55 protein-coding genes and 1 pseudogene are annotated in these 56,065 nt (G+C 66.9%); 36 read left to right on the top strand and 20 right to left on the bottom strand.

All coding sequences use genetic code 11. The features are described 5' to 3' along the window. Positions 1–139: 139 nt before the first annotated feature. The 14 genes from BN1263_RS17240 (at position 140) to BN1263_RS17175 (ending at position 13,023) form a co-directional block, all read left to right on the top strand. Positions 140–670, top strand: a complete 531-nt coding sequence (locus tag BN1263_RS17240) for a FapA family amyloid fibril periplasmic chaperone (RefSeq protein ID WP_058983057.1) — start codon at positions 140–142, stop codon at positions 668–670. Beyond that, entirely contained in the window at positions 667–1,284 is a 618-nt protein-coding gene (locus BN1263_RS17235; RefSeq protein WP_058982883.1) for a FapB/FapC family functional amyloid domain-containing protein, read from the top strand. Before BN1263_RS17240 ends, BN1263_RS17235 begins: the two co-directional genes overlap by 4 nt. A gap of 43 nt (positions 1,285–1,327) precedes the next feature. Then, on the top strand, positions 1,328–2,644 hold the full coding sequence (locus tag BN1263_RS17230; RefSeq protein WP_058982881.1) for a FapB/FapC family functional amyloid domain-containing protein: 1,317 nt from the start codon (positions 1,328–1,330) through the stop codon (positions 2,642–2,644). A 100-nt stretch (positions 2,645–2,744) separates the two neighbouring features. Beyond that, positions 2,745–3,449 carry a C39 family peptidase gene (locus BN1263_RS17225; protein ID WP_058982879.1) on the top strand — a complete coding sequence of 235 codons (705 nt, stop codon included), beginning with the start codon at positions 2,745–2,747 and terminating at the stop codon, positions 3,447–3,449. Between the two features lie 12 nt (positions 3,450–3,461). Continuing rightward, complete coding sequence (locus BN1263_RS17220) at positions 3,462–4,211, top strand: hypothetical protein (protein WP_021202351.1); 750 nt, start codon at positions 3,462–3,464, stop codon at positions 4,209–4,211. A gap of 46 nt (positions 4,212–4,257) precedes the next feature. Further along, on the top strand, positions 4,258–5,550 hold the full coding sequence (locus tag BN1263_RS17215) for a transporter (protein ID WP_058982878.1): 1,293 nt from the start codon (positions 4,258–4,260) through the stop codon (positions 5,548–5,550). A 142-nt stretch (positions 5,551–5,692) separates the two neighbouring features. After that, positions 5,693–6,832, top strand: coding sequence for an SPFH domain-containing protein (locus BN1263_RS17210; RefSeq protein WP_058982874.1), 1,140 nt, complete (start codon positions 5,693–5,695; stop codon positions 6,830–6,832). Between the two features lie 20 nt (positions 6,833–6,852). After that, positions 6,853–8,205 carry a hypothetical protein gene (locus BN1263_RS17205; protein WP_058982872.1) on the top strand — a complete coding sequence of 451 codons (1,353 nt, stop codon included), beginning with the start codon at positions 6,853–6,855 and terminating at the stop codon, positions 8,203–8,205. Further along, positions 8,202–8,459, top strand: coding sequence for a hypothetical protein (locus BN1263_RS17200; RefSeq protein WP_049445043.1), 258 nt, complete (start codon positions 8,202–8,204; stop codon positions 8,457–8,459). The genes BN1263_RS17205 and BN1263_RS17200 overlap by 4 nt, the downstream gene beginning before the upstream one ends. Positions 8,460–8,668: 209 nt before the next feature. Further along, the gene (locus BN1263_RS17195; protein WP_058982870.1) at positions 8,669–9,253 is read left to right on the top strand and encodes an AprI/Inh family metalloprotease inhibitor; all 585 of its coding nucleotides are present in this window, start codon (positions 8,669–8,671) and stop codon (positions 9,251–9,253) included. 69 nt (positions 9,254–9,322) lie between these two features. Continuing rightward, positions 9,323–10,282 (top strand): cation diffusion facilitator family transporter, encoded by a 960-nt coding sequence (locus BN1263_RS17190; RefSeq protein ID WP_058982868.1) that lies wholly within the window; start codon positions 9,323–9,325, stop codon positions 10,280–10,282. A gap of 72 nt (positions 10,283–10,354) precedes the next feature. Then, on the top strand, positions 10,355–10,990 hold the full coding sequence (locus BN1263_RS17185; RefSeq protein ID WP_058982866.1) for a DNA-3-methyladenine glycosylase: 636 nt from the start codon (positions 10,355–10,357) through the stop codon (positions 10,988–10,990). After that, positions 10,990–11,184, top strand: a complete 195-nt coding sequence (locus BN1263_RS17180) for a hypothetical protein (protein WP_005413550.1) — start codon at positions 10,990–10,992, stop codon at positions 11,182–11,184. Before BN1263_RS17185 ends, BN1263_RS17180 begins: the two co-directional genes overlap by 1 nt. Before the next feature lie 120 nt (positions 11,185–11,304). Next, entirely contained in the window at positions 11,305–13,023 is a 1,719-nt protein-coding gene (locus tag BN1263_RS17175; protein ID WP_058982864.1) for a sensor domain-containing diguanylate cyclase, read from the top strand. On the opposite strand, the gene xth is transcribed toward BN1263_RS17175, so the two are convergent. Continuing rightward, positions 13,024–13,815, bottom strand: a complete 792-nt coding sequence (gene xth / locus BN1263_RS17170) for an exodeoxyribonuclease III (RefSeq protein WP_058982860.1) — start codon at positions 13,813–13,815, stop codon at positions 13,024–13,026. A gap of 112 nt (positions 13,816–13,927) precedes the next feature. On the opposite strand from xth, the gene BN1263_RS17165 reads away from it, so the two are divergent. After that, on the top strand, positions 13,928–15,562 hold the full coding sequence (locus BN1263_RS17165) for an alpha-amylase family glycosyl hydrolase (RefSeq protein WP_260832990.1): 1,635 nt from the start codon (positions 13,928–13,930) through the stop codon (positions 15,560–15,562). Here the strand turns inward: BN1263_RS17165 and BN1263_RS17160 are convergent. Further along, positions 15,532–16,518 (bottom strand): TIGR03885 family FMN-dependent LLM class oxidoreductase, encoded by a 987-nt coding sequence (locus BN1263_RS17160; protein ID WP_058982858.1) that lies wholly within the window; start codon positions 16,516–16,518, stop codon positions 15,532–15,534. The genes BN1263_RS17165 and BN1263_RS17160 overlap by 31 nt on opposite strands. A gap of 59 nt (positions 16,519–16,577) precedes the next feature. Between BN1263_RS17160 and BN1263_RS17155 the strand changes: the two genes are divergently transcribed. The 3 genes from BN1263_RS17155 (at position 16,578) to BN1263_RS17145 (ending at position 18,528) form a co-directional block, all read left to right on the top strand. Then, positions 16,578–16,961, top strand: coding sequence for a sensory rhodopsin transducer (locus tag BN1263_RS17155; protein WP_058982857.1), 384 nt, complete (start codon positions 16,578–16,580; stop codon positions 16,959–16,961). Positions 16,962–17,061: 100 nt separating this feature from the next. Beyond that, positions 17,062–17,928: a glucose 1-dehydrogenase gene (locus BN1263_RS17150; RefSeq protein WP_019659796.1), complete on the top strand. Its 867-nt coding sequence runs from the start codon at positions 17,062–17,064 to the stop codon at positions 17,926–17,928. 6 nt (positions 17,929–17,934) lie between these two features. Continuing rightward, positions 17,935–18,528 (top strand): mechanosensitive ion channel domain-containing protein, encoded by a 594-nt coding sequence (locus BN1263_RS17145; protein ID WP_058982855.1) that lies wholly within the window; start codon positions 17,935–17,937, stop codon positions 18,526–18,528. A gap of 131 nt (positions 18,529–18,659) precedes the next feature. Here the strand turns inward: BN1263_RS17145 and BN1263_RS17140 are convergent, their stop codons facing one another. Continuing rightward, positions 18,660–20,603, bottom strand: a complete 1,944-nt coding sequence (locus BN1263_RS17140; protein WP_058982853.1) for a MacB family efflux pump subunit — start codon at positions 20,601–20,603, stop codon at positions 18,660–18,662. Between the two features lie 2 nt (positions 20,604–20,605). Further along, positions 20,606–21,787 carry an efflux RND transporter periplasmic adaptor subunit gene (locus BN1263_RS17135; protein WP_058982851.1) on the bottom strand — a complete coding sequence of 394 codons (1,182 nt, stop codon included), beginning with the start codon at positions 21,785–21,787 and terminating at the stop codon, positions 20,606–20,608. 329 nt (positions 21,788–22,116) lie between these two features. On the opposite strand from BN1263_RS17135, the gene BN1263_RS17130 reads away from it, so the two are divergent. The 4 genes from BN1263_RS17130 (at position 22,117) to BN1263_RS17115 (ending at position 25,554) form a co-directional block, all read left to right on the top strand. Beyond that, positions 22,117–22,581 carry a hypothetical protein gene (locus tag BN1263_RS17130; RefSeq protein WP_058982848.1) on the top strand — a complete coding sequence of 155 codons (465 nt, stop codon included), beginning with the start codon at positions 22,117–22,119 and terminating at the stop codon, positions 22,579–22,581. A gap of 47 nt (positions 22,582–22,628) precedes the next feature. Beyond that, a complete protein-coding gene (locus tag BN1263_RS17125; protein ID WP_058982847.1) occupies positions 22,629–23,345 on the top strand; it encodes a response regulator in 717 nt (238 codons plus the stop codon). A 4-nt stretch (positions 23,346–23,349) separates the two neighbouring features. Next, positions 23,350–24,426, top strand: a complete 1,077-nt coding sequence (locus BN1263_RS17120; protein ID WP_058982844.1) for an ATP-binding protein — start codon at positions 23,350–23,352, stop codon at positions 24,424–24,426. 201 nt (positions 24,427–24,627) lie between these two features. Next, complete coding sequence (locus BN1263_RS17115; RefSeq protein ID WP_058982843.1) at positions 24,628–25,554, top strand: ABC transporter six-transmembrane domain-containing protein; 927 nt, start codon at positions 24,628–24,630, stop codon at positions 25,552–25,554. Positions 25,555–25,650: 96 nt separating this feature from the next. Here BN1263_RS17115 and BN1263_RS17110 read toward each other — a convergent pair whose 3' ends face one another. Next, positions 25,651–26,763, bottom strand: coding sequence for a DNA glycosylase AlkZ-like family protein (locus tag BN1263_RS17110; protein ID WP_260832989.1), 1,113 nt, complete (start codon positions 26,761–26,763; stop codon positions 25,651–25,653). Between the two features lie 53 nt (positions 26,764–26,816). Further along, positions 26,817–27,401 carry a TetR/AcrR family transcriptional regulator gene (locus BN1263_RS17105; protein ID WP_058982841.1) on the bottom strand — a complete coding sequence of 195 codons (585 nt, stop codon included), beginning with the start codon at positions 27,399–27,401 and terminating at the stop codon, positions 26,817–26,819. A gap of 259 nt (positions 27,402–27,660) precedes the next feature. Between BN1263_RS17105 and BN1263_RS17100 the strand changes: the two genes are divergently transcribed. Then, on the top strand, positions 27,661–29,853 hold the full coding sequence (locus BN1263_RS17100; RefSeq protein WP_058982839.1) for a TonB-dependent receptor: 2,193 nt from the start codon (positions 27,661–27,663) through the stop codon (positions 29,851–29,853). A 156-nt stretch (positions 29,854–30,009) separates the two neighbouring features. On the opposite strand, the gene BN1263_RS17095 is transcribed toward BN1263_RS17100, so the two are convergent. After that, positions 30,010–30,675, bottom strand: a complete 666-nt coding sequence (locus tag BN1263_RS17095) for a TraX family protein (RefSeq protein WP_058982837.1) — start codon at positions 30,673–30,675, stop codon at positions 30,010–30,012. Between the two features lie 114 nt (positions 30,676–30,789). Between BN1263_RS17095 and pip the strand changes: the two genes are divergently transcribed. From pip to BN1263_RS17055, 8 genes and pseudogenes are all read left to right on the top strand, one after another. Beyond that, positions 30,790–31,737, top strand: coding sequence for a prolyl aminopeptidase (gene pip / locus BN1263_RS17090; protein WP_058982834.1), 948 nt, complete (start codon positions 30,790–30,792; stop codon positions 31,735–31,737). Between the two features lie 206 nt (positions 31,738–31,943). Beyond that, entirely contained in the window at positions 31,944–32,243 is a 300-nt protein-coding gene (locus BN1263_RS17085; RefSeq protein WP_021202331.1) for an EF-hand domain-containing protein, read from the top strand. 291 nt (positions 32,244–32,534) lie between these two features. After that, on the top strand, positions 32,535–32,834 hold the full coding sequence (locus tag BN1263_RS17080; protein WP_058982832.1) for a hypothetical protein: 300 nt from the start codon (positions 32,535–32,537) through the stop codon (positions 32,832–32,834). A gap of 63 nt (positions 32,835–32,897) precedes the next feature. After that, positions 32,898–35,657 (top strand): magnesium-translocating P-type ATPase, encoded by a 2,760-nt coding sequence (mgtA, locus tag BN1263_RS17075; RefSeq protein WP_058982830.1) that lies wholly within the window; start codon positions 32,898–32,900, stop codon positions 35,655–35,657. Positions 35,658–35,688: 31 nt separating this feature from the next. Next, positions 35,689–36,426, top strand: a complete 738-nt coding sequence (locus BN1263_RS17070) for an MgtC/SapB family protein (protein ID WP_058982828.1) — start codon at positions 35,689–35,691, stop codon at positions 36,424–36,426. Between the two features lie 272 nt (positions 36,427–36,698). Then, complete coding sequence (locus tag BN1263_RS17065; RefSeq protein WP_058982826.1) at positions 36,699–37,754, top strand: sensor histidine kinase; 1,056 nt, start codon at positions 36,699–36,701, stop codon at positions 37,752–37,754. Continuing rightward, positions 37,747–38,388 carry a response regulator transcription factor gene (locus BN1263_RS17060; RefSeq protein ID WP_058982824.1) on the top strand — a complete coding sequence of 214 codons (642 nt, stop codon included), beginning with the start codon at positions 37,747–37,749 and terminating at the stop codon, positions 38,386–38,388. The genes BN1263_RS17065 and BN1263_RS17060 overlap by 8 nt, the downstream gene beginning before the upstream one ends. Continuing rightward, positions 38,385–38,833: pseudogene (locus BN1263_RS17055) on the top strand (DUF1697 domain-containing protein). Before BN1263_RS17060 ends, BN1263_RS17055 begins: the two are co-directional and overlap by 4 nt. Positions 38,834–38,934: 101 nt before the next feature. On the opposite strand, the gene BN1263_RS17050 reads toward BN1263_RS17055, so the two are convergent. Continuing rightward, a complete protein-coding gene (locus tag BN1263_RS17050; protein WP_058982823.1) occupies positions 38,935–40,107 on the bottom strand; it encodes a low temperature requirement protein A in 1,173 nt (390 codons plus the stop codon). Between the two features lie 9 nt (positions 40,108–40,116). Continuing rightward, positions 40,117–40,383, bottom strand: a complete 267-nt coding sequence (locus BN1263_RS17045; protein WP_058982821.1) for a hypothetical protein — start codon at positions 40,381–40,383, stop codon at positions 40,117–40,119. Between the two features lie 202 nt (positions 40,384–40,585). Here BN1263_RS17045 and blaL1 point away from each other — a divergent pair, with 202 nt between their 5' ends. Then, complete coding sequence (gene blaL1 / locus BN1263_RS17040) at positions 40,586–41,455, top strand: L1 family subclass B3 metallo-beta-lactamase (RefSeq protein ID WP_058982820.1); 870 nt, start codon at positions 40,586–40,588, stop codon at positions 41,453–41,455. Between the two features lie 116 nt (positions 41,456–41,571). Here the strand turns inward: blaL1 and BN1263_RS17035 are convergent, their stop codons facing one another. Continuing rightward, positions 41,572–42,084, bottom strand: coding sequence for a DUF411 domain-containing protein (locus BN1263_RS17035; RefSeq protein WP_080398867.1), 513 nt, complete (start codon positions 42,082–42,084; stop codon positions 41,572–41,574). A gap of 632 nt (positions 42,085–42,716) precedes the next feature. On the opposite strand from BN1263_RS17035, the gene BN1263_RS17030 reads away from it, so the two are divergent. Beyond that, complete coding sequence (locus BN1263_RS17030) at positions 42,717–43,733, top strand: DUF4034 domain-containing protein (protein WP_251103252.1); 1,017 nt, start codon at positions 42,717–42,719, stop codon at positions 43,731–43,733. An 18-nt stretch (positions 43,734–43,751) separates the two neighbouring features. Here the strand turns inward: BN1263_RS17030 and BN1263_RS17025 are convergent, their stop codons facing one another. Further along, entirely contained in the window at positions 43,752–46,034 is a 2,283-nt protein-coding gene (locus tag BN1263_RS17025; RefSeq protein ID WP_058982816.1) for an FdhF/YdeP family oxidoreductase, read from the bottom strand. Positions 46,035–46,276: 242 nt separating this feature from the next. Between BN1263_RS17025 and fdhD the strand changes: the two genes are divergently transcribed. Beyond that, positions 46,277–47,116 carry a formate dehydrogenase accessory sulfurtransferase FdhD gene (fdhD, locus tag BN1263_RS17020; protein WP_058982814.1) on the top strand — a complete coding sequence of 280 codons (840 nt, stop codon included), beginning with the start codon at positions 46,277–46,279 and terminating at the stop codon, positions 47,114–47,116. A 70-nt stretch (positions 47,117–47,186) separates the two neighbouring features. Here the strand turns inward: fdhD and BN1263_RS17015 are convergent, their stop codons facing one another. After that, on the bottom strand, positions 47,187–47,723 hold the full coding sequence (locus BN1263_RS17015) for a carboxymuconolactone decarboxylase family protein (RefSeq protein WP_058982812.1): 537 nt from the start codon (positions 47,721–47,723) through the stop codon (positions 47,187–47,189). Between the two features lie 106 nt (positions 47,724–47,829). On the opposite strand from BN1263_RS17015, the gene BN1263_RS17010 reads away from it, so the two are divergent. After that, positions 47,830–48,726 carry an AraC family transcriptional regulator gene (locus tag BN1263_RS17010; RefSeq protein ID WP_058982810.1) on the top strand — a complete coding sequence of 299 codons (897 nt, stop codon included), beginning with the start codon at positions 47,830–47,832 and terminating at the stop codon, positions 48,724–48,726. 78 nt (positions 48,727–48,804) lie between these two features. Here the strand turns inward: BN1263_RS17010 and BN1263_RS17005 are convergent, their stop codons facing one another. From BN1263_RS17005 to BN1263_RS16970, 8 genes are read right to left on the bottom strand one after another with little or no spacing between them, the layout of a single operon-like run. Then, positions 48,805–49,365, bottom strand: a complete 561-nt coding sequence (locus tag BN1263_RS17005; RefSeq protein ID WP_058982808.1) for a TetR/AcrR family transcriptional regulator — start codon at positions 49,363–49,365, stop codon at positions 48,805–48,807. 4 nt (positions 49,366–49,369) lie between these two features. After that, entirely contained in the window at positions 49,370–51,031 is a 1,662-nt protein-coding gene (locus tag BN1263_RS17000; RefSeq protein WP_144435383.1) for an MFS transporter, read from the bottom strand. Between the two features lie 23 nt (positions 51,032–51,054). Further along, positions 51,055–51,801, bottom strand: a complete 747-nt coding sequence (locus BN1263_RS16995) for a hypothetical protein (protein ID WP_058982803.1) — start codon at positions 51,799–51,801, stop codon at positions 51,055–51,057. Then, complete coding sequence (locus tag BN1263_RS16990) at positions 51,801–52,421, bottom strand: DUF3299 domain-containing protein (RefSeq protein ID WP_058982801.1); 621 nt, start codon at positions 52,419–52,421, stop codon at positions 51,801–51,803. The genes BN1263_RS16995 and BN1263_RS16990 overlap by 1 nt, the downstream gene beginning before the upstream one ends. Beyond that, positions 52,411–52,962 carry a DUF3299 domain-containing protein gene (locus BN1263_RS16985; RefSeq protein WP_058982800.1) on the bottom strand — a complete coding sequence of 184 codons (552 nt, stop codon included), beginning with the start codon at positions 52,960–52,962 and terminating at the stop codon, positions 52,411–52,413. The genes BN1263_RS16990 and BN1263_RS16985 overlap by 11 nt, the downstream gene beginning before the upstream one ends. Positions 52,963–52,964: 2 nt before the next feature. Next, positions 52,965–54,218, bottom strand: coding sequence for an ABC transporter permease (locus BN1263_RS16980; protein ID WP_058982798.1), 1,254 nt, complete (start codon positions 54,216–54,218; stop codon positions 52,965–52,967). Beyond that, positions 54,211–54,906: an ATP-binding cassette domain-containing protein gene (locus tag BN1263_RS16975; protein WP_058982793.1), complete on the bottom strand. Its 696-nt coding sequence runs from the start codon at positions 54,904–54,906 to the stop codon at positions 54,211–54,213. The genes BN1263_RS16980 and BN1263_RS16975 overlap by 8 nt, the downstream gene beginning before the upstream one ends. Further along, the gene (locus BN1263_RS16970; protein WP_058982791.1) at positions 54,903–55,436 is read right to left on the bottom strand and encodes a ZrgA family zinc uptake protein; all 534 of its coding nucleotides are present in this window, start codon (positions 55,434–55,436) and stop codon (positions 54,903–54,905) included. Before BN1263_RS16970 ends, BN1263_RS16975 begins: the two co-directional genes overlap by 4 nt. Before the next feature lie 32 nt (positions 55,437–55,468). Between BN1263_RS16970 and BN1263_RS16965 the strand changes: the two genes are divergently transcribed. Then, entirely contained in the window at positions 55,469–55,942 is a 474-nt protein-coding gene (locus BN1263_RS16965) for a MerC domain-containing protein (protein ID WP_058982789.1), read from the top strand. Positions 55,943–56,065: the final 123 nt, after the last annotated feature.

Raw genomic sequence — 56,065 nt, 5'->3', positions numbered from 1 at the left:
CGACAATTCCGCGACGTGCCTGTAACAGTGTGGCAGCAGCCCGGTCAGGTACTGCATGGTCCCCACGTTGGCGGACGGGCACTTCGAAGTTGGCACGGTTGATGCGTGGTTCCGCCGCACCCCATCGCGGGAGATCGGCATGGACGGCACCACCCTGATTCGCGGCCTGGCCGCAGCGCTGGCAATGGCCCTGCTGTCGGTTGGCGCCGACGCGTCCGCATCGGGCGCCCGCCAGGGCGTGAAGGCACAACCGGGCGAAATCGTCCTGCTGAGGGACGTGTCGGCGCGGCCGGCCTATCGCATGGCACCGCCGGGCATGGCGCTGATTGCCGACCCGAAGCCAGAGCGCGAGATCGCCACCGCATTGGGCGCCGGCGGCACGAAGACCGGCATGGACGAGTTGAGCGATGAGGACTATGCCGGCATGGGCGCCGGCCAGGCCGCGTCCATCGCGGCGCCGGGCGGAACCACCGTTGAACGGGTCACCCAGCAGGCCTTGGGCGGCACGCTGGGCCGCAGTGGCGACGGCATGGTCGGCAGCAGCCTGGGGGGCGCCATGAGTGGGCCGCTTGGTGCGGTCGGCAGCAGCACCCGCGATATCGCCGATACCGTGCGCGGCGCACTGGCCCAGTTCCCGCTGCAGGGCACGGCCCCGGCAGGTGGAAAATGAAGCCCCTGCACGGCGTGCTTCTGCTGCTCGCTACCGCGCCCTCGGCGACCCGGGCCGATGACTACAGCGGCATGCTCGCCTATCTCGACGTGGCCCGGATCGACGGCCACGCACTGGCCGGGGCGAATGGCGCCATCGCCGTGAACCAGGCCGCCGGCGACCTCAACGTGCAGGCCAACCTGCGGGGTTTCGCCAAGGGCGATCGCGCCGACGTGCCGATCAATGCCCGGCAACTGCAGCAGGGCAACCGCGTGCTGTCCGGGCCGCTGCAGGCCACCGCGTTCATTGGCGGTGACGCACTGGCCGGTGCCAGTGGCATCGCATCCATCAACCAGACCAGCGGCATCGCCAACACGACGCTCAACGTCGTCAGCGCGACGCTGGCCCGACAGGGCATACGCGAAACCGACGATACGGCCTTGGCCGCCGAGGGTTCCGCGTTGGCAGGGGGGCGGGACGACACCGGTCACGGCGTCGCGACGGGCACCCGCAGCGCCGGTGTAGCCAGCACCGCACTGCGGGGATTCGACGGGGTCCTGCAACTCAATCAGATCGCGGGCAACGGCAACGACACGGCCAACGTACTGGGCCTGGTCGTGCAGGACCGCCCGTGACAACCACCCAACCGATGCACCACCTGATGAGAGAGAGGGCACCATGAAAGCGACCGTCAAAAAGACCATGCTCGCCATGGCGATTGCCACTGCCTCGACCGCCGCTGCGGCCAATGGCTGGGACAACCAGAACGCCAACGCGAACATCAACCACAACCACACCGTCAGCGAGACCCGCAACGACACGCACAACCACACCGACAACGACGTGCGCAACCGCACCGTCAACGTCAATGTGCAGAAGCACAGCAACATCCAGGCCGACGAACGCAAGGAAAAGAACAACCACGGCGTCGACGTGAATCTGGAGAAGGACCTGCGCCTGAGCACCGACATCAATTTCTCCGGCGACCCGAACATCACCGGCGACATCGACCTCGACTCGGCGGCCATTGCCGTGATCGACAACCGGCAGTCGATCAGCAACAACGCCACCAGCAACAGCCTGGTCACCAACAGCGCGTCGATCGGTGACAACGTCGGCGCCGGTGCCTCGGGCAATCTGGGCTTCAATGTCGTCTCCGGCGACAACAACGCCCAGGACAATGCCGCGTCGTTGTCCGCTGCCGATGCGTCCTTCAGCTTCGGCATGGCCGACGCCGAGGTGTTCGTCAACCAGGCCGGCTTCGGCAACGCCACCATGAACTCCGGTGTCACCAACGCCGCAGGCCTCAGCGGCAACGCCTTTGGCGGCGCCTCCGGCAACATCGGCGTGAACATCGCCTCGGGCAACAACAATGAGCAGAAGAACGCGCTCGCGGCGTCGGTAGCGACCACGGCGGTGGCCCAGTCGAGCATCAGCTCCAACCAGGTCTCCACCGGCAACACGGTCAGCAACGCCGGCTTCGTGCAGTCCTACACCGATACCGTGCAGGTCGGCATGCGTGGCGGCGTCAGCGGCCTGACACTGGCCTATGGCGCGGGCACCTACCGCGGCACCGGCAACGCCTACCAGATGGCCAACTACTACCTGGATACGTGGAGTGGCGAGCTGCCGCACCCGGGTGGCAACAGCACCGGGCACATCGATCTGGACAACCAGATCCAGAACGCCACGATGAACCCCAACCGGCCGGGGGTGGGCGGCCTGGGCTTCGATACGCGTGAGAGTGGCACCAGCCAGTTCGTCGAACTGGGCGTGGCTGACCTGTATGCCAGCCTCAGCGGCACGGTCAGCACCACGCGGTGGGTGAACGTCAATGCGACCAACACCTCGGCCTTGTCCGGCAGTGCCTTCTCGGGCGCCTCCGGCAACATCGGCGTGAACGTTGCTGCGGGCACCGGCAACCTGCAGGCCAACAGCCTGGCCCTGGCAGTCGCCCAGCCCAGCACCGGCGGCGGTGGTGGCAGCGGCGAGTAAGCGCAACACCCCGGCCGTCCGCCAATGGCCGGGTCCCCGGGAGCCCCTGTTCCTCCTCCCCCTTGGAACGGGGGCTCCCCCCTGCTGCCGGAGAACGTAGATGATCCGTTGCCCTCCATCGATGCGCCTGCTTGCCTTCCTGTTGCTGATGGGCACCGCATCGGCATGGGCGGGCGAGGTCCACTTCGCCGGCGTGCTGCCCAATGGCGCGCTGCTGCAGCAGAAGGTGGAAAGCATGCAGGAGCGGCGCTACCGCAACGTGGTGCGCCAGCACACCGATTACAGCTGCGGGGCGGCCGCATTGGCGACCATCCTGCGCCATGCCTATCACCTGCAGACCGACGAAGCGACGGTGATCGAAGGAATGATGGGGGTTTCCGATCCAGCGCTGGTGGCCGAACGCGGCTTCTCCCTGCTCGACATCAAGCGCTACGTGGAATCGCTGGGCATGCGTGGCCGGGGCTACCGCATCGATGAAACACGACTGCGCACCCTTCGCGTGCCGGGACTGGTGCTGATGGACGTGCGCGGTTTCCGCCATTTCGTGGTGCTCAAGCAGGTGCGCAACGGCATCGTGGAAGTGGCTGACCCGATCCTCGGCAACCGCAGCCTGGCGCTGCCGGAGTTCCTAGCCGCCTGGCCATCGCGCGCGGTCTTTGTGGTGATCGGCAGCGACTTCGATCGCAACACCGCTCTTCTGCAACCCAGCGAACGGCCAAGTGCCCGCGCGCTCTACGCGCGGCAAGGGCCGATCACCGATGCCGAACTGGTCGACTTCGGCTTCAGCCACGCCGACCTGTTCTGAGGAGGTACGACCATGTTCCGTCAACACGTATGGATGGCTCTGCTGCTGATGGCCCCTGCCCTGCCCCTGCAGGCCGCCGACGGCAGGACGGGGCGTGGACTCACGGAAATCCCCGACCCGGAGCTGAGCCTGATGCGGGGGCGCTACACCGTGGGTGGCAACAACGTTGCCTGGTTCGGGGTCACCATGGTGTCGCAGTGGCAGGCCAGCAACGGCACGACCCTGCAGGGCAGCCTAACCCTGGGCATGGACTTCCGTGGTGCTGGCGCGCCGAAGCTCAGCTTCCAGCCCAGCGTGCATGTCACGGCAGCCGATGCGCCGCTGCCCGATACCCACGGACGCAGCATCGACAGCAGCGGCCTGGCCAATGCCAGCGGCCTGGTGCAGAGCGTGCAGGTGGCCGGCGATGGCAATGTCGCGCGCAACGTCACCACGCTGACCGTCCGCGAGGGTGGCGTGCCGGCTGTTCTCTCTGATGGCGCAGGCAACGTCACCGCGCAGCCTGCCGGCGCCAGCGCGACGGCCGTGCTGGAAGGCAACCAGGCACACCTGCTGCTGCAGGTGGATGGCCAGGGGCTGGTGCAGCAGTGGATCCGCAATGGCAGCGTCGGCCAGGGCATCGCCCTTACCGGTGACGGCCAGATCGCCAGCAACCAGCTGCGGCTGGAGCTGGTGCGCAACGCCGTGGGCGGCAATCTGCCGTTGAGCCAGAACGTGGCCCAGGCGATTGCGTTGAACCGCGGCATGGGGCCGGGCCAGTAGCAGGGCCTGGCATTGGGGGAAACGCTCCACAACGCAGGACACGAACATGCACACCCTGATGAGGATCACCCCGTTGGCGCTGGCGGCGCTGGCGGGCACCGCCCTTGCCGTGCCGCCGACGCCTGACGATGGCGCCGACGTGCAGGCCCTGGCCAACCAGCTGGAACAGCTGAAAGCCAACTACGCACAGGAAGTGCGGCGGTTGCGCGAACTGGACATGCAGGTGCAGGCCATGCAGGCGCGCCTGGGCGGGCGGGTTGGCCCGGCTTCGACCCCACCGGCCGCGCCATTGGCACAGGCGGCGGCCGCCGCGGTTCCACCAAGCAGCGAGGGTTACGCCAGTACCGCCGCAGAAGCACAGCAGGCCAGGCAGGAGTCGCGCCGCAGCGTGGACGATGTGAAGCAGCAGCAATCGGCCCTGTTCTCGCGCCGCTTCACCATCGAGAACAGCCTCACCTACGCACGCTACGACCGCAAGCAGCTCACCCTCAACGGCTTCCTCGCGTTGGACGCGATCTTCCTCGGCAATATCGCCATCGAGAACGTGGAGTCCGACTCGCTGACCTACAACGTGGCGGCCCGCTGGGGCGTCAGCCCGAACCTGACGCTCAACCTGGATGTGCCCTACCTGGCGCGGCGCACCGTGTACCAGAAAGGCGGCGCCGGCGGTGCAGCAGCCGCCATCGCGCAGGAGCAGACCAACGGCAACGGCTTGGGCGACATTGGCCTGAGCGCGAACTACCGGCTGTTCGGCGAACGCGGCTGGCGCCCGGAGACCGTGCTCACGGCCGGCGTCACCGCCCCCACCGGGCGCGCACCCTACGGCCTGGACTGGAAGGTGATAGAGCGCGATGACGATGACTACATCCGCTTCGCCGTGCCGCGCGAGCAGCCCACCGGCAACGGCGTATGGCAGGCCAACCTCGGCCTGTCAATGGTGAAGACCGCCGACCCGGCCATCCTGTTCGCCAACATCGGCTATGTGCACTCCATCCCGCGCGGATTCAACGACATCGACAGCAATCCGGACACGGTCAATCCGGGCGACGTGAAGCTGGGTGGCTCGGTGTACTTCGGCGCAGGCGTGGCCTTTGCGTTCAACGAGCGGACCAGCCTGAGCCTGTCCTTCAGTGACCGCATCAGCGCCCGGGCCTCCACCCGCTTCCAGGGTGGCAAGTGGATGAAGGTGATCGGCAGTGACGCCAATGCGGCATCACTGAATCTGGGCGTGACCTATGCGTTGAACCAGCACACCACGCTGGTGACGCTGCTGGGCATCGGGCTGACCCCGGATGCGCCGGACTTCACGTTGGCGTTCAAGATTCCGTACATGTTGTAGCAACAGCGCCAGGCACGACGCTGCGCCGTGCATCGGCATGGCCCGGATTCATCTTCCGGCACCACAGCGGTCCCTGCCCGCTGCTATATTCAGTCCAGCTCGGCAGGCACGGTGCCTGCCCTCGAATCACAGGGAGTTGGACATGGGTCTGGTACAGGCGGTGAAGGGTGCGGTTGGCGGTGTGCTGGCCGACCAGTGGAAGGACTTCTACACCGTGCCGGCGGGCCTGCCGTCCACGGCCGCCCTGTTCGCGGCGGTGCCGCAGGGCACCAATGCCGGCCGCGGCTCCAACACCAGCGGCTCGTCCAACATCATCACCAACGGCTCGAAAATCATCGTGCCCGAAGGTTACGGCCTGCTGCTGTTCCAGGACGGCGCGATCACCGCATTCGTCGCCGAACCGGGTGGCTACGAATGGCGTTCGGACGATCTGAACTCGCAGTCGATCTTCGCCGGCGACGGCCTGGTCAGCACCTTCATCAAGCAGAGCTGGGAACGCTTCAAGTTCGGCGGCCAGCCGGGCGCGCAGCAGGCGGCCTACTTCGTCACGCTGAAGGAATTGCCGGACAACCGCTTCGGCACCCAGTCGGAAATCTACTGGGACGACGGATTCCTCAATACCCAGGTCGGTGCGATCACCCGCGGCTCGTACACGCTGAAGATCGTCGACCCGATCCTGTTCGTGAAGAACTTCGTACCGGCCAGCTACCTGCGGCCGGGCCAGGTGTTCGACTTCACCGATCTGGACAACGCCGCTGCCAGCCAGCTGTTCAATGAAGTGGTCGGTTCGCTGGCCCCGGCCTTCAGCCTGTATACCAACGATCCGGGCAAGGGCAACCGCATCACCAAGCTGCAGCAGGACTCGCTGGGCTTCGCGCAGAGCCTGTCGGCCGCCGTCGAGCAGGGTTACCAGTGGAAGTCCGACCGCGGCCTGGCCATCGTCAAGACCGCCATCGTCTCGATCGAGTACGACGCCAACACCCGCGAACTGCTGAAGACAGTGCAGCGCGCCGATGCGCTGTCCGGTTCGCGCGGCAATTCCAACCTGCAGGCCAGCGTCGCCCAGGGCATCCAGTCGGCCGGCGAGAACGGCGGTGCGGCGGGCCTGGTCGGTGTCGGCATGGCCTCGGGCATGTTCGGTGTCGGGGGCATGCAGCAGCCGGCCACCCCGGCTGCCGACGATCCGGTGGCCAAGCTGAAGAAGGCCAAGGAAATGCTGGACCTGGGCCTGATCAACCAGAGCGATTACGACGCGCTCAAGACCAAGGCGCTGGGCCTGTAACAGCAGAACGCACAACCCACATGTCCGATCCCAGAAACGGCCCACCGCCGCTGCCCGGATCCGTGCCCGCGACGCCGCCGCCCCTGCCGGCGGCTTCGTTGGATGGGCCCGGTTCGCCGCAGGACGTCCCTCCCCTGCCCGGCAGCTTCCCGCTGGACACGTCGACTCTGCCACAGGCCATCCGCGATGAAGTGGAAGCGCCCGATCCTGTGGCCATCGATACCTCGGCCAGCGAGCTGAAAGACGGTCTCAACCGCTGCCCGAAGTGCGGCGCCACCGACATCCGGCCCAAGGCCGGCACCGATATCCTGGTCTGCCTGTACTGCCGTCACGAATGGCATGGCGCGCGCGTGGAGGAGGAATTCGGGCTGGGCGAGGCCATCGACCAGCTGCGCGGTACGGTCATCGCCTCCGGCGCGCGTGACATCGACGCCGACACCTCGGCGTTGATGACGTTCAAGTGCACCGGCTGCGGTGCCGAGGTCACGGTCAATACCGAAAGCACGATGACGGCGCGCTGCCACTGGTGCCGCCACGTCTTCGGCGTCAACGAACAGATCAGCAATGGCGCCGTGCCCGATGCGGTGCTGCCCTTCCACATCAAGAAGGACGATGCGGTCGCGCGCATCCGCCAGTTCGTCGACAAGCGCCGCATGTTCGCGCTGAAAGCGTTCAAGGACCAGTTCACCCCGGAAAACGTGGTGGGCGTGTTCCTGCCCTACATGATCGTCGACAGCAATGTCAGCGCGGCCGTGGCCGGCAAGGGCGAGATCCAAACCCGGCAATACACGGTCGGCACCGAGAAGAACAAGCGCACCCTGTACGACGCAGATGTCTACCAGATCGAACGCCAGGTCGACTTCACTGTCGATGACCTGCCCCTGGAATCCTCGGCCGAGCGCGGCAATCTGGATACCCGGGCCAACACCAACAACATCATCAACACCATCCTGCCATTCGACACCAAGAACGCGGTGAAATGGAACGCTTCGTACCTGGCCGGCTTCACCTCTGAAAAACGCAATCTCGACGTGGAAAAGCTGCGGCCGCGGCTGGAAGACCAGCTTCTGTCGATTGCCCGCGCACAGGTGGAAGGTTCGGTGAGGCGCTACAACCGTGGCGTGCGTTGGGAACAGGAACAGCTGGAGGTGCATGGAACGCGCTGGGTGTCGATGTACCTGCCGGTGTGGTTGTACTCGTATCACCAGCCCGGAAAGAACGGCGGCATGTTGCACTACATCGCGGTGAACGGCCGTACCGGCGAAACCATGGGCAGCGTGCCCGTGCAGCAATGGAAGATGCTGCTGGCGGCACTGGCCACCGGCACCATCATTGAAGCCCTCGCAATTGCCATCCTGGTGGCATCGACATGAGTGACGACAGTGGCCTCTGGCTGTTGGCGGCAGGCCCAGCCGGCGCGACCGCGCTGTACTGGGCGCTGTACCGCTATTACCGCAACACCGACAAATCCCACTCCTTCGAGCACGAGACCGAGATCGAGGCCAAGCCGGTCACTGGCTCGGACCAGCAGGTCGGCCGGGTCACCGGCACCGAGGAAAAGCGCATCCGCGGTGACAACGTGTACGAGTACCGGAAACGGGTGGTAAGGGTGAAACCCGACCAGTAGAGCCAAGCCATGCCTGGCTGCGGGAGGTCCCGGCCGCGGGCCGGCATTCCTTCGGCTCTGGGCGTCAAAGGGGAGCCGGCCAGCGGCCGGCACTACCCTTCAGCGGACAGCACCTGTTCTTGGCTGGCTTGCCTCAGGGCGCGCCCTCACACCGTCTCCCACCCCACCGGTTCGATACTCGCGCGATCCACCCTTCCGAGGATCCTGCGATGGCTGCTCTGCTTGCCCGTAGCTGCCTGTCGGCGCTGTACTTCCTGGCCCTGCCCGCCCTTGCCCAGGACGCTTCGTTCGGCTTCGGCGAACAGACCACCCACACCGACCAGACCACGCAATCCAGCAGCACCCAGACCCAGACCAGTGGTTCGATGACCACGCAGACCACCACCAGTGGCAGCTCGCAGTCCGAGTCGCGCACCGAAAGCAAGGAGATCGACGTGGGCTTCGGTTTCCACGACGACAACGACGACTGGAACCATGACCGCCACCGCGGCGACCGCGATGTGCGCGACAGCGATCTGTTTGGCAGCTGGACGCTGGGCCAGGAGAACGGCAGCACCTGCACCATCGAGCTGAAGAACAGTGAGTGGTTCGGTGGCTACAGCGCCTACGTGCCTGCCGGCTGCCCGGACGGCTTCTTCTCGGCCAACCGCTGGGTACTGTCGGGCAACCAGCTGCTGCTGACCGATACCAGCAATACGGTGTACGGGCGTTTCCGCGCGTCGGGCAGCGGGCGCTGGTCGGGGTTCCGCGAGTCGGATGGAGCCCGGCTTTATCTCAATCCCAGGGGGCGTTGACCGCGACGTGCACGCGATGGGCACGGGCAGACCGCGAAGATCAGCCGTCCACCGTGCCCCGCTGCTGACATGTCCGCTCCCACCGGTTCCCGCCTTGTCATCTATGCCGCGCTCGCGGGCAACCTCGCCATTGCGATTGCCAAGTTCATCGCCGCCGGCATCTCCGGCAGCTCGGCCATGCTCAGTGAGGGCGTGCATTCGCTGGTCGACACGTTGAATGAACTCCTGCTGCTGTACGGCCTGCGCCGCGCCGGCAAGGCGCCAGACCCCGTGCATCCGTTCGGCTACGGCCGCGAGCTGTACTTCTGGAGCTTCATCGTCGCCCTGCTGGTGTTCGCCGCCGGCGCCGGTGTTTCGGCCTACGAGGGCATCCAGCACATCCGCCGGCCGGAGCCGGCCACCAACCACGCGTTGAGCTACAGCGTGCTGGGCATCTCCATCCTGTTCGAGGGGGCTTCATGGTGGGTCGCGCTACGGGAGTTCCGGCGTACCAAGGGCAAACTGGGCTACTTCGAAGCCTTCCGTCGCAGCAAGGACCCGTCCACCTTCACCGTGCTGCTGGAGGATAGCGCGGCCCTGCTGGGCCTGGGTTTTGCACTGATCGGGCTCGTGGCCGCCCAGGTCCTGGACATGCCGGTGCTTGATGGTGTGGCGTCGCTGTGCATCGCCGGCGTGCTTGCCGCCACCGCCTTTCTTCTCGCACGCGAAACCAAGGGACTGCTGGTGGGTGAGCCGGCCCACCCGGCCGTGGCCGAGCGGATCATGGCCGTGGCGGAAACCGATCCCGACCTGCGCCGCGCAAATGGCGTGACCACCATGCAGATGGGCCCCGAACAGGTCGTGGCCATGCTCAGCGCCGAGTTCGAGGATGACCGGCGGACCCCGCAGATCGAAGCCTGCATCACCCGCATCGAAACGGCGGTGAAGCGCGAGTATCCGGAACTGGTGGCACTGTTCATCAAGCCACAGACGCCGGAGGTCTATGCCGCACGGAGAGCCGCACTGGCCGCCGGTCCTGCGCAGCAATGACACTGCGTCTGCGCCCGTTTCACCTGTCTGGTGCCACAGTGCCATCACCGTTTTCCCGAGCCTGCCTCTACCGTGCCGGATTGGTTGCCCGCCTCTCTTCAGATCCTCCCGCGCAGCTTCTACCGGCGCCCGCCCGTCGAGGTTGCGCCCGAGCTGCTCAACAAACTCCTGGTCCGTGACGATGGCCGGGCCGGTCGCGTCGTTGAAGTCGAAGCCTACGCGGGCAGTGTCGATCCGGCCGCACACTCCTATCGCGGGCAGACGCCGCGCACGGCCAGCATGTTCGGCGAGGCCGGCCACCTGTATGTCTACTTCACTTACGGCATGCACTGGGGCAGCAACGTTGTCTGCGGCGAAGTGGGTGAAGGCGTGGCGGTGCTGCTGCGGGCCATCGAGCCGCTGGTGGGCCTGGAGCGCATGCGCGAACTGCGTCCCGCCGCGCGCCGCGACCACGATCTGGCCAGCGGGCCCGGCAAGCTCTCGCAGGCCTTCGGGCTGGACCGCAGCTTCGACGGCGCTGATCTGGTGACCGGCAACCACGGCATTGTCATCGCCAGCGACGGCGTGCCGCCGCCGGAGGATCCAGTGGTCGGGCCCCGCATCGGCATCACCCGCGCTGTTGATTTCCCCTGGCGTTGGCACATCCGTGATCATCGTCACGTATCGATCCAGCCACGTCGCGCTTCCGCCCCAGCGAGGAAACGATGATGACCCCGCTCGACAAGCCACTGCGCCGCGAACTGCACATCGACGGCCAACCCTACACTCTCACCGTGGCCCCTGAGGGCCTCAAGCTGGTTGAGAAGGGGCGACGCAAGGGCATCACACTGCGCTGGCAGGACCTGGTATCCGGAGACGCTGCACTGGCCACCGCCTTGCAGGCATCGCTCCAACAGCACTGAGCCGGCGCGCCCACCTCACATTGGCATCACCCCGCCGTGGCGATACATAACGGCGCGCACACTAGCGTAGCGCCAGCCAGCCGCCGCAACCGCCCTCGCCACCCAGCCCTGAAAAGCGCCATGGACGAAGCCGAACGACTGCTCGAAATCGAACGACTGCACCTGTTGGATACGCCACCGGAGCCGGTGTTCGATGCCATCGTCGCCGCGGCCCGCGCCGCGACCGGACTGACCATCGGCCTGATCACCGTGGTGGCAGAAGACCGCCAATGGTTCAAGGCCAACATCGGCCTGGAGGGCGTCAGCGAGACCGCCCGCGAGATCTCCTTCTGCACCCATGCCATACGCCAGGACGAGCTGTTCGAGATACCCGACGCGCGCCAGGACCCACGCTTTTCCACCAATCCACTGGTCACCGGTGGGCCGCGCATCCGCCACTACGCCGGCATTCCCCTGGGATCGACGCACGGCGCACGCATCGGCACGCTGTGCCTGCTCGACCCGATGCCCGGTGTGCTGTCACCCTCCCAGCGCGAACTGATGGTGCATCTGGCGCGGGTCACCACCCAGGTGCTGGAACAGCGCAGCACCCTGATGGCGCAGGTTGGCCAGGCCAAGGCGCTGCATCGCGAGCTGAAACGCAGTGAGGACTTCCTGGAGCGTACCAACCGTGCCGCACGGGTGGGCGGCTGGGAGATGGACCTGCTGACCAACGAGGTGCGCTGGACTCGGGAAACCAAGCAGTTGCATGGCGTACGCAGCAACTTCACGCCCACGTTGGAGACCGCACTCTCGTTCTATCGCGAGGACAGCCGCAATATCATCCAGGCGGCGGTACAGCGCTGCATCGACGAGGGGACATCGTGGGAAGTACAGCTGCCGATGACCACGGCCGACGGGCGCGCGATCTGGACCCGGGTGGTCGGCAGCCGGCAACAGGTCGACGGCCATCCGCGCCTGGTCGGGGCGATCCAGGACATCACGGACGAACGAGCCGCGCTCGACGCGCTGGAAGCGAGCGAAACCCGCTACCGTCGGCTGTTCCACTACAGTCTGGGCCTGATCTGCACCCACACGCTGGACGGCACATTGACCTCGGTGAATCCGGCGGCGGTGCAGTCACTGGGCTTCGAGGAAAGCCAGATGATCGGGCGCAGCCTGTGTGACTTGATGCCGCCGGAAAAACGCGAGGGTTTCAAGGCCTACCTCGCCCGGATCCAGGCAAACCACACCGACGCTGGCGTGATCGAGCTGATTGCCGCCGATGGTACGCGCCACTACTGGGCGTACCACAACGTGCTCGACAACGAAGCCAGCCCGCCCTACGTGCTGGGGCATGCACAGGACGTCACCGCGCTGAGGATGCAGGAGCAGCAGCTGCGCGACATGTCCTTCAAGGATCCGCTCACGCAGTGCTACAACCGGCGTTACCTGCACCGGCTGGATGAACTGATTGACGAGCGCTGGGCCTGCGTGATGTTCGATCTGGACCATTTCAAGCACATCAACGACACCCAGGGCCACCGCCGTGGCGATGCCGTCCTGGTCGAGTTCGCCACCTTCCTGCGCTCGCCGCTGGGCAAGGACGAGACCGTGGTACGGCTGGGTGGCGACGAGTTCATGGTAGTGCTGGTCGCGCCAGCGAATGGCCGCCTGAGCGAACTCGAGCACTGGTACCAAGACCACGCCGCGCTTTCGCCCAGCGCGTTCTCGATGGGTGCGGCCATCAACACGGCCGGTGAGCCCGTGGCCGACACCATCCAGAAGGCGGACAGCCGCCTGTACCGAACCCGCGCGCGCGTGCGTCGGGAGCGACGCGAAGACCCTGCCGCGCGTTGATCAAGCCCGCACCGTCACCCAGGCCGGCGCGTGGTCGCTGGCCTTTTCCTGCAGCCGCACCCAACGGTCGACGCCCGCATCCTTCAGTCGCTCCGCCAATACGGGATTCAACAGCAGATGATCGATGCGCAGCCCACGGTCGCGCTCGGCGTGCTGGCGGAAATAGTCCCAGAAGGTGTAGATCGTGGCGTCGCCGTGCACCTTCCGCAGCGCATCGGTCCAGCCCTGCGCGAGCAGCCGTTCGAAGGCATCGCGAACCTCGGGCTGGAACAGCGCATCGCGCCGCCAGGCCTCGGGATCATAGACATCGGCGTCTGTGGGAATCACGTTGAAATCACCCAGCAGCAGCGCCGGGTGCGGCAGCTCGACCAGGCTGCGTGCATGCCGGATCAGGCGTTCCATCCAGCGCAGCTTGTAGTCGAACTTGGGCCCGGGCTGCGGGTTGCCGTTGGGCAGGTAGAGGGCACCCACGATGACGCCGTGCACCGCCGCCTCCAGGTAGCGACTCTGCGTATCCTTGGGTTCGCCCGGCAATCGGCGGCGGCTTTCAACCGGCGTGGCCCCCCGTGCAAGAAGCGCCACCCCGTTCCAGCGCGCCTCACCCTGCCAGAGTGCACCGTAGCCGGCCCCTTCCAATTCCGCAGCGGGAAACGCGGCGTCGGTCGCCTTCAGTTCCTGCAGGGCAACCACATCCGGCGATTCCCTGTGCAGCCAGTCCAACAGCTGCGGCAGGCGTGTGCCGATGCCGTTGACGTTGAACGTCGCAATACGAAGCGTTTTGCGGCGGGGCATGGCTAGAGGCTCCTCGGCGCATCGAGTGAGCGTTCACTGTGCGCGTCCGGGCATGCAGGGACCGTGGATGCCGCGTCATGATGCAATGCCGTCCGGTTCACGGACTGCTGCCATGTCGCGCAGCAGGCTGGTCACCCTTGAACGGTGCTGGAGCGGCCCAATGGCGGTGCGTCCGCTGCGCGCGATCTACCAGGTCGACCCCTACCTCTTCCGCGACAGCAATGGGCGCGGCTGGGGCACTCTGGATGGCATCACCGAAAAGCTGGACTACCTGCAATGGCTCGGCATCAGCCACCTGTGGCTGCTGCCGTTCTACTGCAACGCCGGCCGTGACGGTGGCTACGATGTCACCGATCACTACCGCATCGATCCACGCCTGGGTGACGAGGCGGCGTTCCAGCGCCTGGTCGATGCTGCCGCCGCACGCGGTATCGGCATCATCGTCGAGCTGGTGATGCAGCACACTGCCAGCGCCCACCCGTGGTTCGTCGCCGCGCAGCGGGGCGACCCAGCATGGCGCCGCTGGTACCTGTGGAGCGACCACGTGCCCGACGACGGCCTGCAGCCGATGTTCCCGCCGATCGAGGCCTCTGCCTGGACATGGGACGCCGAGGCCGGCGCGTTCAACCGGCACATGTTCTACCGGCACGAGCCAGACCTTGACCTGGCCCATGCGCCGGTACGCGAGGAACTGCTGCGGGTAATGACGTTCTGGCTGCAGCGCGGCGTGGCCGGCTTCCGCGTGGACGCCGTTCCCTACATGGTCGAGCGCGCCCGCCACGCGGACCAGCGCGACGACGGGCTGTGGCTGCTGGAGGCGATGCGCGCCACGACAGACGCGCAGCAGCCAGGCCTGCCGCTGATCGGCGAAGCGGACGTCCCCGCGTCGCGCTACGGTGACTTTCTCTGCCAGGGCCGGCGGCTTTCGCACCTGCTGGATTTCCACCTCAACAATCATTTCTTCCTGGCCCTGGCGCGCGGCGACGCCAGCGAAGTGGCCCGGGTCATGGCCGAATACGGACCGCAGGCGCCGCCGCACACCCGCATCGCCTGGCTGCGCAACAACGATGAGCTTGACCTGGAGCAGCTGGAGCCGGACGAGCGCGAAGCGGTGTTGGGACGCTTCGCCCCTGAGCGTGGCATGCGCATCTATGGCCGTGGCATCCGCCGCCGGCTGGCACCGATGCTGGAGGGCGACATCGCATGGCAGGCCATGGCCTGGGCGGCGCTGCTGTCGCTGGGCCAGGTGCCGGTGATCCGCTATGGCGAGGAAATCGGCCTCGGTGATTGCCTGGAACTGCCCGAACGCAATGCCGTGCGCATGCCGATGCACTGGCACGGTGGCCCAGGGGCGGGGTTCACCGACCAACCGCGGCATGCCTGGCGCGCGCCACCGGCAGACGGCCCCTACGGTTACCGCACGGTGAACGTCGAGGCGCAACGCGCGACGCCAGGTTCACTGCTGCTGCGGGTGCGCGAGCTGCTGCAGCAGCGCAATGCACATCCCGTGCTGCAGCAGGGTCCTCACACGCTCGACCCGCCCTCACCTACGCTGCTGATGCTCCGCTACGGTGAGGCACCCCATCAAGCACTGGCACTGATCAACTTCGCCGACGAGCCGGTCGAGGTGGACGTGCCCCTGCGCGGTCCGTTGAACACGCTGGTGGGCCACGGCGCCAGGCTGCAGGATCGCCGCTGTTACCTGCAGGGCCATGGCTATACGTGGCTGGCCGCCGAGGGTGCCTGAGTGCGCAGCGCAGGCAGTACGTGCTCGGCGAAATCATCGATGAAGCGTTCCTGCTCGCGGTTCACGTTGTGCAGGTAGATGCGATCGAAGCCCAGTCCCTGCAGCTCCTGCAGCCAGGCCCGATGCTGGCCCAGGTCTGCCGAGACATGCACGTGCTGGCGCAGCACCTCGGCACTGACCGATCGCGCCTGTGCTTCGAACTGTTCGGGCTGGTCCAGCCCTTCGGCCAGTTCCGGCGGCAGCACGTTGGCGCTCCACTGCTCCATCGCACCTTCCAGCGCCGCCTGTTCGGCGCGCGCGTAGGACAGCTTGGCCTGCAGGTACATCGGCTTGCCCCTGCCACCGCCGTCCTCGAACGCCGCCACCACACGCCGCAACTGCGCCAGTGGCTGGCTGATGGTGATCAGGCCATCGGCCCAGCCCCCCATCCAGCGTGCGGTTTCCTCGGTGACGGCCGCCCCCAGCAGCGGCAGGGGAAGCGCCGGGCGACTGTAGAGCCGTGCCTGGCGCACCCGGAAGCCACCGTCGTGGTCGACCTGCTCGCCGCCCCACAGCCGCCGCATCACCTCGGCCGCATCGCGCAGTGCCTTCTGCCGCTCGCGCTTGGCTGGCCACGGCTGGCCGGGGATGCGCTCGTTCAGGGCCTCGCCGGTACCCAGCGCCAGCCAGATCCGGCCCGGCGCCAACTGCTCCAGCGTCGCCGCTGCCTGTGCCACCAATGCCGGGTGCTGGCGCAGCATCGGGCAGGTCACCATGCCCAGGGTCAATGCGCTCTGCACCGCCAGCGCGCCGGCCCATACCCAGCTGTGGCCGGACTGCCCTTGCGCGGTCGTCCATGGGTGGAAGTGGTCCGAGCACATCAAAGCCTCGAATCCCGCCTGTTCGGCGCGCAGTGCCAGGCCCAGCAAAGTGGCGGGCGGGAACTGCTCATGCGATGCGTGGTAGCCGATGGTCATCACGGATTCCGTGCGGGGACTGGACACGATGGCAACACCCGCCGGGCTAAAACGGCGTCATGGAAACGAACGCTTCCTGCATCGGGCATCGACGCTGGGCTATCGCCGAAGGCTACATTCCAGCCTGGAGCAACGGCCCGTCACCGGAGATGCAGAGTCACGAAACCTGCTGTGTCCTCAATGCCGGCAACGAGGACGCGCATGTCACCCTGACCCTCTACTTCGAAGACCGAGATCCCGTGGGCCCCTACCGGGTCACCGTGCCGGCACGACGCACTTGTCACCTGCGCTTCAATGACCTGCAGGATCCGGCGCCGGTACCGCGCGGCACCGGTTTCGCTACCCTCGTCGAATCCGACCAGCCGATCATCGTGCAGCACACGCGACTGGATTCGCGTCAACCGGCCAACAGCATCATGACCACCATCGCCCATCCGCTGTGAAGTCCTGCGCGCACACATCCACGCCGCAACGACACCGCGCCCTCCGGCCGTTTACCGCCATGGAGGGAGACTGGCCCCGGTTTCCTTCCGGAGAGTGACGATGGCCCTGCCCGACTACCCACGCCCGCCCTTCCCCGCCCAACAGCAATCCTTCCCCGGCAAGACCGCGCAGATGCAGCCCCGGCCGGACCACGGCGAGGACAGCTACCGCGGGCATGGACTGCTGCAGGGCAAGAAGGCACTGATCACTGGCGGTGACAGCGGCATCGGCGCGGCGGTGGCAATCGCGTTCGCGCGCGAAGGCGCCGACGTTGCCATCGCATTCCTCGATGGAGAGCAGGACGACGCCCGCCATGTGCAGCAGCAGATCGAACAGGCCGGGCGCAAGGCCGTGCTGGTGCCCTGTGACATCAGCGACCCGGCGCAGGCGCGCTCGCTGGTCGACCGCGTGGCCAGCGAGCTTGACGGCCTCGACATCCTGGTCAACAACGCGGCCTACCAACGCTACTACGAGCATTTCGACGACATCACCCTGGATGACTGGAAGCGGACGTTCGATACCAACGTGCATGCCGTGTTCAATCTGACCCGGCTGTGCGTGCCACATCTTCGCGGTGGCGGCGCGATCATCAACACGGCGTCGGTCAACTCCAAGCGGCCGACGCCGAACATCCTTCCCTATTCTGCAACCAAGGGTGCCGTCGCCAACCTGACGCTGGGGCTGGCCGGCCTGCTGGCCGAACATCAGATCCGCGTCAATGCCGTGCTACCCGGCCCGATCTGGACGCCGTTCATTCCCGCTGGCATGGCCGCCGAAGAGGTCGAACAGTTCGGCGCGCAGACGCCGTTCGGCCGCCCCGGACAGCCGGCCGAGCTGGCCTCAGCCTATGTGATGCTGGCTTCGGACAGCGCCAGCTATACCTCCGGCGCACTGCTGACCATCTCCGGCGGCGCGGCAACACTGTGACCCCTCATGGCCGGATTGCCCGCCTGGATCCAGGATTGGCTGACCGTGGTTGTGCCGGTGGCCGAGGTGCTGGCCATCCTCGGCGTCGCGTGGGTGATGGTGCGCGCCCTGGCGTGGTTGCTGGTGCAGGCCCGGCAGCGCGGCAGGCTGGCTCCAGAGCTTCATGTGGGCCTGCGCCGCGGCGGTGCATTGCTGCTGTATCTGGCGGCCGCGCTGCTGATACTGGAGCGGCTGGGCGTTTCGCGCTCGGTGCTGTGGACTGCGCTGACCGGGTTCATGGCGGTCGGTGCGGTGGCGTTCTTTGCAGCGTGGAGCGTGTTGTCCAACCTGTTCTGTTCGTTCCTGATCGTCGCCACGCGCCCGTTCCGCATCAATGACACCATCGAAGTGCTGGAAAGCGTGGACAAGCCGGGCCTGTGCGGCCAGGTGGTGGACATCAACCTGATCTACACCACGCTGAGTGATCGTGGCGAAGGCGCGCGCGGTTGCCTGCTGCGCGTGCCCAACTCGTTGTTCTTCCAGCGCATCACCCGGCACTGGGGCGACAGCGGCTATGCGCAGCTGCCAGCAAGCGTGCCGATCAAAGGCAAGGCGCGCTGAGTCGCTGTAGCGCCGAGCCCATGCTCGGCTCGCTGCGCGCGGCGCAGGGCGCAGGGCGCATCGCGCATCGCGGTCTGAACGGAGAGCAGCCGAGCGTGGGTTCGGCTTTACACGTGCCATAGCAGGCGAGCCTACTCCGCCGCCAATGCCTGGATCGGGTCCAGCTGCGCGGCATTGCGGGCCGGGAAGTAGCCGAAACCCAGCCCGATTGCAGACGAACATGCCAGCGCGGCGAGCACCGGCCCTGGCGTGAACAGGAACGGCACGCCCAGTGACAGCAGACTGGACAAGGCTCCCACACCCAACGCGGACAACACGCCCAGCACCCCACCGAACAGGCAGATCAGCACGGCCTCGATCAGGAACTGGCGCAGGATGTCGCCCTGCCGGGCCCCCACTGCCAGCCGCACACCGATCTCGCGCACGCGCTCCTTCACCGACACCAGCATGATGTTCATCACGCCCACGCCTCCGACCACCAGCGCCACCGCCGCAATCGCCGAGACCAGCGCCGCCATGGTCTGGCTGGATTTCATTACCGCCTTGCGGATCTGGTCCGAGTTGTAGATGAAGAAATCGCGGCGCCCATGCAGCCGCTGCAGTTCCGCACCCAGCGAGGCCTCAGCTGCACGGGTTGGCACGTCATCGCGCACGCGTACGGTGATGCTCTCCAGCCGCTGGCTGCCAAGCAGGCGCGAGGCCGCCGAGGTGTAAGGCACGTAGACCGTGGGCGTCGCGCCGCCTGCGAATGCACTGGCACCCACCACACCGATCACGTCCACCGGCATGCCGCCCAGCAGTACCGTGCCGCCGATCGGATTGCCGTTGAACAGTGCCTTGGCCGCCTTCTGGTCGAGCACGGCCACCGCGCGATGCGCATCCACCTCGACATCGGTGAAGAACCGGCCCGCCTTCAGGCGCAGCCCGCGCACGCGGGGTAGATCAGCGCCCACGCCAAGCACCTGTGTGTTGGCGCGCCGGTTGCCCTGCAGAGCGGCCACCGAGCTGCTCAGGTTGGGGCTTACGCTGTCTACGTAACTCAATGCGGCCAGGTGATCGGCATCGTCCACGACCAGCGTTTCGATCTCGGCCGAGCGCGGGTCGCCGAAATCCGCACCCGGGAAGATCTCCAGCGTACTGGCACCCAGTTCGTTGATCTGTGACTCGACCTGCGCCTGTGCGCCCTTGCCCAACGCAACCACGGTCACCACCGCAGCCACGCCGATGATGATGCCCAGCATGGTCAGCAAGGTGCGCAGGCGATGGGCCAGCATCGAACGTACCGCCATCCGTGCCGCTTCCCTGGTCGCATCCAGGCGCGCGCGGCGCTCGGCGCCCGGTTCCGTGCTGCGCTCGGGCGCGACGGCTTTGCGTGCGTCCGCGGGATCACCCGTACCACGGTCGGATACGACCCGGCCGTCCGCGATCTCGATCACGCGTGAAGCGTGCGCGGCAATCGCCGCATCATGGGTCACCAGGATCACGGTATGGCCCTGTGCATGCAGGCGCTTGAGTTCGGTCATCACCTGACTGCCGCTGGCATGATCCAGCGCGCCGGTCGGCTCGTCGGCCAGCACGATGGCGCCGCCGTTCATCAGCGAACGCGCAATGGAAACGCGCTGCTGCTGGCCGCCGGACAGCTGGCTGGGCCGGTTCGTGGTGCGCTCGCCCAGGCCAAGCGTTTCCAGCAGCAGGCGGGCACGCGTGGTGCGCGCATCGGCCTCCACCCCGGCATAGACGGCGGGCAAGGCCACGTTCTCGGTAGCGCTCAGGTTCTCCATCAGGTTGTAGCGCTGGAAGATGAAACCGAAATGTTCGCGACGCAGGTGCGCCAGTTCATCGGGCGACATCTGCTCGGTTGCGGCGCCGTGCACGCGGTAGCTGCCTTCGGTTGGCCGGTCCAGGCAGCCCAGGATGTTCATCAGCGTGGATTTTCCCGAACCGGACGGGCCGATGATGGCGATGAACTCGCCCGCCGCGATGCGCAGCGACACGTCCTTCAACACCACCACCTCGCCCGCGGCCGAGCGGTAGGCGCGCGATACGCCATGCAGTTCCAGCAGCGCGTCGGCCATGCTCACATCCCCAGCAGGCTGGTGGGCTCGGCTTCCGCGCCACTGGGCGCCTGCCCGACCACCACGTTCTCGCCTGCCTTGAGGCCGGACAGGATCTGCACCGCAGTAGCGGTGCGCAGGCCGGTCGTCACCGCGCGCTCGCGGGCACGGCCCTTGGCGTCGATCACCTGTACGGTCGCGCGGTTGCCCGCCTTGTCATCGCTCTCGGACACTGCTGTCAACGGCACCTGCAGCGCGTTGGCGGCGCGCGCCAGCTGGATCGTCACCTTCACCGTCATCGACGGCTTCAGTTTCAGGCCCGGATTGGGTACGTCAAACAACCCGGCGTAATACACCGCCTTCGGCGTCTGCGCCGATCCACCGGTGTTGCCGGTGGCCACGTCGGCAATCGACGATGGCGCAGGTTCAAGCTGCTGCAGATGCGATTCGTAGCGGCGTCCGCCCGGCCCCAGCGTGGAGAACCACAGGGGTTGGCCAGGCGCGATCAGCTCCACGTCGGCCTCCGCGATCTCGGTGCGAACCGTCATCGTGTCCATCTGTGCCAGCATTACGATGGTCGGCGTGGTCTGCATCGAGTTCAGCGTCTGTCCGGCCTTGGTGACGATGGCCACGATGTAGCCATCGGAAGGTGAGACGATGCGGGTGTAGCCCAGGTTGATCCGCGCCGTTTCCACCTGGGTCAGCGCCTGCTCGATCTGGGCCTGCAGCGCTGCGACGTCAGAACGCGCCGCTTCGCGCGCCACCCGCGCGGACTCGAAACCTTCCTGCGAGACCAGCCGAGACGCCACCAGCTGCGACTGGCGCTCATGCACGCGGATGGCCTGGGCGTAGCGCGCCAGGCTGGCGGCATGCTGGGCACGCAGCGCATTGGCAGCCGCTTCGGCGCTGCGCAGGGCGATTCGCTGCGGCTGCGAATCCACTTCGGCAATCAGATCACCAGCGTGCACACGCTGGCCCAGCACCACATGCAGGCGCTTGACCTGGCCCGATACCTGCGCACCCACCGCCACCAGTTCCTTGGGGTTGACCCGGCCAACGGCCTGCACGGTCTTTTCCAGGTCCGCCACCCTTGCCGGGGCCGTGATCAGCGCGGCATCATCACTTTCGGCGAACAGCCACCAGCCGGTGCCGCCTGCAAGAAGCGCAACGATTGCGGCAATGATCCAGGTCCTGCGGTTGTTCATCGGAAGGCTCGCATGCACGCAGCCACCGGATGTGACCGCAGAAGCCGCAGTCTGGGAGGTGGTGGTGGATGTTTCTTGGAGCCACTGTGGAGATTGCATGGAGGCCGCACATCCGTTCAGGCACGGCGTCCGCTCCTGAACGGCACGGATCGCGTCCATGAAATCTCGACACAATCTCGACCAAGTCTCCATCAACGGCCCCTAGCCTTGTCGGCCTCGCCGACTGCGTTCCCGCCGTGTACCTCCCGTTTCCTGACCTGCCTCCCATCGATGTCCGCCGCGCCTACCTCGCCTGGTGCGCGCCTTCGCCGTGGCTGCTTGCACTGGTAATGGCGTCGACCAGCGCCTGGATGCTTGCCAGCGCGAACCCGGCGCCGCCCCTGCTCGCGGGCGCCGGTGCCGCCGCGCTTGTGTGCTTCCGCAGCGAAGGCCCCGCCCATTCGGCGCGCACGGGCACCCTGGCGTCGCTGGTGCTGATCGGCTTCGCGGCCTGGTCCGCCTCCAGCGCTGGCCTGAGTCTCATGCCTGCAGGGATAGCAGCGGTCCTGGTGGCGACGTTGCTTGCCCTGCGCCTGGGGGCCCTGGTCCGCATGGCCCGCCGCTTGCAGGACCGGGTGGACGCAACGGGCATGCAATCACGGTGGAGCAAGCTGCCTGCGGCCGTATCGGCCCTGCTCGCACAGCACCTGCGCGGGACCGCAACGCTGGCGCCCGCCCTGCAGCACACGCTGGTGCTGGCCACCCTCGCCTGGGCCGCCCACGAAGAAGCACAGACCCTGGAACGGCCACGATGACACCGTCGCCAGCACTCCCCATCTCGTACTTGAAACTGCAGCGTTCAATGAAGACCGATGCACGCACGCGCCAGGCGCCCCTGGTGCTGATTGCCGAGGATGAAGGCGAAATTGCTGACATTCTCGGCGCCTACCTGGCCCGCTCCGGGTTGCGCAGCGCCCGCGCCGCCGATGGCGAAGCCGCCCTCGCCAGCCACCGCCAGCTGCGCCCCGACCTGGTGCTGCTGGACGTGCAGATGCCGAAGTTGGATGGCTGGCAGGTCCTGAGTGAGCTGCGCCGGCGCGGCAACACCCCGGTGATCATGCTCACCGCACTGGACCAGGACGTGGACAAGCTCACTGGCCTGCGCGTCGGCGCCGACGACTATGTGGCCAAGCCGTTCAATCCGGCCGAGATCGTCGCCCGCATCCAGGCGGTGCTGCGCCGTAGCGCGAAGCCCATGGCAGAAGAACCCAACGGGCTGATCCGGCAGGGCCCGTTCGAGATCGACCTGCGCAGCCATGAGGTCACCGTGCGCACCGATGACCATGTGCACGCTTTGAATTTCACACTCACCGAGTTCCGTCTGCTGGTGCACATGGCGCGCGCACCGCGCATGGTGCACAGCCGGCTGGATCTTCTCCAGACCTGCCTGCCGGAAGGCGATGCGCAGGAGCGCACCGTGGACAGCCACGTCAGCAAGCTGCGCCGCAAGCTGGAGGACGTCGGCGTCATCGGCATTCCCGCCACCATCCGCGGTGTCGGCTACCGCTTCCTGGACTGAACCGATGAACCCCAAAGGCAAGAGCATCGGGCGCCAGATCACGCTGTCCATCACGGTCGCGTCGCTGTGTTCAACCGTACTGTCGATCAGTGGTTTCTACCTGTTCTATTACCTGATGGAGGTGTTCTATCCACGCTGGTATGACGAGCCGGAAACCATCATGCCGTCAGGCCTGGAATGGCTGTGGATCGGCCTTACCGCCACTGTGGTGGTGGCACTGGCCACGTTGATCGCCTCGCGCCTGACCCGGCGCATCATCACCCCGCTGAACTCGGTGGCCGAAAGCCTGCGTCGCGTCGCCAACGGTGATCTTGAGGCGCGTGCGCGCGGCGGCGACACCTCGATGACCGAGGCCGCCACACTGGTCAGCGACTTCAATTCCATGGCCGAGCGGCTCAGCCGGATGTCCGAGAACCGCGTGTTCTGGAATGCAGCGATCGCACACGAACTGCGCACGCCGATGACCATCCTGCGCGGCCGCCTGCAGGGCATCGCCGAAGGCGTGTTCGAGCCCGGGCCGGAGCAGTTCAACAGCATGCTCACCCAGCTGGAGGGCCTGACCCGCATCATCGAAGACCTGCGCGTGGTCAGCCTTGCCGAAAGCGGTCACTTGGATCTGCGCCTGCAGCGCAGCGATGTCAGCGTGCAGGTAGCGGCGGTGGTCGAAGCGATGTCCGAGGCGTTGACCGAAAGTGGTTTCTCGGTGACCTTGGACGCACGGCCGTCGCTTGCCGACTGCGATCCGGCACGCATCCGCCAGGCGGTGCTGGCGCTACTGGAGAATGCGCGGCGCCATGCGATCCCCTGCCCACTGCGGGTCCGTGTCACGCTGGCCGAAGGCCATTGCACCGTGACCGTTGAGGATGGTGGCCCCGGTGTGCCGGACGACCTTCGCGACAGCATTTTCGAAGCCTTCCAGCGCACCGATGTGTCGCGCTCGCGGCAGAGTGGTGGCTCCGGGCTTGGCCTGGCGGTGGTGCGCGCGATTGCCGTGGCCCATCACGGAACGGCGCAGTGCAGGGCGACCGAACGCGGCGGCAGTGCCTTCGAAATCCGCTGGCCGGTGCACGCGCGTCGTTGAGGACGCAGCATTGCGGAGGACGTTGCTCCGGTAGCGGCCCACCTTGGTGGGCACCACGTGCGTGGCTGAACGCCGCCGGTTTCTCCACGCAATCTCCATCGCCCCTCCATGCCCGCTCCAAAGGGCTGCAGATACTGGGCGCGACGTGGGAGATGGCAGGCATCCGTCCCCTGCCCTGTCTCCGACCCACCCAGGCATCCCATGAAACACCCCCATGATCCAGCGGCCGCCGCCGGCAGCATCGGCCAGCAGAATGCGGCCGCCACCCTGAAGGCCATCCTGCGCACCTACCCCTGGCAGCTCACCGGCACGTTCTCGCTGGTCGCACTGGAGAACGCACTGCTGCTGGCCTATCCGCTGTTCGCCGGCTTCGCGGTAGACGCGATCATCAGCGGCAACATCGGCCATGCCTTCTCCTACGCCGGCGTGGTGCTGCTGTTCTGGTTGGTCGGTGCCGCCCGCCGCGCGGTCGATACCCGGACGTTCACCCGCATCTATGCCGATCTGGCAGTGAGCGTGGTGCAGGCGCAGCGCCGCCTGGGCCAGGCCACCTCCACTTCGGCGGCCCGCGTCGTTCTGGCCCGCGAGTTCGTCGACTTCTTCGAAAAGCACGTGCCGATCATCGCCACCGCACTGGTATCCATGTTTGGCGCTGCGGTCATGCTGCTCGCAATTGAACCGCTGGTCGGGGGTGCCGCCCTCCTCGCGCTGTTCGGTGCTCTCCTGCTGCTGCCGTCGTTCGCGCGTCGCAACGAGCAGTTGCATGGGCGCCTCAACAACCGCCTGGAACAGGAAATCCGACTGGTGGACCGGGTCAGTCCCTCGGTGCTGCGCCGTCACTACACCACGCTGTCGCGCCTGCGCATCCTGCTCTCCGATCGCGAAGCCGGCGCCGTGCTGGCCGTCGGCGCGACGGCAGCAGCCCTGTTCGCACTGACCATCGGCCGCCTTGCCATCACCGATGGCGTTACCCCCGGTCACGTCTATGCGGTGATGACCTATCTGTGGACCTTCGCCGGCAGCCTGGACGATGCACCATCGATGGTGGATCAGCTCGCGCGGCTGAAGGACATCGGCCGGCGAGTCAGCCCCGGCATGGACGACGCGGAGCACAACGATGCCGCTTGACCGGTAGATGCCCACCTTGGTGGGCACCGATGGAAGCCAGCGCCAACCAAGGTTGGCGGCTACCGGGATCGATAGATACCCATGCGCCGCTTAGCGCTACAGGAACTCCGCCATGCGCTGCAGGTCGTCGTCCAGCGCGCCACGAAATACCTTGTCGCGGGCCAGCGACCTGCCGGCATAGCCCACGCTCGACACCAACTCACCGTCGCGCATGCTCAGGTTGGCCCAGCCCACCACCTGGTCATGGCACAACACCGGCAGTGCGTAGTAGCCGTACTGGCGTTTCGGTGCAGGCGTGTAGGCCTCGAACTTGTACACCCATCCCCACAGCAGTTCGAAGCGGCGGCGGTCCCACACCACCGGATCGAACGGCGCGAGCAGGCGCACCTGTTCGTCCGGTGAATGGCGGCGCGAACGCGGATTCTCGTCCGCCGGCCAGTACCAGGTGGTGCCCTCCAACGTGCAACTGGCCAGCTGCTGCTTGGCCAACGCCAATGCCTTGCGGGTCTGCTCGGCCAGATGTGGGGCGCCATAGCCCAGCAGGCGCACCAGATAGGTCAGGCTGGCCGAAGGCAGCGGTGCGTACTTGCGCACAACCAGATCGATCAGGGCGGCAGCACGTTCGACCTGCGCCTGTTCGCTGGAATCGGGCTCGGCATGATCGGCCACCGCGTAGATGCGCGTACCGCTCTCGCGCCGCTGCACGCGCAGCAGGCCACGGTAGTGCATGCCATCCAGCAGGTGCGTGCTGGCGTTGCTGGTGCCGCCCCAGTAGTTGGTCACCCGCCCATGCGCGAACGCCTGGTCGACCTCGCGCGGGTGCACGCTGCCACGCTCGCGCACAAAGGCCAGCACGTCGGCCGCGCGGCGATGGGTTTCGGCATCCCACTCGCGTTTGGAGACACGCGGGTGCATCAGTGCCAGATGCTCGCGCGGCAGGAAGCCGTAATTCACCAGGCAATCCTCTTCCACCGGCAGACGCGTGTAGCGGCGCTCCAGGTCACCGGCGCGGTAGTCCTTCACCCGGTGGCGCAGGGTCAGGTCCTGTGCGCGTGCCGGTGCCCGGATCGGGTCGGCCTGCACGAAGCCCAGCCGCCGTATCGCGGTCAGCAGCGTGGTCGGCTTGAACAGGGTGCGCGCCACCGCGTAGCGGCGAAGGTCATCGAGAGTAGGCGCGGCAGGCATGGCCGCATTGTAGATCCACGCCATGCGTAGGTGGGGCCGTGGCGAACCGTGCAACGGCATCCACGCATGGCATGGATCTACCGAAGCCGCGATACCTCCAGCGAACCGATCACCAGCGCCCGCATGCCCTGCTTGAACTCGGTGATCACCTGCCCCTCCTCGTCGTCCGCAATCGCGTAGATCGTGTCGGCGCCGGCGATGCAGTAGAACGCGATCGTGGCCAGCAGCCAGCGCGCCTTGTCCACCGGCAGTCCGAACACCTCAGCTACGTGCGCCTGGTGCGAGGCGATCTTTTCCAGCATCGGCGCGGTCGCCACCGTGCGCCGCAGCAGGTAGGGTGGTAGCCCGGGATGCGCCTTCACCACTTCGCACAGCGACTCCACGAACCCCATCAGGTAGGCCTCCAGCCCACCCGGTGCGTCAATCGACGCGCGCGGAATCTGCCAGCGCTGGAACACCGCCTCCGCCACCAGGCGCTTCAACGCCTCCAGGTTGGCCACGCGCTTGTACAGCGCCGCCTGGGTCACCGCCAGTTCGGCGGCCACGTTGGCCATGGTCAGGTTGGGCAGGCCCAGGCGGATGCCGATGTCGGCCAGACGCTCCGGGGTGATGGTTGGCGGGCGGCCACGGGTCGGCGCCGTTGGATCGGGGTGCGTGCTCATGCGGTGCCTGCTCTGACGGTGCGCGTCCATACCCTGCTGAGGGTGCCAGTAAAGGGACCCTCTTGTCCGCTTCAATTGATTTAGTTTAACTTACCCAACTAATTCGGAATGCGTCCAGCACGCTGCCCGTAGTCGAGCCCATGGCTCACTTCCCGCCAGGTCCCCACCCAGCCAACAACCCTGCGCTGCGCCCTACCCCCGTGCTTGCCGTCGGCAGCGCGCCAGGCGCGCTCGCGCCTGCGATTCACAGGACTCTGGCATGACCGTTTACAACTTCACTTCTGCACAGCATCGTGCTGCCGCATTCTCAGGCCTGATGCATCCGCCGGGCATGCCCATGCGCTACCGGATGTCCGCCCTCGCTTTGGGGCTGCTGGCCTCGTTCGCCGCGCTGGCCGACGCCGCGCCGTCCACCCTTCCGTCGGTGCAGGTGCAGGAACAACGCCGGGTCACTGCAGACTATGCGGGCGGGCAAGTGGCTGCCGGCAGCCGCGTCGGCCTGCTCGGCGACAAGGATTTCATGGACACGCCGTTCAGTACGGTCAGCTACACCGAGTCCTTCATCCGTGATCGCCAGGCCAAGGACCTGACCGACGTCATCGCCGCCACCGACCCCACGGTGTTCAGCAACGGCGTCACCGGTTCCTGGAGCGAAAACTACGCGATCCGCGGCTTCGCCTCCAACACCAGCGACACCACGTTCAATGGCCTGAGCGGCATGGCGCCGTACTACCGCACCTCGCCGGAAATGTTCGAACGCATCGAGGTGCTGAAGGGACCGTCTGCGCTGCTCAACGGCATGCCGCCGGGCGGCTCGGTCGGTGGCAGCGTCAACCTGGTGCCCAAGCGTGCGGGTGAGCTGCCATTGCTGCGGGTCAGTGCCAACTTCGCCTCCGACGCGCAGTTCGGCACCCATGTGGATATGGGTCGCCGCCTCGGTGCCGACAAGCAGTTCGGCATCCGCTTCAACTTTGCCTACCGTGATGGTAACGGCGCCGTCGGCAAGCAGCGCAAGAAGGTACAGCTCGGTTCGCTGGCACTGGACTGGCGCGGCGAACGTGCGCGGCTGTCGGCCGATCTGTACAGCGCCGACGATCGCGTGGACGGCCCGGCACGTGGCGTCGGCCTGGCACCGGGCGTGGCCATTCCGCGGCCGCCGCGTGGCGATACGCTGATCAACCCGGACTGGGCCTACGTGGACAGCCAGGACAAGGGCGCAATGCTGCGCGGCGAACTGGATATCAACGATAGCCTGATGGCCTATCTGGCCTACGGCACCAGCAAGACCGACTACCGCTACAACGGTTCGATCAGCGCGCAGATCCTCAATCCGGCTGGCGACTTCACCACGGTGATCGGCCAGCTCGCCTTCGACATCAAGAAGCAGTCCGGAGATGCCGGCCTGCGCGGTTCCTTCCACACCGGCAGCGTCGGCCACCAGTGGGCCGCCAACGTGACCCACTACCAGCACACCCAGAACGACTACGGCCGGCGCAGCGTACCCGGCTGGGACTGGACCACCAATCTGTACAACCCGGTGTGGGGCCCGGCCGCGCCGTTCGTGGCACCGCACATCTCGCATACCGAGCTGAAGCTGGACAGCATCGGCTTCGCCGACACCCTCGCCTTCGCCAATGACCGCGTGCAGTTGACGCTGGGTGTGCGTCGCCAACAGGTGGTCAGCGAGACCTTCAGCGTCGCTACCGGTGCGCGCACCTCGCGCTACGACAAGAGCGCGACCACCCCTGCGGCTGCACTGCTGGTGAAGGCCACCGACACGGTCTCCCTCTACACCAACTACATTGAAGGCCTCAGCCAGGGCGCCACCGCGCCGATGACCGCCGCCAATGCCGGCGATGTGTTCGCACCGTTCCGCACCAAGCAGAAGGAGCTGGGCCTGAAGCTGGACCTGGGCCGCTTCGCGCACACCTTCAGCGTGTACGAGATCAAGCGACCGAACAGCTACACCGATCCGGTCACGAATATCTTCTCGTTTAGCGGCGAGCAACGTAATCGCGGCGTGGAATGGGGCTTCTTCGGCGCCCCGCTGGACGGCGTGCGCCTGCTCGGTGGCGTGGCCTATGTGCAGCCGAAGCTGACCCGCACGGCCGGCGGCGTGAATGAAGGACGCATAGCCACCGCCGTGGCGCAGCGGCAGGCCAAGCTGGGCATAGAATGGGATGTGCCGACCTTGCAGGGCCTGACCCTGACCGGCAGTGCCACGGCGATGTCGAAGCAGTACATCAGTGCCGACAACAACCTGTCCGTGCCGGGGCGGACGTTGTTCGACGTGGGGGCGCGCTACAGCACCACCGTGGCGGGTCGACCGCTTGCGCTGCGGGCCAGCGTGAACAACGTGACCAACAAGGCGTACTGGGGCATGCCGTTGCTTTCAAGCCTGGCGCTGGGTGCACCGAGGACGGTGTTGCTCTCTGCGACGATGGATTTCTGAGCCGGGCGACAAACTGTCAACGGGATCCACGCATGGCGTGGATCTGCCGGAAACTGTAGAGCCAGGCCATGCCTGGCTGGTTCCATGGTGATCCGCCAAACGCATCCACGCCTGGCGTGGATCTACCGACACAAGGCACGACCACGCACGCACTGATCACGAAAGCACGCGCGCCACCATCGCCAGCACCGCCAGATGCCCCACGTAGTACCCATAGAACACCCAGCGCCAGCGCGGCAGTCGCCACGGCACCCGCGTCGCCAGCACGACCACCGGAACAGCCAGCAGTGCCCAGCCGTTGTGGTTGACCCCGCACACCGCTGCAAGCCCAACCAGCAACAGCCACCACGCCCGATGCCGGAACGCGATCCAGGCCAGCAGCACGGCGCCCACGCCGGCCCACTGGTAGTCCACGAACATCGGCAGCACGCCGGCAGCCAGCAACAGCAGCACAGGCCGATTGTTCGCAACCGCATGCACGGCCACCACTGCCAAGGTGAAGGTGAGCAGGATGTTGAGCGGCAGCCAGGAACCGAACGCCAGTGCGTGCAATGGCTGCGCAATCAGCCCCCATAGCGCCAGCCGGCGGATCGATTTGCGCAGGTCGGCGCCCGGCTGGGCCAAGTTGCAGGCCATCACCAGCGCGAACAGCGGGAAGGCGATACGCCCCAGTTCGCTGACCACCGGCACGTAGCCCCCGAAGACCACCTTGGCCACGTGGTCGCCGGTCATGGCCAGCAGCGCGATCCACTTCAACAGCTCGCGCGCGCCGCTGCCGAGGCTGAGGTTGAACGTGGACGTCCCGGTCGTGGTCGCTTGCATCGCGGAAGCTTATGCGCATCGGCCAGCGCATTTCCAGCGCCGCGCAGGAGCCCGCCACTGCAAGCCGTAGATGGCGGCGCTATGCTGGCCGCCCCTGCTTGTGAGACACCTGCCATGCGCACCCTGTACCCGGCCATCGAGCCCTACCGCGAATTCACCCTGCCGGTGAGCGATCTGCACACGCTGCATATCGAAGAGTGCGGCACGCCGGAGGGCATTCCGGTGGTGTACCTGCACGGTGGCCCGGGCGCCGGTATCTCGCCGACCCATCGCCGCTTCTTCGACCCGGCGCGCTACCGCATCGTGTTGATCGACCAGCGCGGCAGCGGCCGTTCTACGCCGTTCGGCGAGCTGCGCGACAACACCACGCAGGACCTGGTAGCCGATATCGAGAAGGTGCGTGAGCACCTGGGCATCGAGCGCTGGCTGGTCTACGGCGGCTCCTGGGGTTCGACGCTGTCGCTGGCCTATGCGCAGGCACATCCCGGGCGCGCCACCGGCTTGATCGTGCGTGGCGTGTTCCTCGGCCGCGAAATGGAGAACCGCTGGTTCGCCGAGGCCGATGGGGGTGCGCGCTGGATCTTCCCGGAGCGCTGGGACCGCTATGAGGCCTACATTCCGGATGCCGAGCGCGGCGACATGATCGCGGCCTACTGGAGCCGCATGGACGGCCCGGATGAAGCGACCCGCATCGAAGCCGCGCAGGCTTGGCTGGGCTGGGAAGACAACGCCGCCACCCTGCAGCACGACGTGGATGCGCAATCCACCGACGACCCGCTGGACACATTGGCAAAGGCCCGCATTGAAGCGCACTACTTCCGCAACGGCATCTTCCTGGAGCCCGACCAGCTGCTGCGCAACATCGATCGCATCCGCCACCTGCCCTGCGTGATCGTACAGGGGCGCTACGACATCATCTGCCCGCCGCGCAGCGCCTGGGATCTGGCCAAGGCGTGGCCGGAAGCCCGGCTGGAGATGGTGACCTCCGGCCACAGCGCGAACGAGCCGGCCACGGTGGATGCGCTGGTGCGGGCGACGGATGCCTTTGCCGACCGTTTCTGAGCAGATGGTAGTGCCGGCCGCTGGTCGGCATCCCACCGTTCGAGGGTTGCGTCGACTCCGCGCAATCGCTGCTGCGCGGCCCGGTGAATGGCGGCCCACCGGCAACGGTCCACGGCCCCATTCTTCGCAGCCCGCTTACAGCCCCGCGCAGAAGATCCGGCGGTGACCACCGCACCGGTGGTTCGCCCTTTCCTCAGGAGCACACCATGACCGGTTATCGCTGCCTTCCCATCGCTCTCTCGCTATGTGGGGGCCTGCTGCTGGGCGCCTGTTCCAATCCCCAGGAGGCCAGCAAGGCCACCGCCGCCGAGGACGTGACAGAAGTAAGGCTCATCCCTGCCTACGAATCGCTGGACAAGGACAAGGACGGCATCGTCACGCTGGCCGAGGTGGATGCCGTGGCACCGGACTGGGCCGAACGATTGCACGCCTGCGACACCGACCGCAACAAGACGCTGAGCCGCGGCGAGTACGACGTGTGCAAGCAGACCAGCGCTTCGCATTGATCCATCATTGAGCCCTCGACTGGCGCTGCGCATGCCGGCTATACCAAGGTATAGCCGAGCTAACCCACGGGCCTCTAGGCCTGCCCCATTCAGGGGCGGACAATAGCGCCACTGGCCAGGGCAACCCTGGCTGGCACCCTCCCCTCATGGAGACGCAGATGGACCCCGACCCTGCTGGGCGCACCGCGCCCCGGATGACCGCTTGTTGCCTGTTCCTGGCGCCTGCCCGCCGGTCCCTGCCTGCCTGAGTGACGGGGGACCGCCAGGCGCCGCCTGCCTGGAGATCGCCCCATGTCCTACAAGATCCTCTACATCACCCTGCGCCGCCTGATTGGCGAGCGCGATGTTGCCGCGCTGCGCAGCCAGCTGCTGCAGCACGGCCCCGTGATGTTTGCCCGTTCGCTGTCGCTCGGTTCGCCGCGCGTGGTGGCCGATGCGCTGTCGCTGCTGCCGATCAGCGAGCGCATCACCGTGCTGCGGCATCTGCCCTATCCCCTGCGCGATGCAATGAAGCCGCTGTGCATCGGCGGCAGCCAGCGCCTGCACATGCAGCCGTGGTCGCCGGCGGTGCTGACGATGCGCCACGCCTGATCTGTTCCATCCGTTCCGTTCGTGTTCCGGCCGCGGCCGGCTCTGACATTCGAGGAGAGTCCCATGAGCCTGCTCAACGCTTGGTTCAATGCCTTCCTGCGCAGCCGTCGCGCGGGCAACCTGTTCCGCCGCCGCGCGATGCCCGAAGCCGGCTTCGGCCCGGGCAGCGCCGAGGCCGCGCCGTTCGCGCTCACCACCGGCCTGGTCACCCTCGCCCAGCAGGACGAAGCCGAGTTGCTGGCCACGCTGGAATCGCATGCCGATGGCCTCAGCCCGCATGAGGCCGAGGAGCGACTGGCCACGCTAGGCCCCAACGAGGTGGATCACGAAAAGCCGCTGCCGTGGTGGCGCCATCTGTGGCAGTGCTACCGCAATCCGTTCAACCTGCTGCTGACCGTGCTGGCGGCGGTGTCCTGGCTGACCGAGGACATCAAGGCGACGATCGTGATTGGCGCGATGGTGCTGTTGTCGACGCTGATCCGCTTCGTGCAGGAAGGTCGCTCGAACCGCGCCGCCGAGCGACTGAAGGCATTGGTCGGCAATACCGCACGCGTGCTGCGCCGCAATCCCGGTACCGAGGCCGCCGATGTGGCCGACCAGTACTTCGGTGCGCACCTGCACAGCCGGCGCCCGGCGCGCCTGCTGGACCTGCCGATCCGCGAGCTGGTGCCCGGCGACCACATCGTGCTGTCGGCCGGCGACATGATTCCGGCCGACTGCCGCGTGCTGACTGCCAAGGACCTGTTCGTGGCACAGGCCGCGATGACCGGCGAGTCGCTGCCGGTGGAGAAGTTCGCGCACCCGGGCGACGGCCTGGCTGGCCTGCTGGAACAGCACAACCTGCTGTTCATGGGCACCAATGTGGTGTCCGGCACTGCCACCGCCGTTGTGCTGGCCACCGGCAACCGCACCTACTTCGGCACGCTGGCCCAGCGCAGCACCGCCACTGACCGCGCGCCGACCGCATTCCACGCCGGCGTCAACAGTGTCAGCTGGCTGCTGATCCGCTTCGCGCTGGTGATGGTGCCGTTCGTGCTGCTGATCAACGGCTGGACCAAGGGCGACTGGACCGAGGCGTTCCTGTTCGCACTGTCGGTGGCAGTGGGCCTGACGCCGGAAATGCTGCCGATGATCGTCACCTCCACCCTGGCCAAGGGTGCGGTGCTGCTGTCGCGGCGCAAGGTGATCGTCAAGCGCCTGGATGCAATCCAGAACTTCGGCGCGATGGAAGTCCTGTGCACCGACAAGACCGGCACCCTCACCCAGGACAGGATCGCGCTGGAGCGCCACACTGATGTGTTCGGTCACGATTCGGAAGATGTGCTGAAGTTCGCTTACCTCAACAGCCACTTCCAGACCGGGCTGATCAACCTGCTGGACCGCGCGGTGCTGGAACACGTGGAGCTGCAGAGTTCACTGCGGCTGTCGCAGGACTACCACAAGGTGGATGAGATCCCGTTCGACTTCGAGCGCCGCCGCATGTCGGTGGTGGTCTCCGAGCGCGAGGACCATCATGAGCTGATCTGCAAGGGGGCAGTGGAAGAAATGCTGGCGGTGTGCAGTACCGTTCGCGAGAACGGCCAGGACATGCAACTGGACGAGCACCGCCTGGCCCGCGTGCGGCAGACCACCGAGGAACTGAACGAGCAGGGCCTGCGCGTGGTGGCGGTGGCGATGAAGGAGACCGCTGCCAGCCAGACCACCTATTCGCAGGCCGACGAATGCGGCCTGACCCTGGTTGGCTACGTGGCCTTCCTGGACCCGCCGAAGGAGTCGGCTGCGCAGGCGCTGCAGGCGCTGGCCGCACACGGTGTCGAGGTCAAGGTCTTCACTGGCGACAACGAACTGGTGACCGCCCGTGTCTGCGCACAGGTAGGGCTGGACGCCGACACCATCCTGACCGGCCCGCAGATCGAGCGCATGGACGACGGCGCGCTGTCGCGGGCGCTGCACCACCATCGCGTGTTTGCCCGGCTGACGCCGCTGCACAAGGAGCGACTGGTGCGCGAGCTGCGCGCACAGGGCAAGGTGGTCGGCTTCCTCGGCGACGGCATCAACGATGCACCGGCGCTGCGCGCGGCCGACATCGGCATCAGCGTGGACAGTGCGGTGGACATCGCCAAGGAGGCGGCCGACATCATCCTGCTGGAAAAGAACCTGATGGTGCTGGAGGAAGGTGTCATCCAGGGCCGGCGCACGTTCAACAACATGCTGAAGTACATCCGCATGACCGCCAGTTCCAACTTCGGCAACGTGTTCTCGGTGCTGGTGGCCTCGGCCTTCCTGCCGTTCCTGCCGATGCTGCCGCTGCAGCTGCTGGTGCAGAACCTGCTGTACGACATCTCGCAGATCGCCATTCCGTTCGACAACGTGGACGAGGAGCTCGTGCGCAAGCCGCTGAAGTGGAACCCGGCGGACATCGGCCGCTTCATGGTGTTCTTCGGGCCGATCAGCTCGATCTTCGACCTGAGTTGCTTCGCGCTGATGTGGTACGTGTTCGATGCACGCACGCCGGCCGATCAGGGCCTGTTCCAGTCCGGCTGGTTCGTGGTCGGACTGCTGACCCAGACCCTGATCGTGCACATGATCCGTACGCCGAAGCTGCCGTTCCTGCAGAGCATCGCCGCGCCGCCACTGCTGCTGATGACCGGCCTGATCATGACCATTGGCGTGGTCCTGCCGATGAGCCCGCTGGCCGGCTACTTCAAGCTGCAGGCGCTTCCGGCCGGCTACTGGCCGTTCCTGGTGGCGATCCTGTTCGGCTATGCGGTGCTGACCACTGCGCTGAAGAAGTTCTACATCCGTCGCTACGGCTGGCAGTAAGCGCCCGCCGCCTTGTCCAGGGAGAATCACAATGGACATCAATCCGAACCTGCCGGCGTTCAACGCCGGCGCAACCCTAAGTTCGTTGATCAGCCTGTCGGTGGCGTTCGTGCTGGGTACGGCCATCGGCCTGGAACGGCAGCTGCGCCAACGCACCGCCGGCCTGCGTACCAATACGCTGGTGGCGGTGGGTGCGGCGGTGTTCGTCGATCTGGCCGTGCGCTTCCATGATCTGTACGGCGGCCCGCCGTCACCGCTGCATGTGGTGGCCTATGTGATCTCCGGCGTCGGCTTCCTCGGCGCCGGCGCGATCATGAAGGACGGCGCGCAGGTGTCCGGCCTGAACACCGCCGCCACCCTGTGGGGATCGGCGGCGGGGGGAGCATGTGCCGGCATCAAGCTGCTACCCGAGGCGGTGTTGGCAGCGGTGTTTGTGCTGGCCGCCAACACCCTGTTGCGGCCGGTGGTGAACCGCATCCAGCGGCAGCCGCTGCCGGAAGCGTTCAGCGAGGCGACCTATGCGATCAACGTGGTCTGCCTGCGCGAGCAGCAGGCCGAGGTGCTGGACCAGCTGTTGCTGCTGCTTGAGCAGGCGCAGTACCCGGTTCGCGCGGTGGACCAGCGCCCGTTCGGTGAGCGCGATGTGGAGATCGAGGCCGTTCTATATGCCACCACCGTGGATGCCGGTGAGCTCGATGCCGTGCTGGCAACGCTGGCGACCACGCCCGGTGTGCTGCAGGGCTTCTGGAACGCCAGCCTTGAGGAGTAGTGCCGGCCGCCGGCCGGCAACCCCATGATCCCCGGACGCACCGTGCATCGCCTCGGCACGCCCACCGCTGCGGTAGTGCCGGCCGCTGGTCGGCAACCTCGTGATCTCCGAAGCACCGTGCAGTTGCCGGCCAGCGGCCGGCACTACCAGGCATCGCTCTGGTTTGTGCCGACCAACGGTCGGCACCCACCGCACGAGAGCACGCCGACCAAGGTCGGCATCCAACGATGATGGCTTTGCTATCCTTTTCCCCCACGCCAGGGAGCTCCCCGATGCCATCGCTGTCGCCCCGCCGCCCGCTGGTGCTGCTGGCCCTGATCGTCGTGATGGCGGCGATCTTCCTGATCGACACCGTCACCGATTATGCGGTTGCCGCGGCCTGCTTCTACGCGGCGGTCATCCTCGCCACAGCGCGCGTACTGAGCGCGCGCGGGCTGATCACCCTGGCCATCGCCTGCATCGCGCTGACCGGGCTGAGCTTCTTCCTGACCCGCTTCGGCACCTACCGCATCGGCCTGGTCAACTCGGTCATCGGCATGCTGGTGATCGGCATCACCACCTACCTCGCGCTGAACATGGAAGCGGCCAAGGCCGCCGTGCAGGAAGCACAGGGCCGCCTGCTGCGGGTAGCGCGCGCCTCCACCGTGGGCGAGCTGACCACCTCCATCGCGCATGAAGTGAACCAGCCGCTGGCGGCCATCGCCAGCAGCGCCGAAGCCTGCCAGCGCTGGCTGGCGCAGGACCCGCCGAACGTGGACAAGGCCCGGCAGACCGTGGCCCGCATCCTGGCCGACGCGCACCGCGCCGGTGACGTGATCGCCCGCATCCGCGGCCTGACCCAGGGCGCGGCACCGGAACGACGCGCGTTCGACCTGAACCAGGCCGTGGAGGAAATGCTGGCGCTGTCGCGCAGCGAGCTGGACCGGCATGGCGTGGCCGTGGCGCTGCTGCTGGACGCCGAGCTGCCACCGGTGCAGGCCGACCGTGTGCAGGTACAGCAGGTGATCGGCAACCTGATCCTCAATGCGGTGGACGCGATGGAGACCGTGCCCACCGCCGACCGACGCCTGTCCCTGCTGACCCGGCGCAACGGCCAACGGGTCAGCCTCAGCGTACGCGACCGCGGTGTCGGCCTGCCCGCCGAGCATCCCGAGCGCGTGTTCGACGCGTTCTGGACCACCAAGTCACACGGGTTGGGGCTGGGCCTCAGCCTGAGCCGCTCGATGATCGAGGCCAACGACGGCCAGATCCGTGCCGAACGCCCCGCAGGCGGCGGTGCCTGCTTCGTGTTCCACCTGCCCGTTGCCACGGACGCCCACCATGCGTAAGCCCACTGCCGCCACGCCCGATCCGGCACCCATCGTCTATGTGGTCGACGACGATCCGTCGGTGCGCGCCGCACTGGAAGACCTGCTGGCCTCGATGGGCCTGCAGGTGCGGGCCTTCGCCTCCACCCAGACCTTCCTCCAACACGACTTGGAAGACGCGCCAGCGTGCCTGGTGCTGGACGTGCGCATGCCCGGCCAGAGCGGCCTCGAATTCCATCGCACGATGGGCAGCCACGGCCTGCAGCTGCCGGTGGTGTTCATCACTGGCCACGGCGACATCGCGATGGGCGTCAACGCGATCAAGGATGGCGCCATCGAATTCCTGACCAAGCCCTTCCGTGACCAGGAGCTGCTCGATGCCATCCACAAGGGCATCGAGATCGACCGCCAGCGCCGCCGCGACGGCGAGGCACTCGGCGCGCTGCAACTGCGCTGGGACACCCTCAACGCCGGCGAGCGCGAGGTGGTTGACGGCGTGGTACGCGGCCGCCTCAACAAGCAGATTGCCAGCGACCTCGGGGTCAGCGAGATCACGGTGAAGGTGCGCCGCGCGCAGGTGATGCGCAAGATGGGCGCGCGCACCCTGGTTGACCTGGTACGCATGTACGACCGCCTGCAGGCGGGGACGCCATGAACGCCTACGTCGCCTTGCTGCGCGCGGTCAACGTCGGCGGCACCGGCAAGCTGCCGATGCGCGAACTGGTGGCGATTCGCTCGACGAGGCGGGCGTGCGCCAGGCCCTCGGCGAGCGGCTCAAGGTCTATGCCGGCAAGCCGGTGGGCGTGCTGGTGCGCTCGGCCAACGAGATCGCCGGCGTGGTGGCGCGCAATCCATTTCCGCAGGCGGCCGGCAACCGTGTGGTCGCCCTGTTCCTCGACGGCAGCCCGCCCGCCGATCCGCTCGACGGCGTGACCGGCCTGCGCGACGAACAGCTCGCACTCGGCACGCGCGAGATCTTCATCCATTACGGAGACGGCATGGCCGACTCGCGCCTGCGGATGCCCTATGCCCAGCAAGGCACTGCCCGCAACATGAACACGGTGGGCAAGCTTGCAGCGATGGCCGCCGCGCTGGCCTAGCCTGCCAGCATTTCTTGTGCGGCGGTGCTGAAGTCGAGTGTCAATCGACTGCTCAGCGCTTGCGCTCGATGGCGGCTGGAGCGCTTTGCTGACGCAACGGATCACGCCCGCTGCAGGCGACGCTTCAACCGCGTATCCATCAAGCCCACGGCCAGCAGCAACGCACTGGTCAGCCAGCCAGCGGCCAGCAGATGGGTGTGCGGCAAGACCACGCCCAGCACGACCAGCGCCACGGCACCGAACAGATGCGAATACGGGGCGCGCCCGTACACAACGCGCTTGTAGAGGGCGCTGCCAAGCAGGTAGATCAACGGCCCGGCGACCAGCACCGTTGCATATACCGGCGTCACCGCCGCTTCCGGGTGATCCATCACCAGGTCGTTGCCCACCGCGGTGGCGATGATGCCGGCAATCAGCAGCGCGTGCACGTAGTGGAAATTGGCGCCCATCCGCCCGGGGTCCTCGGAATGGGTGATCGCCGCAGTGGCGTCGCGGCTGGAAATGCCGAAATACAGCCACCACATGGCAATGGTGCCGGCGAAGGTGGCGAGCACCGCAGACACCACCGCAGCACTCCACTGCTCGACCTCGCTGAGCACGCCACCGGTAGCCAACAGCGTCTCGCCGAGTGCGACGATGACGAACAGCTGGCAGCGTTCGGCCAGGTGCCCCCCCTCAATGGTCCAGTCGCGAGTGTGCGAACGACCCATGCCCGGGAACGCGAAGCCAAACATCGGCGAGATGTATTCGCAGGCCACCGCCACCGCCCACAGTGCCAGCCGCAGGTGGCCCTCGGCCGCCGCGCCGGCCAGCCAGAAGCAGGCCGACACGCTGACCCAGGCCAGCATGCGGCGGAAGTTCGGCGCCAACGGATGCTTGCGGCCGACCTCCAGCAACACGAACGCGGTGCGTCCGACCTGCATCGTGGCGTACGCCCCGGCGAAGATCCACGCACGATCGGCGAAGGCCTCGGGAATGGACGAGGACATCAGCAGCGCCAGCAACATGGTGACGAACAGCAGGCTGCGGATGCGTGGCGCCTCGGGATCGAACCAGTTGCTGACCCAGCAGGCGTACTGCCAGCCCAGCCAGACCGCGAACCACAGCACCAGCGTCTGCATCACCCCGACCAGGTCCAGGTGATGCAGCAGATGGTGGCTGAGCTGGGTGACCGCGAACACGTAGACCAGGTCGAAGAACAGCTCTTCGTAGGTCACGCGGGCGTGGTGGCCATCGCGCTGGCGTAGGGCGGGCAGCCGCAGTCGTGTGCTCATCGCAATCCTTCAGCGCGCCAGGCGCCAGTAAAGGAACCCGGCCAGCAACGCCGGCACGGTGAATACCAGCAACAGGATCGGCAGCTCTTCACGCATCGCGTATCCTGCCTTGCTCACGCCCACCCACAGATTGACCACCGTCACCAGCAGCCAGGTGGCGATGAACGCAATCAGGGCCGTGGGCACCTGTGACTGACCCACGCTCCACAGCCGCCCGAAGAGCAGGAATACCCCCAGCAACAGCACCCCACCCACCATCACCAGAAGCACGTGCATGGTCCATCCCCTTGAGCCTGCTGGCAGGCTAGCCGCAGCCGATTCTGCGCTCCAGCCCGTGGAGATGGATTCACAATCCATGGCTGGCGAACAATCCTGCGCAGGCCGTGATGGACCTTATCGCAGCCATGAATTATTCGCGAAACGGCCGGCGCGGCCCGCGTGCTAGCTTCATCGGCCCCAGTCCAGACACCTTTCTGCCATGCGCCTCTGCCTGACTACCCTCGCCCTGGCTGCCACGCTTGCCTTTGATGTCACTGCCGCCGACGAACCGCTGCCCCAGCTCCGGGCCTACACGGTGGACAGTTCATGGCTGCAGCCGATGGCACCGCTGCAGATTGCGGACCACACCTGGCAGATCGGCACCGAGGACCTGACCGCGCTACTGGTGCAGACCGCCGACGGTGCGGTGCTGCTTGACGGCGGCATGCCGCAGATGGCCGGTCACCTGCTGGACAACATGAAGGCACGCGGGGTGGCAGCACAGGATCTACGGCTGATCCTGCTCAGCCATGCGCATGCCGACCATGCCGGCCCGGTGGCGGAACTGAAGCGCCGTACCGGTGCGAAAGTGGTGGCCAACGCCGAATCAGCCGTGCTGCTGGCGCGCGGTGGCAGCAACGACCTGCACTTTGGCGACAGCATCACCTTTCCGCCGGTCAGCACCGACCGCATCATCATGGATGGCGAGGTGGTCAACGTGGGCGGCATCGCGTTCACCGCGCACTTCATGCCGGGCCACACCCCCGGCAGCACTGCCTGGACCTGGACCGATACCCGCGATGGCAAGCCGCTGCGCATCGCCTATGCCGACAGCCTGAGCGCGCCGGGCTACCAGCTGCAGGGCAACGCCCGCTATCCGCGCCTGGTCCATGACTACCGGCGCAGCTTCGCTACGGTGCGCGGCCTGCCCTGCGACCTGTTGCTGACCCCGCATCCGGGCGCCAGCAACTGGAACTATGCCGCTGGCAGCAAGGCCAGCGCCAAGGCACTGACCTGCAACGCGTACGCGGATGCGGCCGAGAAGAAGTTTGACGCCCAGTTGGCCAAGGAAGCGGCCGGGGTCCGCTGATTCTGTAGAGCCGAGCCCATGCTCGGCTTGCCGGCCAAACACAGCCGAGCATAGGCTCGGCTCTACACAAGACGCGTCGGAGAGTGCCGGTCAGGACGACTGGCACCCTCCGTCCATCAGCCGCCCTGACCGTGCTGGGCAAACGGCTCGGTGCTGCCGTCGGTGCGCACCAGCTCGACGGTGTACGGCTGCACGTAGCCGTCCGGCATTTCCATGCCCGGCGACCCGGCTGGCATGCCGGGCAGCACCAGCCCGCGCGCGGCCGGGCGTTCGGCCAGCAGGCGCTTGATGTCCTCGGCCGGGATGTGACCCTCGACCACGTAACCGCCGATCTCGGCGGTATGGCAGGGGGCCTTGCCGACCGGCACGCCCAAGCGGACCTTGATCGGGTTCATGTCATCGGAGTCGCGCACATCGACCTGGAAGCCGGCGGCCTTCAGGTGGTCGACCCAGATGCCGCAGCAACCGCAGCTGGCGGTCTTGTGCACGATGGCGACCGGCAAGGCTGGATCGATCTTGGCCGGGCTCGCCTGGGCCGGTGCCGCGGAGGATTCTTCGGCGGCACGAGCGCAGGCGGTCGTGGCCAGCACGGTGCCCAGCAGCAGGCCGAGGGAAAGAGTACGGTTCATTGAGTGATTCCTTTGCAGAGGCGGGCAAAGCGCCCCGCCACCCACGCATTGAAGGCGCAGGTAGCGTCGAGAGAAAGTCGAACAGTCATGGCAGGCGCTTGAGGCCTGCAGGAATTCACGCGATGGGGGGACGCAACGGATCCGGCATCAACGGGGGCGCGCGTTGCTGGCTACTGGCTGGAGCGGGCGCCTCGCGCCAAAGGCAGGCTGGTGTCCCGTTCAGCGTTGCCAACATGCCCAAGCATGCCGGCGGGCATTCGCACTGGCCACTCTGGCAAGCCGCCGGACCTGCATCATCGCAACACCCCGCCGAAGCCATCCCGGCCGAGTGCGGTGCCACGCAATGGTCCTGGCTGGCCGGACCGCTGTAGGAAGACGCGGCGAGCGCCAGCGCCGGTGCATTCAGCACCAGGGCAACAAGCAGCATCCATCGCAGTATGAGGCCAGGCAGGTTCACCCGCCGATGATAGCCGATGCACAACTGCACAGCATGGGGTGGCAGCGCCCACGCCCGCCTGGCAGCCACGCTGCCGACTTGCGCGACGGCCCCTGCTATGGCGAGATGGCGATCGTGGCCCACTGCCTTGCCATGCCCCTGTCCCTGACACGGAGTTTCCCCCATGAATGGACTCATGCGAACACTGCTTGTGATGCTGTTGTTGTCGTGCGCGACCATCGCCCACGCCGGTGCATCCGGTGAAGATGAAGCAAGCGAACGCGCCGAAGTCTCCCGGCAGGCAAAGCAACTGCTGGAGAAGCAGGATTTCGCCAGACTGGAGCAACTCGCCAGTCGTTACCGGGATACGGATCGCTACTTCAGCAGTGGTGTCTGGAAGCTTTCGGCGTACTACGTAGGCATCGGCTATGCCTTCAGCATGAGCAACCGTGACCCGGCCTACTGGCAGGGTCGCGAGAAGCTCGTGCAGGCGTGGATCTCGCGCTACCCCAGGTCGCCGTCGGCGCGCCTGGCCATGGCTGAGATGCTCAGCCGCCAAGGCTGGAGCATCCGCGGCCCCGGCTATGCAAATACGGTGAAGGAAGAGGACTGGGCACCGTTCAAGGCGCTGCAGCAGCAGGCCGTTGACTACCTGCTGAAGTACAAGGACATCGCCAGCACGGACCCGTACTGGTACGAGTCGATGGAACACCGGGCGATCGAACAGAGTTGGGATGCAGACCGCTTCTTCGCATTGCATGACGAAGGCATCGCGCGCTATCCGGGCTACTTCCCGCTCTACTTTGCTGCCGTGCGCTATTTCGCTCCGAAGTGGGGCGGCGATCCGGCTGGCCTGGAAGCCTATGCACGCAGGGTCATGGCTGCGGCCCCACCGCAGGACCAATACATGCTGTACGCCCGTATCTACTGGGTCGCCTCGCAGCGGGAGTACGAGGACCGTTTGTTCACCGAGTCGAAAGTGAACTGGCCGACCATGAAACGCGGCTTCGAAGACGTGCTGTCACGTTATCCCTCGCCATGGAACCTGCAATCATTCGCGTACTTCGCCTGCCAGGCCAACGATCCCGTCAAGGCCCGAGAACTGCTGGCACAGATCCAGGAACCGATCGTGGGCGCCTGGCGGGATACCGCCAACTATTTCCGTTGCTCCTTTGCGCTGGATGAACCCAATCCACATGCCGGAAGCCCATAGGACTGGATTGATCCACTGCTAGGTGACCGCCGGCATCGCCCGCATCCGCACCGGGATCGACTTGGCTGCGGGGGTGCCGCTGATCCGGTCGTGGTAATCCAGCGGCAGCAACGGGTTCAGTTCGGGGTAGTAGCCGGCCAGCGCGCCGCGCGGCATCGGGTAATCGAGCACGGTCAAGCCTTCGATGCGTCGCTGCACGCCATCACTGCTGATCGTCTCCAGGCTGACCAGCGCCTCCTTCCGCAGCCCGCGCGCCAGCCGGTCCTCGATGTTCATGAACAGCACCATGCGATCGTTGTACACGCCGCGGTAGCGATCGTTGTAGCTGTAGATGGTGGTGTTGTACTGATCGTGCGAGCGCACGGTGGCCAGCCGCAGCATGTCGGGGTCGTGAACCGGATCATCCACGTCCAGGCCAGGCATCACCAGGATGTTGGCCTTGCCATTGGGCGTGGACCAGACGCGGCGACGCGGCGGGATATCCAGATGGAAGCCGTGCGGCTGCTGGATGCGCTGGTTGAAGCCGGTGTAGATCTCCGGGTACACGGCCGCGATCAACTCACGGATGTGTGCGTAGTCGTGCATGCAGCCTGCCCAGTCGACCCTGCTGTGCGGCAGCGTGGCCATCGCCATGCGACAGACGATCTCGACTTCGGGCAACACATCGGGGCTCACCGGCTCGAGTACGCCCCGCGAGGCGGTCACATTGGACATCGCGTCTTCAATGGTGACGAACTGCTCGCCGAGCGGCGTGACGATGCGCTCCGAGCGCGCCACCACCGGCAGGATCAGCGCATCGCGGCCATGAACCAGGTGCCCACGGTTGAGCTTGGTGGCGATGCCCACGGTCAGGTCCAGCCCACGCATTGCCTCGTACGCGCGCGGCGTATCGGGCACGGCATGAATGAAGTTGCCACCCAGGCCGATGAACACCCTGGCGCTGCCGTCCAGCATCGCCTCGATGGATTCGACCACATGGTGGCCATACTCGCGCGGCGGGTCGAAACCGAACACCTGCTGCACGCGGTCGTGATAGGCCGGCTTGGGCTTCTCGTCGATGCCGACGGTGCGGTCGCCCTGCACATTGGAATGGCCCCGGATCGGCCCGATGCCAGCACCGGGCTTGCCGAAGTTGCCACGCAGCAACAGCAGGTTGGCGACCTGCTGCAACAGTCGCGAGCCGTACTGGTGCTGGGTCAGCCCCATGCCGTAGCAGATCACGGTGGCATTGGAGCGGATGTAGATCTCAGCACAGCGTCGGATCTGCGCCTGCGAAATGCCGGACACCTGCACGATCTCGTCCCAGTCCTGCGCCATCACGTCGTCACGCAGCGCCTCCAGGCCCACCGTGTGTTCGGCGAGGAATGCATGGTCGAGCACACGCTCACCCTGCGCCTCGCGCTCGAACATCACCTTCATCATGCCCTTGATCAGGGCCAGGTCGCCGCCGATGCGGATGTGCACGAACTCGCTGGTGATCTCGGTCGAACCGAACGTGGCCATCTGCACCATGTCCTGCGGCTCGGCGAAGCGGATCAGCGCGCGCTCGGGCATCGGGTTGACCGCCACGATCGGAATGCCGCGTTTGCGTGCCTCCACCAGGTTGCTCATCATCCGCGGTGAATTGGTGCCGGTGTTCTGCCCGATCACGAAGATCGCCTCGGCATGCTCGAAATCCTGCAGCACGATGGTGCCCTTGCCCACCCCGATGGCTGGCGGCAGGCCACGGCTGGTCGGCTCGTGGCACATGTTCGAGCAGTCCGGGAAATTGTTGGTGCCGAACTCGCGCACGAAGATCGAATACAGGAACGCGGCTTCGTTGGGCGTGCGGCCGGACGTGTAGAACTCGGCCTGGTGCGGGCTGTCCAGCGCCTGCAGGTGGCGGCCGATCAGCGCGAAGGCATCGTCCCAGCTGCACGGCACGTAGTGGTCGGTGGCTGCGTCGTAGCGCATCGGCTCGGTCAGCCGGCCCTGCATCTCCAGCCAGTAGTCGGTTTGCGCCATCAGTTCGGTCACGGTGTACCGGGCGAACAGTTCGCGGCCGGCGCGGAACTGGGTGGCTTCCCAGGCCAGTGCCTTCGCGCCGTTCTCGCAGAACTCGAGCTTCCTGCGTTCGTCAGCGTCAGGGAACGCGCAACTGGGGCACTTGAAGCCGCCGGGCTGGTTCATCGCCAGCAGCGCCTTCGACCCCTTGCCGATCACACTCTGCTGCAGCAGCACCTTGGCGGTGGCACCAGCGGCACCCCAGCCTCCGGCCGGCTGGTTGTAGGGCTTGTAACGCGGCGGTTTCTGCTCGGACATGTTCGGGAACCTTACGGAAGGAACGCGGCAACAATGGGCACATCGCAGTCCGGCGGCGCTTCAATCGCACGGCCAGCCGCACAGTCAAACACGGCCTGCGCGGCTTCGCCAGAGGGTACAGGCTGTTTTAGCGCAGCCTGCCATGACAACGGTTACACCCGCGTCAGCGCATGGCCACTGCGCTATTCTCGATGCCGTGGGTGGTCCACCACCTGCGTATCTCCCTAGCCCGGACGCGCTGCATGCCTGATTCGCCCCCACCGCACACCCCGCCTGCCGGCACGGCCCAGCGTCCGTTGCAGCGCTGGCGCGGCGAGGGGCGACAGCCGCTGGTCGACGTGGTCGCTGAGGAAGTGCCGGTCGCACTGCGTTACAACGACGCCGCCTTCGCGGTGATGATGGCCACGCCCTGCGACCTGGAGGACTTTGCGCTCGGGTTCTCGCTCAGTGAGGGACTGATTGCTGCGCCCTCGCAGCTGCTGTCGATCGACATCCGCCCGCAGCTGGAAGGCATCGAACTGCAGATGACCGTGGCCGAGGAGGCACCCGGTGCCGGCCTGGCCCCCGCCGATGGGCGCCTGCTGCCCGGCCGTGGTGGCTGCGGCCTGTGCGGCACGCGCCAGCTGGAAGAAGCGCTGCGCCCACTCCCGCAAATCCGCGAGCGACGCAGCTATTCCGCCGCCGCCCTGCAGCGGGCGTTGGCCACCTTGGCCCAGCACCAGCCGATGAATGCGGTGACTGGCTCCATCCACGCCGCGGCCTGGGCCGATGCCAAGGGGCGCATTGGCTGGGGGCGCGAAGACGTCGGCCGCCACAACGCGCTGGACAAGCTGATCGGCGCCCTGCATCACAACGAACACGCCATTGAAGGTGGCCTGCTGGTGATCTCCAGCCGGGCCAGCTACGAAATGGTCAGCAAGGCGGTACGCGCCGGTGCCAGCGTGCTCGCGGCGGTGTCGGCGCCGACCGCGCTGGCGATCGACCTGGCCCGCAGCGCCGGCCTGTGCCTGGTCGGGTTCGCGCGGGAGAGCGGGTTCAATGTCTATACCCATCCCGAACGGCTGCGGGCAGACGACCTTTAGTAGGGCCGCCCCCCATCTGCACCCTTCGGAGCGGCCCGGGCGACCACTGCCACCCGGGCCAGGCCACATCTCAGCGCAGCGCGACCTTCGGGAAGTCCACCGGCACGTCGAACGCTACGTTGACGTAGTTGGTGAACAGGTTGAGCGCGACGTGGGCGAGGATCTCAACGATCTGCTCATCATCGAAGCCAGCCGCACGCAGCGCCTGCACGTCGCCATCGGCAATCTGCGCTCGTTGCTCGACCACCTTCAGCGCGAAGTCCAGTGCAGCGGTGGTAGCCGGGTCGCTGGACTGGCCGATCTGCGCGGCGGCCATCTGCTCGCCGCTGGCGCCGGCCTTGCGGCCCAGCGCGGTGTGCGCGGCGAGGCAGTACTCGCAGGCATTGCGGTTGGCGATGGCCACGGCGATCTGCTCGCCCAGCAGCGGCGACAGGCGACCGCCGCCCAGCGCGCCGAACGAACCCCACATGCTCTGCAGGGCAGCCGGCGAGTTGGCCACGGCGCGGAACATGGCCGGGGTGGCGCCGAAGGCGGCGTGGACCTGGCCCAGCAGGGCCTGACGGTCGGCGGTGGTGTTGGCGGCATCGATCAGGGGGACACGGGACATGGTGGATCTCCTTGGGAAAGCGCCCGGGATTGGACGACCCGCTCATCCTAGGTAGACTCCCTGGACGAATCAGGCGCAATAAACCACACATGTTGTCCATTCATCCATGAGCGTGTCCGCCGACGCTTCCACACCCGACCGCCTCTCCTCCCTGCTGGAACGCTTCCGGGTGCAGGCGGCGCTGTTCCACACTGGCCCGCTGTGCGGGCAGCATGTCTTCGAGCCGCAGCCCGGTCGTGCGTTCTTGCATATCCTGCGCCAGGGTGAGATGGAGGTCCGTCATCCCGAGGGCGATATAGCGCTGCCCCGGCTGAAGATCGACACACCCAGCCTGCTGCTCTACCCCCAGCCGCTGCACCATGTGTTCTTCAACGCGCCGCTGGATGGCCCGGATTTCACCTGCGCCACGCTGGATTTCGATGGCGGCGCGCGCAATCCGATCGTGCAGTCGCTGCCACCGGTGATGGTGGTGCCGCTGGCGGCGATCGGCGAACTGGATGACACCCTGCACCTGCTGTTCGCCGAGGCCGATCGCCAGCGCTGCGGTTCCCGGCTACTGACCAACCGCCTGTTCGAGGTGGCGCTGATCCAGATCCTGCGCTGGGTGGTGGACCACCCGGATGCGGCGGGCGTTAGCCATGGGCTGATGCGCGGGCTGTCCGATGCGCGGCTGGCACGCACGCTGGTGGCGATGCACCAGGCACCGCAGGACGAATGGACGCTGCCGCGCATGGCCGCGACCGCCGGCATGTCGCGCAGCGCGTTCGCGGCCGTGTTCAAGGACGTGATGCAGGCAACGCCAGCCAGCTACCTGCTGGACTGGCGGCTGAGCCTGACCTGCGCGCAGCTGCGGGCAGGCGTGGCGGTCAAGCAGGTGGCGATCGAGGTGGGGTTTGCCGATACCGCCTCGCTGTCGAAGGCGTTCCGAAAGCGATTGGGGGTATCGCCGAGGGCGTGGCTGGCCGCGAGCGCCGCGCAGGCTGGGCAGACGCGCGAGGGGTAGAGTCGACTGTCAGTCGACTATCGCGCGAAGCGCGGGGTTTCGTTGTCTGAGCGAAGAGCAGTCGACTAACAGTCGACTCTACAAGTGCGGTGATCCGTCAGACTTCGCCAGCAGCCCGGCGATGCGCTCGGCAACACGGGCGCGCACGCCTGCATCCAGCTGGCCTTGGTACATCGCCTCGTAGATCCACAGGCCATCGGCGGCCAGCCGCGCCACGAAATTGTCGAGCGCAGTTGCATCGTCGCTGCCGGCCTCGGGTGCGGAAGGTGCCCAGCGTCGCACCGCAGGCCCCCACGGACGCTCTTCGGCGTCCGGGTCGGCCGATTCCAGCATGAACATCAGTTCGGCACGGGTGGCGCTCTGCGCCGAGACGCGCACGAAGGTCTGGTAGCGCTCCAGTGCCGTCGCCTCATCCGCGCGCTTGCCCAGCAATGCTTCCATCGACGTCTCCCAGGCCTGCACCAGGTGCTCGTCGATGCCGCGCAGCAGCGCCTCGCGCGAGGGGAAGTGGTACAGCAGGCCGCCGCGGGTCAGCTTGGCCTCGGCCGCCACCGACTCGAAGGTCACCGCTCGCACGCCATCACGATTGATCACGTTGACGGCGGCGTCGAGGATGCGGTCGCGCTTGCTGGTTCTCATCGCTTCATTTTACGCGATCGGCCGCACCCTCGCGGCTGCCGACGCGGCCGCGCAGCAGGCGCGCCAGGATCGTCGCGCCCAGCGCCAGCACCGCCGTGATCACCAGCAGCACGATCTGGTAGCCACGGTCATACGCCGCCGCAGTCAATGCGAACCACTCGCCCTGCCCGCTCTCGCGCGCGGCATGCAGCGCCTGGGTGAAGCCTTCACGGGCCAGTGCCGGCATGTCTGCCGAGACCGGCAGGAACGCGCTGTACATCGCGGCGCTCAGGCTGCCCAGCATCGCCACCGCCAGCAGGCCGCCGAACTCATAGGATACCTCTTCCACCGAAGAGGCCATGCCCGCGCGGTGTGCCGGCACATTGTTGAGGATGGCGGTGGACGCTACCGAGATGGCCGCGCCCATGCCGAAGCCGGTGATCGCCATGCCCGCGACCACCCAACCGAGGCCGTGCGGGAAGCCGAAGGCCACCACGCCCACACCCAGCGCACCCGCAGCCAGGCCACCACAGATCAGCGGGCGCAGGCCCACCCGGTGCAGGATGCTGCCGCCCAGCAGCGCGCTCGGAAGGCTGCCCAGTGCCGCCACCGACACCAGCAGGCCCGCCTGCAGCGGCGTGAAGCCTGCCACCAGCTGGAAGCGCTGGGTGGTGACCAGCTGCAGGCCGGCCATCGCGAACAGGGTGAACACCGCCGACAGCGTGCCGGCCAGGAACGCCGGGTTGCGGAAGATCGCGAAGTCCAGCAGCGGGTACGGCAGCTGTTGCTGGCGGCGCGCGAACGCCGCGCCGCTGATGACGGCCAACAGCAGCGCGCCCGCGCCCAGCGCATACGACGGCGGCGTAGCGATCAGCGACTTGATCGCCAGCACCAGGCCGGACAGTGCCGCCAATGCCAGCACCGAGGACGCAAGGTCCCATGGCCGCGAGGTGTCGCGCTGGCCTTCCGGCGCCAACAGCAGCGTGGCCACGAACGCGACCACCACCACCGGCACGTTGATCAGGAACACCGAGCCCCACCAGAAGTGCTGCAGCAGCCAGCCGCCAATGATCGGTCCGAGCGCCGCGCCGACGATGGCCACCGAACCCCAGATCGCGATGGCGATGTTGCGTTCGCGCTCTTCGTGGAAGCTCAGGCCGATCAGCGCCAACGTGGCCGGCATCATCGCTGCGGCACCGACCGCCAGGAACGCGCGTGCGGCAATCAGCTGCGCTGCGGTGTCGGCGAACGCCGCTGCCAGCGAGGCGCCGCCGAACACCACCAGGCCGATCAGGAACATGCGGCGGTGGCCGATGCGGTCGCCCAGCGTGCCCGCGCCGAGCAGCAGGCCGGCCATTACCAGCGGATAGGCATTGATGATCCACAGCGCCTGGCCGGCACTGGCCGAGAGTTCCTCGGTCAGGGTGGGCAGTGCGGTGTAGAGCACGGAGTTGTCGAGGGTGACCAGCAGCAGGCCGGCGGCGACGGTGAACAGCAGTGCCCAGCGACGGGCACGCGACAGGGCCGGAGCACCGGCCAAGGGCTGGGACAAAGCCATGGGAGATCCTGGTGGGGGTGGATTACGATCATAACTATACCGGATGTCCTGTATAGTTATGATCTTCAAAGCCCACCGATTCAGCTTTTGTAGAGGCGGGCTTGCTCGACTGCGCCGGCAGCCAGGCATGGCCTGGCTCTACTGATGAACGTCTACCGGCAGTCTTCCGGCAACGCGGCGATGGCCGATACCACGGCCGCCTGCATGCCCTGCCCCACGGCGGCGTCCAGTTCGCCGCCGATGCCCCCATGTTGGCGCCGTAGTTCGTCCTCGCACAGGCCGCGCACGCGCGCACGGGCATTTGCGCGCAGGCTGCTGCATCGCCAGTCGGTGCCACCCAGCGGCAGCACCGAATACACCACGCTGTTGCAGGCATTGCCGGCGCGCTGCTGCAACGGCAGTCCACCGAAATCCCGCGGTTCACTGCCGCGCTGCGGGTCGAAGTAGCTGTCCGGGAACGTGCGCGCGTACTGTTCGATGTCCACGGCCATGCGGCGGCCACCGGCCAACGGCATCTGCAGCGTCTGCCCGCACGGCGTCGCGTCGGCGCGATGCTGGATGTACTGGTACATCGGCCGGTCCAACGATGGGTCCTGCTGGGTCACCGCGCTGACTGCCGCCAGCACCGGCAGCGATGCACGATTGGCCATGCGCGCCAGCAGCCCCGCCTGCGCCGGCTGGCAGCGGTCGCGCAATGTTGCCGCGAGCAGGAAGAGCACGTCGTTGCGAAACGCGGGGTCATCACCCAGGCGCTGTTCGATACGCTGGCTGGCATCGGACGCCGGTGCCGGAAACGCGACCGCCGGCGGCGCGGTGGGTGCGCGCTGCCGCTGCCACCACACCAGCAGCACCACCGCGCCCACGATCAGCCCGGCAGCCATGATCCATCGCCTGCGCATCAGTTGCGGATCGCCGTCAGCGTGGCTGCCGCGGCATCGTAGGACGCGCTGGCGATGTCCGCGTCAAAACGCTTCACCTGCAGGCGGCCGGCAAGCCGGTACGGATCCCACAGATCGCCCAGCGCGATCGGTGTCGCCAGGGTCACGTGGATGATCTGGTTCGGTGGTGGTGGCGGCACGTGGATGCACGCGCCGTAGAACGGCACGAACAGCAGTTCATCCACCAATCCTGCATCGTTGGTACCGAGCGGTACCACGTAGCCATCCAGATCCGCCGCGCGACCATCGACAGCATCGACCACCCGCGAAGAGCCGAACTGCTTGGCACGATCCGGGCTGGAATGGTCGATCTCCAGCCCCGGTGGCGTGCCCGAGCCGGTGTCGTCGATCAGGCCACCCACGCCGTCCATGCCATTGCGCGACGGGCCGATCTGCGGCGGCGGGCGCTGGTAGGTCACTTCGTCGGGTCGCAACGCGTCCCAACGGTCGATGGGGGCTTCGGCCGTGGCGGAGGGCGCCGGTTTGTCCTGCGGCGTGACCACCACGGCATCGCCGCCCGGCGCGGTACAGCCCGCCAACCACAGGCATCCCAACGCCAGCAACAGGTGACTACGGTTCATACGGCCTCAGCTGTGCGTCACGCATGGTGTAGGCCGAACCGGCCAGATCGTCGTCCAACCGTTCGGCACGCAGGGTGCCGGCCAGGAAGAACGGCGAATACATGTCAGGCATGTCGATCGGGCGCGGCAGCACCACGTGTACGATCTGGTTCGGCGGCGGTGGTGGCACGTGGATGCAGGCGCCGTAGTACGGCACGAACAGGAATTCGGTCAGCCGCCCGTCCTGCGCGTTGGCCAGTGGCACCACGTAACCCGGCAGGCGCACCGGCCGCTGCAGGACCGTGTCCACCGTGCGGAAGGTACCGAACTGCGGCATGCGCCGGTTGCCGTTGTGCTCGACCTCCGGGCCCTCGCCCCGCTCCAGCGCGGCCAGCTCGTCCTTGGGCATCATCTGCAACCAGTCCAGCTCCTGCTCCACAGCGCCTGCAGGGTCATCGCGGTCGACGACCGGCGAGGGTGGCAAGGCCTGTACGCCGGTATCCACCGGCCGCTCGCAGGCGGCCAGTGCCAGCACCATCGACAGCGACAGCATCCAGCGCATGCTCAGCCTCCCGGCGACAGGCCATCGGCCAGCGTGCGCCGGTAGGCCAGCAATGCCGGCACCAGCCCGGCCACCGCGCTGATCGCCAGCACGCCTGCCACCCAGGCCAGCTCGCGGCCGTCCGGCCAGACATGGGTGATCGACAGGCCAAAATTGGCCAGGGCCCAGCCGCGCCCGGCCATGCTGGCGGCTACCAGCAGCGCCAACGCCAGCATGCACGCTACTGCACTGGTCGCCACCGCCTCCACCACCAGCAGGCCGGCGATGTAGCCCGGGCGTGCCCCGGTGGCACGCAGGATGGCCATCTCGCGCCGCCGCTCCTGCAGGGTCGAGACCAGCAGCGCCACCAGCGAAACCATGCCCAGCAGCACCACCATCGCACTGATCAGCTGCAGCGCCCGCTCGGCGGTGCCCAGTGACTGCCACAGCTGCTGCAGGGTCACGCCGGGCAGGATCGCCAGCATCGCCTCGTCCGGATACTCGTTGATCCTGCGCTGTACCGAGAACGTGGAGATGCGCGAGTTCAGGCCGAGCATGAAGGCGGTGATGCTGGTCGGGGTCAGGTCCAGGTGGCGCGCCTGCTCGGCGCTGACGCTCTGGCTGCGCAGCTGCACGCCCGATCGCCAGTCAACATGGATCGCCTCGATGGCCGGCAGCGAGACCAGCAGCGACGAATCCACCGGCGTGCCGGTGCGCTGCAGGATGCCGGCAACGCGGAACGGCTTGTCGGCATGCGTGGCCAGCGTGACCGCGCCGGTGCCGTGCGCCAGCACGATCTCGTCGCCGAGGCCGACCTTCTGCTCGCGAGCCACCTCCGCGCCGATCACCGCGTCATACAGATCATCGAAGGGCCGCCCCTGTGCAAAGGCCAGCGCGTGGCCGGAACCATAACGATAGTGTTCAAAGTAGCCGCCAGTGGTACCCACTACCCGGTAGCCGCGCCAGGAATCGCCCAGCGACAACGGCACCGACCACTTCACCTGCGGCAATGCGGACAGCTCCTGGTAGGACTGCCAGGACACGTTGTTGGTCGGGTCGCCGATATGGAACACCGAATACAGCAGCAGGTTCACCGGTCCCGAACGCGCACCGACGATCAGATCGGCGCCCGATACGGTGCTGGCAAACCCCTCGTGCGCCTGCGTGCGTACACGCTCGACGCCCAGCAGCAGCACCACGCTGAGGGTGATGACCAGCACGGTCAGGCCCACGCTCAACGCGCGGCTGCGCAGGCTGGCCCAGGCAAGCTCAAGCATGGCCGGCACCTGCCTGGTTGATCTCGGACAGTGAAATGGTGCGGTCGAACAACGGCTGCAGGCTATCGTCATGGCTGACCACCAGCACCGTGGTGCCGACCGCCTGGCACTGCGCGGACATCAGCTGCAGGAAGGCGGTCGCCGATTCGCGGTCGAGCGCCGAGGTGGGCTCATCGGCCAGCAGCAACGTCGGACGGCCGATCAGGGCGCGCGCTGCCGCCACGCGTTGTTGCTGGCCAACACTGAGCGTACCCGCCCGCCGCTGCATCAGCTCAGGATTGAGCTGCAGGGCCTGCAGCAGGCGGGCGATCTCGGCATCCAGCGGCCCGCTGATGCGTGCGCTGCGCAGGCGCGAGAAGCGCAGGCCCAGCGCGATGTTGTCGCGCACGGTGAGGAACGGCAGCAGATTGAACTGCTGGAAGATCACGCCCAGCTGGTCGGCACGGAAACGATCCCGCGCCGCAGCACCCACGTCCTGCAGTGCGTGGCCGGCCACCTCGACACGGCCCTTGCCGGGCAGCAGCACGCCCGCCAGCAGGCCCAGCAGGGTGCTTTTGCCGCCACCGCTGATTCCGCGCAGCAACACGCTGCTGCCCTGCTCGACCCACAACCGCGGGATGTCCAGCACCAGCCGCGTGCCGTAGCCGAACTGCACGTCTTCCAGCGAGATCACCGGTGCCGCGCTCACGGTGCCAGCACCACGCGCAGGTTGTCGGGCGTCAGCACACTGCGGTTCTGGCCATTGGCGGTTGCACTGTTGACGATGACTTCGTGCAGGCCCGGGAACAGCACGGGCAAGCGCACGACGATCGCCCGCAGCTCCGCAGGTTTGGCACAGTGGTACTGCAGCGTTGCGCTGAAACCTGCGTGCCGGTGCTGTCCCGGCGGCGGCGCGGCGGCCGTCGCGTCGAAACCCTCTGCATCGGCTTTACCGGTGGCCAGACGGCACTCTGCAGCGGTGGGCAAGGTGACCCAGTTGCCGCCCTTCAGCAATGACGTCGCCCGTGCCAGCGCGGCCTGCTCGGCTGCATTGGCCGGCGGCCGCTCGTAATCGAGGATGCCGATGCCGGGGGCCTGAAGGGCGAATTCCAGGGTTTGCTGGTCAAGCGCAACATCCACTGTTGCCTGGCCATGCACGTGCGGTGCGTGCTGGCGGACGTCATGGGCCTGTGCGGCGCTGGCAGCCAGCAGCAGGAATAGAACAGCAGGAAGCTTCATGGGGGAGTCTCCAATTGTTACTATGTAACATTATGGACCATATCCCCACGACGCCCGCAAGGGCCCTGGCCCAGCCGCCAACTTCGGCACGCTGGCACCCCCGCTTCGATCTTGCCGGTGCCTGGCTGTCCTTGGCCTGCGCCGCCCACTGCATCGCCCTGCCCCTGCTGCTGGCCTTCGTGCCGGCAGCGATGATGGCGCTGCGCTCGTTCCAGCATCCCGGCCATGGCGCGATGACATTGCTGCTGATGATGTCGCGCTGGGAGTGGCTGTTCGCGCTGCTGGCCTCCTCGCTGGCCTTGGCGAGCACCTCGGCCGGGGTGCACCGGCACGGGCGCTGGCAGCCTGTGCAGCTGGCCTGCACCGGCGCGATTCTGCTGCTGTCGGCCTCGCTGTACCTGCCGCTGAAGGAATCGCTGCTCTGGCATGGCGTGGCGACAGCCACTGGTGGCGTGCTACTGGCGGCGGCGCACATCGGCAACCGGCGCGCGCTGCGCACGCGCTGACACCGGCCGCGAGTCGGCAGCCCCGGGGACCGGCAGCCGGCCAGCGGCCGGCTCTACCCATCCGTACATGGGCCACGCATCAGGTGATACGCATTTGGTAGTGCCGGCCGCTGGCCGGCAGCC

It is taken from the genome of Stenotrophomonas thermophila (assembly GCF_001499715.1).
Classification (GTDB): Bacteria; Pseudomonadota; Gammaproteobacteria; order Xanthomonadales; family Xanthomonadaceae; genus Stenotrophomonas; species Stenotrophomonas hibiscicola.
This window is presented reverse-complemented; position numbering and strand designations above follow the sequence as displayed.

Bases quoted from the DNA above. Each gene is read 5' to 3' on its own strand.
- BN1263_RS17240 (WP_058983057.1), top strand. From the start codon at position 140: ATGGACGGCACCACCCTGATTCGCGGCCTGGCCGCAGCGCTGGCAATG.
- BN1263_RS17235 (WP_058982883.1), top strand. From the start codon at position 667: ATGAAGCCCCTGCACGGCGTGCTTCTGCTGCTCGCTACCGCGCCCTCG.
- BN1263_RS17230 (WP_058982881.1), top strand. From the start codon at position 1,328: ATGAAAGCGACCGTCAAAAAGACCATGCTCGCCATGGCGATTGCCACT.
- BN1263_RS17225 (WP_058982879.1), top strand. From the start codon at position 2,745: ATGATCCGTTGCCCTCCATCGATGCGCCTGCTTGCCTTCCTGTTGCTG.
- BN1263_RS17220 (WP_021202351.1), top strand. From the start codon at position 3,462: ATGTTCCGTCAACACGTATGGATGGCTCTGCTGCTGATGGCCCCTGCC.
- BN1263_RS17215 (WP_058982878.1), top strand. From the start codon at position 4,258: ATGCACACCCTGATGAGGATCACCCCGTTGGCGCTGGCGGCGCTGGCG.
- BN1263_RS17210 (WP_058982874.1), top strand. From the start codon at position 5,693: ATGGGTCTGGTACAGGCGGTGAAGGGTGCGGTTGGCGGTGTGCTGGCC.
- BN1263_RS17205 (WP_058982872.1), top strand. From the start codon at position 6,853: ATGTCCGATCCCAGAAACGGCCCACCGCCGCTGCCCGGATCCGTGCCC.
- BN1263_RS17200 (WP_049445043.1), top strand. From the start codon at position 8,202: ATGAGTGACGACAGTGGCCTCTGGCTGTTGGCGGCAGGCCCAGCCGGC.
- BN1263_RS17195 (WP_058982870.1), top strand. From the start codon at position 8,669: ATGGCTGCTCTGCTTGCCCGTAGCTGCCTGTCGGCGCTGTACTTCCTG.
- BN1263_RS17190 (WP_058982868.1), top strand. From the start codon at position 9,323: ATGTCCGCTCCCACCGGTTCCCGCCTTGTCATCTATGCCGCGCTCGCG.
- BN1263_RS17180 (WP_005413550.1), top strand. From the start codon at position 10,990: ATGACCCCGCTCGACAAGCCACTGCGCCGCGAACTGCACATCGACGGC.
- BN1263_RS17175 (WP_058982864.1), top strand. From the start codon at position 11,305: ATGGACGAAGCCGAACGACTGCTCGAAATCGAACGACTGCACCTGTTG.
- xth (WP_058982860.1), bottom strand. From the start codon at position 13,815: ATGCCCCGCCGCAAAACGCTTCGTATTGCGACGTTCAACGTCAACGGC.
- BN1263_RS17165 (WP_260832990.1), top strand. From the start codon at position 13,928: ATGTCGCGCAGCAGGCTGGTCACCCTTGAACGGTGCTGGAGCGGCCCA.
- BN1263_RS17160 (WP_058982858.1), bottom strand. From the start codon at position 16,518: ATGACCATCGGCTACCACGCATCGCATGAGCAGTTCCCGCCCGCCACT.
- BN1263_RS17155 (WP_058982857.1), top strand. From the start codon at position 16,578: ATGGAAACGAACGCTTCCTGCATCGGGCATCGACGCTGGGCTATCGCC.
- BN1263_RS17150 (WP_019659796.1), top strand. From the start codon at position 17,062: ATGGCCCTGCCCGACTACCCACGCCCGCCCTTCCCCGCCCAACAGCAA.
- BN1263_RS17145 (WP_058982855.1), top strand. From the start codon at position 17,935: ATGGCCGGATTGCCCGCCTGGATCCAGGATTGGCTGACCGTGGTTGTG.
- BN1263_RS17140 (WP_058982853.1), bottom strand. From the start codon at position 20,603: ATGGCCGACGCGCTGCTGGAACTGCATGGCGTATCGCGCGCCTACCGC.
- BN1263_RS17135 (WP_058982851.1), bottom strand. From the start codon at position 21,787: ATGAACAACCGCAGGACCTGGATCATTGCCGCAATCGTTGCGCTTCTT.
- BN1263_RS17130 (WP_058982848.1), top strand. From the start codon at position 22,117: ATGGCGTCGACCAGCGCCTGGATGCTTGCCAGCGCGAACCCGGCGCCG.
- BN1263_RS17125 (WP_058982847.1), top strand. From the start codon at position 22,629: ATGAAGACCGATGCACGCACGCGCCAGGCGCCCCTGGTGCTGATTGCC.
- BN1263_RS17120 (WP_058982844.1), top strand. From the start codon at position 23,350: ATGAACCCCAAAGGCAAGAGCATCGGGCGCCAGATCACGCTGTCCATC.
- BN1263_RS17115 (WP_058982843.1), top strand. From the start codon at position 24,628: ATGAAACACCCCCATGATCCAGCGGCCGCCGCCGGCAGCATCGGCCAG.
- BN1263_RS17110 (WP_260832989.1), bottom strand. From the start codon at position 26,763: ATGGCGTGGATCTACAATGCGGCCATGCCTGCCGCGCCTACTCTCGAT.
- BN1263_RS17105 (WP_058982841.1), bottom strand. From the start codon at position 27,401: ATGAGCACGCACCCCGATCCAACGGCGCCGACCCGTGGCCGCCCGCCA.
- BN1263_RS17100 (WP_058982839.1), top strand. From the start codon at position 27,661: ATGACCGTTTACAACTTCACTTCTGCACAGCATCGTGCTGCCGCATTC.
- BN1263_RS17095 (WP_058982837.1), bottom strand. From the start codon at position 30,675: ATGCAAGCGACCACGACCGGGACGTCCACGTTCAACCTCAGCCTCGGC.
- pip (WP_058982834.1), top strand. From the start codon at position 30,790: ATGCGCACCCTGTACCCGGCCATCGAGCCCTACCGCGAATTCACCCTG.
- BN1263_RS17085 (WP_021202331.1), top strand. From the start codon at position 31,944: ATGACCGGTTATCGCTGCCTTCCCATCGCTCTCTCGCTATGTGGGGGC.
- BN1263_RS17080 (WP_058982832.1), top strand. From the start codon at position 32,535: ATGTCCTACAAGATCCTCTACATCACCCTGCGCCGCCTGATTGGCGAG.
- mgtA (WP_058982830.1), top strand. From the start codon at position 32,898: ATGAGCCTGCTCAACGCTTGGTTCAATGCCTTCCTGCGCAGCCGTCGC.
- BN1263_RS17070 (WP_058982828.1), top strand. From the start codon at position 35,689: ATGGACATCAATCCGAACCTGCCGGCGTTCAACGCCGGCGCAACCCTA.
- BN1263_RS17065 (WP_058982826.1), top strand. From the start codon at position 36,699: ATGCCATCGCTGTCGCCCCGCCGCCCGCTGGTGCTGCTGGCCCTGATC.
- BN1263_RS17060 (WP_058982824.1), top strand. From the start codon at position 37,747: ATGCGTAAGCCCACTGCCGCCACGCCCGATCCGGCACCCATCGTCTAT.
- BN1263_RS17050 (WP_058982823.1), bottom strand. From the start codon at position 40,107: ATGAGCACACGACTGCGGCTGCCCGCCCTACGCCAGCGCGATGGCCAC.
- BN1263_RS17045 (WP_058982821.1), bottom strand. From the start codon at position 40,383: ATGCACGTGCTTCTGGTGATGGTGGGTGGGGTGCTGTTGCTGGGGGTA.
- blaL1 (WP_058982820.1), top strand. From the start codon at position 40,586: ATGCGCCTCTGCCTGACTACCCTCGCCCTGGCTGCCACGCTTGCCTTT.
- BN1263_RS17035 (WP_080398867.1), bottom strand. From the start codon at position 42,084: ATGAACCGTACTCTTTCCCTCGGCCTGCTGCTGGGCACCGTGCTGGCC.
- BN1263_RS17030 (WP_251103252.1), top strand. From the start codon at position 42,717: ATGCGAACACTGCTTGTGATGCTGTTGTTGTCGTGCGCGACCATCGCC.
- BN1263_RS17025 (WP_058982816.1), bottom strand. From the start codon at position 46,034: ATGTCCGAGCAGAAACCGCCGCGTTACAAGCCCTACAACCAGCCGGCC.
- fdhD (WP_058982814.1), top strand. From the start codon at position 46,277: ATGCCTGATTCGCCCCCACCGCACACCCCGCCTGCCGGCACGGCCCAG.
- BN1263_RS17015 (WP_058982812.1), bottom strand. From the start codon at position 47,723: ATGTCCCGTGTCCCCCTGATCGATGCCGCCAACACCACCGCCGACCGT.
- BN1263_RS17010 (WP_058982810.1), top strand. From the start codon at position 47,830: ATGAGCGTGTCCGCCGACGCTTCCACACCCGACCGCCTCTCCTCCCTG.
- BN1263_RS17005 (WP_058982808.1), bottom strand. From the start codon at position 49,365: ATGAGAACCAGCAAGCGCGACCGCATCCTCGACGCCGCCGTCAACGTG.
- BN1263_RS17000 (WP_144435383.1), bottom strand. From the start codon at position 51,031: ATGCCTGGCTGCCGGCGCAGTCGAGCAAGCCCGCCTCTACAAAAGCTG.
- BN1263_RS16995 (WP_058982803.1), bottom strand. From the start codon at position 51,801: ATGCGCAGGCGATGGATCATGGCTGCCGGGCTGATCGTGGGCGCGGTG.
- BN1263_RS16990 (WP_058982801.1), bottom strand. From the start codon at position 52,421: ATGAACCGTAGTCACCTGTTGCTGGCGTTGGGATGCCTGTGGTTGGCG.
- BN1263_RS16985 (WP_058982800.1), bottom strand. From the start codon at position 52,962: ATGCGCTGGATGCTGTCGCTGTCGATGGTGCTGGCACTGGCCGCCTGC.
- BN1263_RS16980 (WP_058982798.1), bottom strand. From the start codon at position 54,218: ATGCTTGAGCTTGCCTGGGCCAGCCTGCGCAGCCGCGCGTTGAGCGTG.
- BN1263_RS16970 (WP_058982791.1), bottom strand. From the start codon at position 55,436: ATGAAGCTTCCTGCTGTTCTATTCCTGCTGCTGGCTGCCAGCGCCGCA.
- BN1263_RS16965 (WP_058982789.1), top strand. From the start codon at position 55,469: ATGGACCATATCCCCACGACGCCCGCAAGGGCCCTGGCCCAGCCGCCA.